49 protein-coding genes, 2 tRNA genes and 1 riboswitch (1 of these 52 running past the window's edge) are annotated in these 57212 nt (G+C 67.2%); of the genes, 32 read left to right on the top strand and 19 right to left on the bottom strand.

Going from position 1 to position 57212, the window contains the following annotated elements:
• On the bottom strand, positions 1 to 5 hold the beginning of the coding sequence (locus tag HTS88_RS05975) for an RNB domain-containing ribonuclease (RefSeq protein ID WP_174176452.1). Its footprint begins 1501 nt before the window's first position; the window shows 5 of its 1506 coding nt (coding positions 1-5); its start codon is at positions 3 to 5; the stop codon falls past the left edge of the window.
• A gap of 76 nt (positions 6 to 81) precedes the next feature.
• Complete coding sequence (gene thiE, locus HTS88_RS05970) at positions 82 to 831, bottom strand: thiamine phosphate synthase (protein ID WP_217432249.1); 750 nt, start codon at positions 829 to 831, stop codon at positions 82 to 84.
• Between the two features lie 27 nt (positions 832 to 858).
• A riboswitch (TPP riboswitch) is annotated at positions 859 to 976 on the top strand.
• Between thiE and HTS88_RS05965 the strand changes: the two genes are divergently transcribed.
• From HTS88_RS05965 to HTS88_RS05950, 4 genes are all read left to right on the top strand, one after another.
• Entirely contained in the window at positions 972 to 2339 is a 1368-nt protein-coding gene (locus tag HTS88_RS05965; RefSeq protein WP_174176450.1) for an FAD-dependent oxidoreductase, read from the top strand. It overlaps the preceding riboswitch by 5 nt.
• Complete coding sequence (thiS, locus tag HTS88_RS05960; RefSeq protein WP_174176448.1) at positions 2336 to 2572, top strand: sulfur carrier protein ThiS; 237 nt, start codon at positions 2336 to 2338, stop codon at positions 2570 to 2572. Before HTS88_RS05965 ends, thiS begins: the two co-directional genes overlap by 4 nt.
• A 5-nt stretch (positions 2573 to 2577) precedes the next feature.
• Positions 2578 to 3390 carry a thiazole synthase gene (locus tag HTS88_RS05955; RefSeq protein ID WP_174176446.1) on the top strand — a complete coding sequence of 271 codons (813 nt, stop codon included), beginning with the start codon at positions 2578 to 2580 and terminating at the stop codon, positions 3388 to 3390.
• Positions 3391 to 3432: 42 nt separating this feature from the next.
• Positions 3433 to 3771 (top strand): 4a-hydroxytetrahydrobiopterin dehydratase, encoded by a 339-nt coding sequence (locus tag HTS88_RS05950; RefSeq protein WP_174176444.1) that lies wholly within the window; start codon positions 3433 to 3435, stop codon positions 3769 to 3771.
• Positions 3772 to 3933: 162 nt separating this feature from the next.
• Here HTS88_RS05950 and HTS88_RS05945 read toward each other — a convergent pair whose 3' ends face one another.
• The 3 genes from HTS88_RS05945 to HTS88_RS05935 are packed head-to-tail and all read right to left on the bottom strand — an operon-like array spanning position 3934 to position 5212.
• Entirely contained in the window at positions 3934 to 4236 is a 303-nt protein-coding gene (locus HTS88_RS05945; protein ID WP_174176442.1) for a hypothetical protein, read from the bottom strand.
• 37 nt (positions 4237 to 4273) lie between these two features.
• Entirely contained in the window at positions 4274 to 4498 is a 225-nt protein-coding gene (locus HTS88_RS05940) for a DUF3107 domain-containing protein (RefSeq protein WP_174176440.1), read from the bottom strand.
• A 48-nt stretch (positions 4499 to 4546) separates the two neighbouring features.
• Entirely contained in the window at positions 4547 to 5212 is a 666-nt protein-coding gene (locus HTS88_RS05935) for a TetR/AcrR family transcriptional regulator (protein WP_174176438.1), read from the bottom strand.
• An 83-nt stretch (positions 5213 to 5295) separates the two neighbouring features.
• Between HTS88_RS05935 and moeB the strand changes: the two genes are divergently transcribed.
• Positions 5296 to 6495 carry a molybdopterin-synthase adenylyltransferase MoeB gene (gene moeB / locus HTS88_RS05930; RefSeq protein ID WP_174176436.1) on the top strand — a complete coding sequence of 400 codons (1200 nt, stop codon included), beginning with the start codon at positions 5296 to 5298 and terminating at the stop codon, positions 6493 to 6495.
• Between the two features lie 184 nt (positions 6496 to 6679).
• Here the strand turns inward: moeB and HTS88_RS05925 are convergent, their stop codons facing one another.
• Entirely contained in the window at positions 6680 to 7996 is a 1317-nt protein-coding gene (locus tag HTS88_RS05925) for a glutamyl-tRNA reductase (RefSeq protein WP_174176434.1), read from the bottom strand.
• A gap of 158 nt (positions 7997 to 8154) precedes the next feature.
• On the opposite strand from HTS88_RS05925, the gene hemE reads away from it, so the two are divergent.
• From hemE to hemL, 10 genes are all read left to right on the top strand, one after another.
• On the top strand, positions 8155 to 9249 hold the full coding sequence (hemE, locus tag HTS88_RS05920) for a uroporphyrinogen decarboxylase (protein ID WP_174176432.1): 1095 nt from the start codon (positions 8155 to 8157) through the stop codon (positions 9247 to 9249).
• Between the two features lie 4 nt (positions 9250 to 9253).
• A complete protein-coding gene (hemG, locus tag HTS88_RS05915) occupies positions 9254 to 10714 on the top strand; it encodes a protoporphyrinogen oxidase (RefSeq protein ID WP_174176430.1) in 1461 nt (486 codons plus the stop codon).
• 112 nt (positions 10715 to 10826) lie between these two features.
• A complete protein-coding gene (locus HTS88_RS05910) occupies positions 10827 to 11798 on the top strand; it encodes a hypothetical protein (RefSeq protein WP_174176428.1) in 972 nt (323 codons plus the stop codon).
• A 111-nt stretch (positions 11799 to 11909) separates the two neighbouring features.
• Positions 11910 to 12611 carry a hydrogen peroxide-dependent heme synthase gene (gene hemQ / locus HTS88_RS05905; RefSeq protein ID WP_174176426.1) on the top strand — a complete coding sequence of 234 codons (702 nt, stop codon included), beginning with the start codon at positions 11910 to 11912 and terminating at the stop codon, positions 12609 to 12611.
• Entirely contained in the window at positions 12608 to 13885 is a 1278-nt protein-coding gene (locus HTS88_RS05900; protein ID WP_174176424.1) for a ferrochelatase, read from the top strand. Before hemQ ends, HTS88_RS05900 begins: the two co-directional genes overlap by 4 nt.
• Positions 13882 to 14880: a hydroxymethylbilane synthase gene (gene hemC, locus HTS88_RS05895; RefSeq protein WP_174176422.1), complete on the top strand. Its 999-nt coding sequence runs from the start codon at positions 13882 to 13884 to the stop codon at positions 14878 to 14880. Before HTS88_RS05900 ends, hemC begins: the two co-directional genes overlap by 4 nt.
• Positions 14881 to 14941: 61 nt before the next feature.
• A complete protein-coding gene (locus tag HTS88_RS05890) occupies positions 14942 to 15829 on the top strand; it encodes a uroporphyrinogen-III synthase (RefSeq protein WP_174176420.1) in 888 nt (295 codons plus the stop codon).
• Positions 15830 to 15891: 62 nt separating this feature from the next.
• A complete protein-coding gene (gene hemB / locus HTS88_RS05885; RefSeq protein WP_174176418.1) occupies positions 15892 to 16872 on the top strand; it encodes a porphobilinogen synthase in 981 nt (326 codons plus the stop codon).
• Complete coding sequence (locus HTS88_RS05880; protein WP_174176416.1) at positions 16872 to 17969, top strand: LLM class flavin-dependent oxidoreductase; 1098 nt, start codon at positions 16872 to 16874, stop codon at positions 17967 to 17969. The genes hemB and HTS88_RS05880 overlap by 1 nt, the downstream gene beginning before the upstream one ends.
• A 46-nt stretch (positions 17970 to 18015) precedes the next feature.
• Positions 18016 to 19347: a glutamate-1-semialdehyde 2,1-aminomutase gene (gene hemL, locus HTS88_RS05875; RefSeq protein ID WP_174176414.1), complete on the top strand. Its 1332-nt coding sequence runs from the start codon at positions 18016 to 18018 to the stop codon at positions 19345 to 19347.
• 122 nt (positions 19348 to 19469) lie between these two features.
• Here the strand turns inward: hemL and HTS88_RS05870 are convergent, their stop codons facing one another.
• The 4 genes from HTS88_RS05870 to HTS88_RS05855 all read right to left on the bottom strand — a co-directional run bounded on the left by HTS88_RS05870 (position 19470) and on the right by HTS88_RS05855 (position 22957).
• Positions 19470 to 20207, bottom strand: coding sequence for an amino acid ABC transporter ATP-binding protein (locus tag HTS88_RS05870; protein WP_104185032.1), 738 nt, complete (start codon positions 20205 to 20207; stop codon positions 19470 to 19472).
• On the bottom strand, positions 20204 to 20968 hold the full coding sequence (locus HTS88_RS05865) for an amino acid ABC transporter permease (RefSeq protein ID WP_066277429.1): 765 nt from the start codon (positions 20966 to 20968) through the stop codon (positions 20204 to 20206). The genes HTS88_RS05870 and HTS88_RS05865 overlap by 4 nt, the downstream gene beginning before the upstream one ends.
• Before the next feature lie 16 nt (positions 20969 to 20984).
• On the bottom strand, positions 20985 to 21920 hold the full coding sequence (locus HTS88_RS05860; protein ID WP_174176412.1) for an ABC transporter substrate-binding protein: 936 nt from the start codon (positions 21918 to 21920) through the stop codon (positions 20985 to 20987).
• Between the two features lie 326 nt (positions 21921 to 22246).
• Positions 22247 to 22957 (bottom strand): 3'-5' exonuclease, encoded by a 711-nt coding sequence (locus tag HTS88_RS05855; protein WP_174176410.1) that lies wholly within the window; start codon positions 22955 to 22957, stop codon positions 22247 to 22249.
• Between the two features lie 63 nt (positions 22958 to 23020).
• On the opposite strand from HTS88_RS05855, the gene HTS88_RS05850 reads away from it, so the two are divergent.
• The 3 genes from HTS88_RS05850 (at position 23021) to HTS88_RS05840 (ending at position 30452) form a co-directional block, all read left to right on the top strand.
• A complete protein-coding gene (locus HTS88_RS05850) occupies positions 23021 to 23437 on the top strand; it encodes an MGMT family protein (protein WP_174176408.1) in 417 nt (138 codons plus the stop codon).
• Positions 23438 to 23577: 140 nt separating this feature from the next.
• Positions 23578 to 26787, top strand: a complete 3210-nt coding sequence (locus HTS88_RS05845; RefSeq protein WP_217432257.1) for an ATP-dependent helicase — start codon at positions 23578 to 23580, stop codon at positions 26785 to 26787.
• A complete protein-coding gene (locus tag HTS88_RS05840) occupies positions 26784 to 30452 on the top strand; it encodes an ATP-dependent helicase (protein ID WP_246256032.1) in 3669 nt (1222 codons plus the stop codon). The genes HTS88_RS05845 and HTS88_RS05840 overlap by 4 nt, the downstream gene beginning before the upstream one ends.
• 42 nt (positions 30453 to 30494) lie before the next feature.
• On the opposite strand, the gene HTS88_RS05835 is transcribed toward HTS88_RS05840, so the two are convergent.
• Complete coding sequence (locus HTS88_RS05835) at positions 30495 to 31745, bottom strand: phosphotransferase (protein WP_174176404.1); 1251 nt, start codon at positions 31743 to 31745, stop codon at positions 30495 to 30497.
• A 142-nt stretch (positions 31746 to 31887) separates the two neighbouring features.
• On the opposite strand from HTS88_RS05835, the gene nudC reads away from it, so the two are divergent.
• From nudC to HTS88_RS05820, 3 genes are read left to right on the top strand one after another with little or no spacing between them, the layout of a single operon-like run.
• Positions 31888 to 32910, top strand: coding sequence for an NAD(+) diphosphatase (gene nudC, locus HTS88_RS05830; RefSeq protein ID WP_174176402.1), 1023 nt, complete (start codon positions 31888 to 31890; stop codon positions 32908 to 32910).
• 57 nt (positions 32911 to 32967) lie between these two features.
• Positions 32968 to 35103, top strand: a complete 2136-nt coding sequence (locus HTS88_RS05825; protein ID WP_174176400.1) for an ATP-dependent DNA helicase UvrD2 — start codon at positions 32968 to 32970, stop codon at positions 35101 to 35103.
• Positions 35103 to 35702 (top strand): M48 metallopeptidase family protein, encoded by a 600-nt coding sequence (locus HTS88_RS05820; RefSeq protein ID WP_174176399.1) that lies wholly within the window; start codon positions 35103 to 35105, stop codon positions 35700 to 35702. Before HTS88_RS05825 ends, HTS88_RS05820 begins: the two co-directional genes overlap by 1 nt.
• Before the next feature lie 36 nt (positions 35703 to 35738).
• On the opposite strand, the gene HTS88_RS05815 is transcribed toward HTS88_RS05820, so the two are convergent.
• Positions 35739 to 37205, bottom strand: coding sequence for a zinc-dependent metalloprotease (locus HTS88_RS05815; RefSeq protein WP_174176397.1), 1467 nt, complete (start codon positions 37203 to 37205; stop codon positions 35739 to 35741).
• Between the two features lie 321 nt (positions 37206 to 37526).
• Here HTS88_RS05815 and HTS88_RS05810 point away from each other — a divergent pair, with 321 nt between their 5' ends.
• The 5 genes from HTS88_RS05810 to HTS88_RS05790 all read left to right on the top strand — a co-directional run bounded on the left by HTS88_RS05810 (position 37527) and on the right by HTS88_RS05790 (position 43185).
• Entirely contained in the window at positions 37527 to 38555 is a 1029-nt protein-coding gene (locus HTS88_RS05810; RefSeq protein WP_174176578.1) for a YlbL family protein, read from the top strand.
• Between the two features lie 167 nt (positions 38556 to 38722).
• Complete coding sequence (locus tag HTS88_RS05805) at positions 38723 to 41707, top strand: UPF0182 family membrane protein (protein ID WP_174176576.1); 2985 nt, start codon at positions 38723 to 38725, stop codon at positions 41705 to 41707.
• A 121-nt stretch (positions 41708 to 41828) separates the two neighbouring features.
• Positions 41829 to 41902, top strand: a tRNA-Met gene (locus tag HTS88_RS05800).
• 135 nt (positions 41903 to 42037) lie between these two features.
• A tRNA-Met gene (locus tag HTS88_RS05795) sits at positions 42038 to 42111 on the top strand.
• Between the two features lie 141 nt (positions 42112 to 42252).
• Entirely contained in the window at positions 42253 to 43185 is a 933-nt protein-coding gene (locus tag HTS88_RS05790) for a cytochrome b/b6 domain-containing protein (protein ID WP_174176395.1), read from the top strand.
• Between the two features lie 36 nt (positions 43186 to 43221).
• Here the strand turns inward: HTS88_RS05790 and HTS88_RS05785 are convergent, their stop codons facing one another.
• The 3 genes from HTS88_RS05785 to HTS88_RS05775 form a co-directional block, all read right to left on the bottom strand.
• On the bottom strand, positions 43222 to 44655 hold the full coding sequence (locus HTS88_RS05785) for a cryptochrome/photolyase family protein (RefSeq protein WP_174176393.1): 1434 nt from the start codon (positions 44653 to 44655) through the stop codon (positions 43222 to 43224).
• Between the two features lie 101 nt (positions 44656 to 44756).
• Complete coding sequence (locus HTS88_RS05780) at positions 44757 to 45548, bottom strand: PspA/IM30 family protein (protein WP_174176391.1); 792 nt, start codon at positions 45546 to 45548, stop codon at positions 44757 to 44759.
• 106 nt (positions 45549 to 45654) lie between these two features.
• Complete coding sequence (locus HTS88_RS05775) at positions 45655 to 47700, bottom strand: TPM domain-containing protein (protein ID WP_174176389.1); 2046 nt, start codon at positions 47698 to 47700, stop codon at positions 45655 to 45657.
• Between the two features lie 287 nt (positions 47701 to 47987).
• Between HTS88_RS05775 and HTS88_RS05770 the strand changes: the two genes are divergently transcribed.
• From HTS88_RS05770 to HTS88_RS05755, 4 genes are all read left to right on the top strand, one after another.
• Positions 47988 to 49637: a S1C family serine protease gene (locus HTS88_RS05770; RefSeq protein ID WP_174176387.1), complete on the top strand. Its 1650-nt coding sequence runs from the start codon at positions 47988 to 47990 to the stop codon at positions 49635 to 49637.
• A 255-nt stretch (positions 49638 to 49892) separates the two neighbouring features.
• Entirely contained in the window at positions 49893 to 50693 is an 801-nt protein-coding gene (locus HTS88_RS05765) for an electron transfer flavoprotein subunit beta/FixA family protein (RefSeq protein ID WP_174176574.1), read from the top strand.
• Positions 50694 to 50707: 14 nt separating this feature from the next.
• Entirely contained in the window at positions 50708 to 51655 is a 948-nt protein-coding gene (locus tag HTS88_RS05760) for an electron transfer flavoprotein subunit alpha/FixB family protein (protein WP_174176385.1), read from the top strand.
• A gap of 4 nt (positions 51656 to 51659) precedes the next feature.
• On the top strand, positions 51660 to 52439 hold the full coding sequence (locus HTS88_RS05755) for a PIG-L deacetylase family protein (RefSeq protein WP_174176383.1): 780 nt from the start codon (positions 51660 to 51662) through the stop codon (positions 52437 to 52439).
• Positions 52440 to 52520: 81 nt separating this feature from the next.
• Here HTS88_RS05755 and HTS88_RS05750 read toward each other — a convergent pair whose 3' ends face one another.
• From HTS88_RS05750 to HTS88_RS05735, 4 genes are all read right to left on the bottom strand, one after another.
• Positions 52521 to 53423: an anti-sigma factor gene (locus HTS88_RS05750; protein WP_174176381.1), complete on the bottom strand. Its 903-nt coding sequence runs from the start codon at positions 53421 to 53423 to the stop codon at positions 52521 to 52523.
• Position 53424: 1 nt separating this feature from the next.
• Entirely contained in the window at positions 53425 to 54033 is a 609-nt protein-coding gene (locus tag HTS88_RS05745) for a sigma-70 family RNA polymerase sigma factor (protein ID WP_217432248.1), read from the bottom strand.
• A 195-nt stretch (positions 54034 to 54228) separates the two neighbouring features.
• Positions 54229 to 54696 (bottom strand): tRNA (cytidine(34)-2'-O)-methyltransferase, encoded by a 468-nt coding sequence (locus HTS88_RS05740; protein ID WP_104185011.1) that lies wholly within the window; start codon positions 54694 to 54696, stop codon positions 54229 to 54231.
• 22 nt (positions 54697 to 54718) lie between these two features.
• On the bottom strand, positions 54719 to 55669 hold the full coding sequence (locus HTS88_RS05735) for a J domain-containing protein (protein WP_174176379.1): 951 nt from the start codon (positions 55667 to 55669) through the stop codon (positions 54719 to 54721).
• A gap of 205 nt (positions 55670 to 55874) precedes the next feature.
• Between HTS88_RS05735 and HTS88_RS05730 the strand changes: the two genes are divergently transcribed.
• Positions 55875 to 56567, top strand: a complete 693-nt coding sequence (locus tag HTS88_RS05730) for a hypothetical protein (RefSeq protein WP_174176376.1) — start codon at positions 55875 to 55877, stop codon at positions 56565 to 56567.
• Between the two features lie 47 nt (positions 56568 to 56614).
• Positions 56615 to 57212 (top strand): aminotransferase class V-fold PLP-dependent enzyme (locus HTS88_RS05725; protein ID WP_174176374.1); only part of this gene is annotated, 598 nt, incomplete at its 3' end.

Below are 57212 nucleotides of genomic sequence, written 5' to 3'. Positions count from 1 at the left end.
GACACGAAAATCAGCGTAGCCCGAATTCCGCGAATAGTGCAGGGAGCCGCCCGCGGGATGCGGTGCGGATCCGGCGCCGCGTCACGGGCGGGCGGCGTCCAGCGCGTCGAGCAGCGATGCGGCCGCCGCTGACGGATCGTCGGCCTCCGTAATGGCCCGGACCACAACGATCCTGCTGGCCCCGGCCTCCACCACCTGTTCCACGTTGCCGTGGTCAATCCCGCCGATCGCGAACCAGGGCACACCGCCGTCGGACTGTCCCTGCCCTTGCGCCGCTGAGGCCGCCGCCGCATACGTCACCAGGTCCAGCCCGACGGCGGCGCGGCCGGGCTTGGTGGGTGTTGCCCACAGCGGGCCCACGCAGAAATAGTCGAGCGCCGCCGGGCCGGCGGCCGCTGCCAGGGCGGCATCCACCTGTCCAGGGCTGTGGCTGGACAGGCCGATGGCGGCGTTCCCGTTCAGCAGCGTCCGGGCTGCCTGGAGGGGAAGGTCCTTCTGCCCGATGTGGAAGACCGGCGCTCCGGACAGCACAGCAATGTCGGCGCGGTCGTTCACTGCCCACAGCCTGCCGTGCCGGACCGCTGCCTCCTTCAGGACGGCGAGGAGTTCCAGCTCCTCGGCGGCTTCGATGGACTTGTCCCGGAGCTGGATGATGTCCACGCCGCCGGCGAACGCGGCATCCACGAACTGTTCAAAGTCGCCCTGGCTGCGGCGCGCATCCGTGCAGAGGTAGAGGCGCGCATCGTGCAGCCCGGCGCTGCCCTCCGCGTTGATAAAGGCGTCGGAACCGGACGGACGGGCAGCGGCGGCAGGGGGGTGGGACACATTCATGGGAGCCAGCCTAGTTCCTCTACACTGGGCTCGTACTGCGGGAGCCGCGGCAGCTGTCACAAAGCGCCGGGCTGAGAGGGCGTCAGAGCCGACCGCTTGACCTGATCCGGTTAATACCGGCGTAGGGAAGGAGACAACCGATGCCTGACGTGCACGCCGCAACCGGCCCCTGTCCTTCCGGCTCCACCATCACGGCCGACGTGGCGGTGATCGGCGGAGGAGCCATCGGCCACGGGATCGCCTGGGAGGCGAGGCGTTCGGGCCGTTCCGTGGTGGTGATCGATGACGCCCCCGGCTCCGGAGCCAGCTGGGCTGCCGCGGGGATGCTGGCGCCGGTGAGCGAACTGCACTACCAGGAGGAGGACCTCCTGGAACTCATGCTCGAGGCCTCCGCCCGCTGGCCCGGTTTCGCTGCGGACCTCGCTGCGGCCGCGGGCTCGGATCCCGGATATCTTACGACGCCGACCCTCGCCGTGGGTGCCGACGCCGCAGACCGGAAGGCCTTGCTGGACCTGCGTGCCGTCCAGCGGGCCAACGGCCTCACGGTTGAACCGCTCACCATCCGCGAAGCCCGGCGCCGCGAGCCCTTGCTAAGCCCGGGCATTGCCTGTGCGCTGGATACGCCGGCGGACCACCAGGTGGACCCCCGGCTGCTGGTGGCCTGCCTCCGCCGGGCCCTCGCCGGGGAGGCCCGCTCCACCGGAAGCGGCGTGGCCGGCGCCGCCGACGGATTCGCCGTGCCGGACAAGGCAGCCGGCCTGCTCTGGCAGGACGGGGCCGTAGCCGGAGTAGCCCTGGAAGGTGGAGGGACCGTACTGGCCGGGGAGACCGTGGTGGCCAACGGACTGCACGCCCCGGAACTCACGGGACTGCCGATCGACCTGCACCTGCCGCTGCGGCCGGTCCAGGGGGACATCCTGCGGCTCGCGGTACCGGCGCACCTCAGGCCGCTGGTGACCTCAACAGTCCGCGGACTGGTGCGCGGGGTCCCCGTCTATATCGTTCCGCGGCGGGACGGAACCGTCGTGATCGGGGCAACCCAGCGTGAGGACGCACTGGGCAGTGGGAGTGGCAGTGGCAGGGGCTCCAGCGCCGGTGCGGTGTCGGCAGGGGGTGTGTACCAGCTTCTCCGCGATGCCCAGGTGCTGGTGCCCGCCGTCGCTGAGCTGGAGCTCCTTGAGTGCACGGCCCGCGCCCGGCCCGGCACGCCGGACAACGCCCCGCTGCTCGGAAGGGTATCGCTGCCCGGAGGACCCGTGGGCCGGCAGCCCGCGCCTGGAAGGTCCGGCCTCCAAGGGTCCCGCCACGTGCAGGGGCTCATCATTGCCACCGGATTCTTCCGCCACGGCATCCTGCTCACCCCGGCTGCGGCCGCAATCTGCCGGGAACTCATGGACGGCACGGAAGACCCCCGCTGGGCCCCGTTCAACCCCGGCCGGTTTTCCCCGGCTCCCTTTCGCATGGCTGAAGCGGCTGCCACGCCATCCAACACCCAGGAGACAGCATGAACATCACCCTGAACGGAACCGGCCACACCGTGGCCGACGACGCTTCCCTCACCGCGCTCGTCAGCGAGGTCACCGGCCGTCCGCTGGCCGCGGACGGCCGGGCCACGGACGGGCGGAAGCTGGGCGTGGCCGTAGCACGCAACGCCCAGGTGGTGCCCCGGAGCCTGTGGTCCGCCACGGCGCTCGCCGAGGGCGACGACGTCGAACTTGTCACGGCAGTACAGGGAGGCTGACCACCATGACCGGAACCACCGTCACCAACAGCCAGCTGTCCGGGCTCCAGGACCCCCTGGTGATCGACGGCGTCCCCCTGGCATCCCGGCTCATCATGGGCACCGGCGGCGCCCCCAGCCTGGACGGCCTGGGCGCCGCGCTCCTCGCCTCCGGCACCTCGCTGACCACCGTTGCCATGCGGCGCTATTCGCCGGACGAGGCGGGTTCGCTGTTCCAGCTGCTGGTGGACCACGGCATCCGGGTCCTGCCCAACACGGCGGGGTGTTTCACGGCGCGTGACGCTGTGCTCACTGCTGAACTGGCACGGGAGGCCCTGGAAACCGACTGGGTGAAGCTCGAGGTCATCGCCGACGAACACACCCTCCTGCCGGATGCCGTTGAGCTCGTGGACGCCACCGAGCAGCTGGTCAACAGGGGATTCAAGGTGTTTGCGTACACCAATGACGACCCCGTGCTGGCCCTGCGGCTGGAGAACCTCGGAGCCACTGCTGTGATGCCGCTCGGCTCGCCCATCGGGACGGGCCTGGGCATCCTCAATCCGCACAACATCGAGCTCATCGTGTCCCGGGCCTCGGTGCCGGTAGTGCTGGACGCGGGCATCGGTACGGCCTCCGACGCCGCCCTCGCCATGGAACTGGGCTGCGACGCCGTGCTCCTGGCCACGGCAGTGACCCGGGCGCAGAACCCCGCCTTGATGGGGAAGGCCTTCAAGCACGCCGTCATCGCCGGTAGGCTGGCGAAAGCGGCTGGTCGCATACCCCGCCGTGAACATGCGCTGGCGTCGTCGGCAATGGAGGGCCGGGCCGAGTTCCTGTAGGCCCACCTTCTGCCGGCCGGCGCCCGGATCCCAGGAGCAGCAGTGGCCGGCAAAGATGCACTTTCCCCGGAACGGATCGACGAAGCCCTGGCGGAACTGCCTGATTGGCGGGCCGGCAACGGCGGGTTGGTCACCGTCTTCAAAATGCCGACGGCGGCTGCCGCACTCGAGCTGATTGCGGCCGTCGGACGCCTGGCCGAGGAACAGAACCACCATCCTGACCTTGACTGGCGTTACAACCGCGTCTTTATCCGCTACACGTCACACGACGCCGGGGGACAGGTGACCGGCCGGGACCTCGCGGCAGCCGCGGCAGCAAGTGAAGCTGCGGCAGCGGCGGGCGCCAAGGCAGAGCCGGCAAAGTACGTGCAGGGGCAGTAGCCGGCTGCGGGGCGCTCATTGCCCGCCCGGCAGAACAAAAGGGCCGCTGAGCGCCCACGTCTCCAAGCCCTGTGCTCTTAACCGGCAGCGGCCGCCATCCCCTCAGGGGTGGCGGCCGCTGCCGGTTGATTAGTGCGTGCAGCACAAGGTGCTGCGCAGGCCTCAGGCCCGAAGGATTGCCGTGAGCCGTTCGGTATCCTGGCGCGCACGTGAACGGCCCAGGTAGATGGCGGCCGCCGTTGCGGACGCGGCTCCGAGCACGATCGGCAGGACCCATGGAATCCAGGTGCGTCCCGGCAGGTATCCGAATCCGGCGGCCATCAGGATGATCCATGCCAGGGCTGCCACGGCCACGGAAACCCCGGCGGGCACGCCGGCCCCGTACTTGGCATGCCGCTTGTCGTTTGCCCAGACAATACAGCCTGCGGCGGCGGCGGCCAGCACAACGATGGTCAGCGAAAGCATGGTCCTCCTTGGGCTCTGGGTGGCTCGTCAGCAGGCCCTAGAACTGGCCGAAACCTACGCGCCGTGCTTCTTCGGCCCCGATTTCCACATAGCCCAGGGCGTTTCCGGGAACAATGATCAGGCGTCCCTTGTCATCCTTCAGGCGGAGTTCGCTGCCCTTGGTGATGGCGGCCTCCACGATCTTGGCTACCGAATCCGCGTCCTCATTTGATTCCAGGACAATTTCGCGGCCGATATTCTGAACGCCGATCTTAATTTCCACAGGGGCCTCCCAGCCATTCACATTCGTTGGTTATGTCTTATTTGTAGTCTAGGACTCTTTGGGGAAGCGAGAGATTCCGCGCCAAGCTAAACGGTAGATGAGGTCGCTGGCAACGTCGAGGTCCAGGTTGCCGTCCGTTTCAAGCCAGTAGCGGGCACTGACCTGCGCCATTCCAGCGAGTCCCCGGCCCAGGAGCTGCGCCTCCAGATGGGGGAGCTTGGTGTCCTCGGCGATGACGCGCGCGATGGCGTCGGCAAACGTCCTGTTGAAGGTTTCCAGCCGTGCGCTGACGTCCGGGTCATTGATCAGGTCCGACTCAAAAACCAGCCGGTGGGCCTGGTCATCGTTGGCGATGAACTGGAAGTAGGCCCGCATGACGGCCTGGACGCGCTCGTCATTGTCCGTGGTGGAGTTCAGGGCCCCCAGCATGAGGTCCGTCAGGGACGCAAGGTGGCTTTCCAGCAGGGCCAGGTACAGCTCCCGTTTTGAGGGAAAGTGCTGGTAGAGCACCGGCTTGCTGACGTGGGCCGTCTCCGCGATTTCATCCATGGCTGCACCGTGGTAACCGTTGGCCACAAAGACTTCCTGGGCTGCCATGAGGAGCTGGGCGCGCCGCTCGTCCCGGGGAAGCCTGGCTGACCGTTGGCCTGCAGGACGCGAGGGCGTTTGCGGTTCGGCGGCCGGCGGGCGGCTAGCCCGTGCTTCATGGACCACGGTTGTCCTTCTTTCGTTGCAGTTACCTCCACTTTACTGCGGGGTAATATGACCGGGCGGTATCCCGGGGCATACATTGAAGTATGGCTTCGACAATCAGCGCAAATGTTTCACCTCTGTCCCTGGATCCGCTGGTGGAACCGGCAGCCGACCTCACCGCCGCAGAGGTGGAACGCTACTCGAGGCATCTCATCATTCCCGAGATCGGCGCCCTCGGGCAGCGGCGGCTCAAGAACGCAAAGGTGCTGGTGATCGGCGCCGGCGGACTAGGATCCCCTGCCCTCCTGTACCTTGCGGCCGCCGGCGTGGGCACGCTGGGAATCATCGACGACGACGACGTTGACCTCAGCAACCTCCAGCGCCAGGTCATCCACGGGGTGGCGGACGTTGGCCGCCCCAAGATCGAGTCGGCACGCGATGCCATCGCCGCGCTGAACCCGCTGGTGGACGTCCGGCTGCACAATGTCCGCCTGGATGCCTCCAACGCCCTGGAACTGTTCGCCGGCTACGACCTGATCCTCGACGGCGCGGACAATTTCGCCACCCGCTACCTGGTTAATGATGCTGCCGCCATCCTGGGAAAACCCTACGTCTGGGGCTCCATTTTCCGCTTTGACGGACAAGTCAGCGTGTTCTGGGAAAAGCACGGGCCCACCTACCGGGACCTCTACCCTGAGGCTCCGCCTGCTGGCTCTGTGCCCTCCTGCGGCGAGGGCGGCGTGTTCGGCATGCTGTGCGCGGCCGTGGGGTCGCTGATGGTGACCGAAGCGGTCAAACTGATTACTGGCGTCGGCCGTTCCCTGCTGGGGCGGGTGGCGCTGTTTGATGCGCTGGGCGGAAGCTGGCGGGAGATCCGCGTTTCCAAGGACCCGGCGGCGGAACCGATCACGGAGCTGACGGATTATGAGGCCTTCTGCGGGATTGCGCCGGCTGGACCGGCGGACACCGAGCATTCCGTCACGGCCGCGCAGCTCGCCACCATGCTGGCCTCCCGGAAGGCGGGCCTCAAGGACTTTGACCTGGTGGACGTGCGGGAACCGGGCGAGCACGACATTGTCCGCATCGACGGTGCCGTGCTGATCCCGCAGGGCAGGATCCTCGCGGGGGAGGCCTGGGCGGAACTCCCGCAGGACCGCGACATCGTGTTCCACTGCAAGGCAGGCACACGGTCGGCCAACGTCCTGGCCGCGGCCAGGAAAGCGGGCTACCAGCGGGTCAGCCATCTCGACGGCGGCATCCTCGCCTGGGTGCGTGAGGTGGAACCCAACAAACCCGTCTACTAGGACGCTCTCCCACTTGATGTCGGTTAAACAGAAACGCTCTATCACTTACCGCAGGAAAACCTGAAACCCTCCCTCACCTCCCAGCAGGGGGTGAGGGAGGGTTGCCGGGAAAAGCGCGTCAAGTGAGAGAGGGCCTCTAAAAAGGGCGCAGGATGTGAGGGAGCGTTGCTGGGGGAAGGGCTGGTCAGGCGGTTTCGAGGCCCCGGTGGTCCACCGGGCATTCGGCCTGCGGGGCCGCGGCGGCCGGCTGCTCCACAGTGATGCCGTAGAGGGCTTCCAGGGCTGCCACGTAGTCGTCCTGCTGGCCGTTGGCGGCAAGCTCGCGGGCGCGCACCGTGGGTACATGGAGCAGCTGCTTGACCATGCGGCGGAGAGCGAATTCCACTTCCTCTGCGGCGGCCGTGCAGCCGTGCCGGGCCCTGACCTTTTCCATTTCCGCGTCCAGGACGCTCATGGTGTGCCGTCGCAGCGCAACTATGGCCGAGTCCACGGACCTGACCTCGCGCTCGTGTTCGAACGCCTTGGCGGCGCCGCTGACGATGCCGCTGGCCTGGGCCAGCGACTCGGCCTGCTCCTGGGGGGCCGCAAGGCGGACTGACTCCAGCGTGAGGAGCTCCACGCCGTCCAGTTCGCCAACCCCGGGGTCGAAGTCGTGGGTGAGTGCAAGGTCGATGGCAATCAGCGGCTGCGGCGAATCCGCTCGGACGTCAGCCAGTTCATCGGCTTCCACCCGGGTGTCGGAACCGCTGCATCCGATCATCACGTCCGCCGCCGCCACGGCCGGCCGGAGTGATTCGGCGTTGAGGGCGATGCCGCCCCTGGTCGCCACGAAACCTTCGGCGCGGCCGGAAGAGGAGAAAACCGAGATGTCGGTGCAGCCGCGTTCGCGCAGGAGGGCCATGGTGGCGCCGGCGTAGGCTCCCGTGCCGAAGACCACGACCTTCTTGCTGGACCAGTCCGGATTTTCCGACAGGTCCGTTGCCAGATCCAAAGCGACGGACACGATGGACAGGCCCCGGGAGCCGAGGGCGGTCTGCGCGCCCACATCCTTGGCGGTCTTGGAGGCCGCCTGGAACAGCCGGACGAGGCCGGAACTGGCCGTGCCTTCATGCTGTGCGGTGATAAGGGCACGCCTGACCTGCCCGGCGATTTCACGTTCTCCGACCACGGCGGAGTCCAGGCCTGCGCTGACGGCAAAGAGGTGCTGGCTGACTTCCGGACCGGTGCGGGTGCTGAAGGAGCGTGAGACGAGGGGTTCGCTCAGTCCGCTGACTTCGCTGATCTGGGCCACCAAGGCCGCGCGGGCAGCCTCCACATCATCAGGATGGGGGGCCTCGCCGTAGATTTCGTAGCGGTTGCAGGTGGCAAGGACAATGGCACCCGTCACTGCCGGCGATCCGGAGAGGGCGGATGTGGCGATCCCCGAGGAACCGCTGCTCAACTGAGCAACGGTCTCAAGATCGATGTCGGCGTGTGTAGCCACCAATGAAAAAAGAACCACAGCAGGACAATCATAGCTTTTTCGTTACTCGGTAGAACAACTCCAGGCGCGGGCCAGGGCACGAGAAGGCTGTGATTCCCGCCACGGCGCGGCCGGCGCGCCTCCGGATGACACTTTGTCGTTATCTTTTGTAGCCGATTTTGGGCACAATCAGAGGCATGACTTCCAGCCCTGCCATGTCCCCTGCCGGCGCACTCGCCGCAGACCACCCGCTGCTGGACGGCCGCACCGCAGATTCCCCGCTGATCACGGCCTACCGCGGCGGCAAACCGTCCCGGCGCCCGGTCTGGTTCATGCGGCAGGCCGGACGCTCCCTGCCTGAGTACCTCAAGGTCCGCGAAGGCGTCGCCATGCTGGACTCCTGCCTCCGCCCGGAGCTGGCTTCCGAAATCACGCTCCAGCCGGTCCGCCGCCACGACGTTGATGCGGGCATCTTCTTCTCCGACATCGTCATTCCCCTGAAGCTTGCAGGGGTAGGCGTGGACATCGTCCCGGGAGTGGGACCTGTCCTGGACACTCCGGTCCGCACGGCCGCAGATGTTGCAGCGCTGCCGCAGCTCACCTGGGAGTCACTGGAACCGATCCGTGAAGCGGTCCGCCTCACCGTTGCCGAGCTCGGGAGCACCCCCCTGATCGGCTTCGCCGGCGCACCGTTTACGCTGGCTGCCTACATGGTGGAGGGCAGGCCGTCCCGTGACCACCTGGGCCCGCGCACCATGATGCACGCCGACCCTGAAACCTGGAGCGCCCTGGCCAACTGGGCGGCTGACGCCTCCGGCATGTTCCTGCAGGCACAGCTTGAGGCCGGCGCCTCCGCAGCCCAGCTGTTCGACTCCTGGGCAGGTTCGCTGGGCCTGGCCGACTACACCAGGTACGTGGCGCCGGCCTCGGCCCGCGCCCTGGACCATGTACGGCACCTCGGCGCTCCGCTCATCCACTTCGGCACAGGCACGTCTGAGCTCCTGGTCGCCATGCGTGACGTAGGGGTGGACGTGGTGGGCGTTGACTACCGCCTTCCGCTCGATGAGGCCAACCGGCGGCTGGGCGGCACGGTGCCCCTGCAGGGAAACATCGACCCCGCCCTGCTGCCGGCACCCTGGGAAATCCTCGAGGCCCACGTCCGCGACGTCATCGCCGCAGGCTCGGCGGCCCCCGGGCACGTGGTCAACCTGGGGCACGGCGTCCCGCCGGAGACTGATCCCGCCGTCCTCACGCGGGTGGTTGAACTCATCCACTCCATCTCCCCGGAGTAGTCCCATGGGCAGCATGCCGGCACAGGCCCGGACCGCGCTGGTCCTGGGCGGCGGAATGTCCGGACTGCTGTCTGCCCGGGAGCTGGCTTCCGCCGGCTATCAGGTCACAGTCCTGGAGGCCGGAACGGAATGGGGCGGTTGCGTGGGCAGCCACACCGTAGCCGGCCTGACCCTGGACAGCGGCGCGGAATCCTTCGCCACCCGGTCCGACGCCGTTGCGCGGCTTGCTGCTGAGCTCGGCCTTGCCGGCAGCATTGTTCCGCCGCGGCCCGGCGGAGCCTGGGTCCAGCTCCCGGACGGCCCGCGCGAACTTCCCAAGACGGGCGTCCTGGGCATCCCGGCCAACCCCTGGGACCCGGAAGTCCGGAGGTCGTTGGGCCCGGTTGGAACCCTCCGGGCCGCGCTGGACAGGTTCCTGCCGGCGTCGGTGGGGACGGCGGACGACGTCATCAGCGTCTCCGCCTTGGTGAAGGCGCGCATGGGGAGCAGGGTCCTGGAGCGCCTGGTGGCGCCGGTGGTAGGAGGCGTCCATTCCGCGGATCCCGGACTGCTCGACGTCGACATGGTGGCGCCGGGGCTTCGCGCCGGAATCAGGCGGCACGGCTCCCTGGCTGCCGCAGTTTCCGCGCAGCGTCGCGCCGGCGCAGGGTCACCTTCGAATAGCGGCCCCAGGCAGGAGCCCCCGGCTCAGGCAAAGGCGGGCTCTGCCGTTGCCGGCCTTGAACGCGGGATGCACACGCTGGTCACCGCGTTGGTGGGTGACCTCCGCGACCGGGGGGTGACGCTCCTGTCCGGGACGCCTGCCTCAGCGGTGGTCCGGATGCCTGAAGGGTGGCGGGTCAGCTCCCACGGAGCAACGTTCGACGCCGGCACGCTGGTTGTGGGCGTGGACGGTCCGGCCGCCGTCGACCTCCTGGAAGCCGCAGTCCCCGCGCTGGCGGGGCGCCGGCCCCCTGGCGGGCCGGACGTCAAGCTCGTCACACTCGTGGTCAACAGGCCCGAACTGGACCGCCGGCCGCGAGGCACAGGCATCCTGGTGGCGCCCCAGACCCCCGGCATCGAAGCCAAGGCCCTCACCCACGCCACCGGCAAATGGGATTGGCTGGCTGAAGCGGCCGGTCCTGGCCGGCACGTGGTCAGGCTCTCATACGGCCGGGTGGACGGGGCCGGCGGGCAGCCCGGTGGGCCGGACACCGACGATGAGCTCTTTGCCGCGTCCCTGCGTGATGCACAGGCCCTGCTGGGCGTGGCCATCGCAGCGGAGGACGTCGTGGACTGGGACGTGGTCCGGTGGCGGGGGTCCCTGCCCTTCGCCGCCGTGGGGCACCGCGCCCGCGTGGCGGAGATCCGGAAAGCCTGTGCTGCGGTGGGAAACCTGGCCGTCGTAGGCGGCTGGGTGGCCGGCAACGGGCTGGCAGCTGTGGTCTCCGACACGATCGATCAAATCCGGAACCTGGACCGCTGACCGTCACTGCTGGTCAGGGCCCTGTGACCGTCGAGGGACCCCTGCCAAAGAGCTAAGCCGCTGTTTTGTCCGGCTTTTATTTCGCTTTGCAATGTGGCTAGGGTCGATGACTATGTCTCACAACAGGTCCGAAATTTTCATGACCCGGACCGGTATCCATGGGGGAATCCGGCGCGGCACTGCAGCTGCGGCGGTCGGAGCGGTACTGGTCCTTGCAGCAGGCGTCCCGGCGTCCCAGGCCGAGGAGGGGGAGCCTCGGCCCGGCAGCAGTTCGGCTCCCGCCAGGGAGGACGCCCCGGGCCAGGGCGGGGGTGGCGAGGGCGCATTCAAGAGCGCCGGCAAGGAACCAGGCGCGGAACCACACACGGAACAAACGGACGACGGCGGCAGGCCTGCCAGGCAGCCGGCTGCCCCGCCTCCCGCTCCTGCCACGCTGCCTGTTCCCACAGCCCTTCTTCCGGCGATCACGGCTTCGCTCGCTCCCTCAGCCACCGCCTCGCCCTCGCCTGCAGCGTCAACGCCCCTTCCGCTGCCTTCAGGCGTGCCGGTCTCCCCGTCACCAACGCTTGCCGTCCCAACTGTTCCGGTGCCCTCCTTGACCTCGCCGGGGACTCCGGCCGAGAGCGCGGCGCCTGCCGCCTCAGCCCCATCCACAACGGCCGGCACTCCTTCCCGAACGCCCGTGCCGTCGTCGGAGGCTGGCGCCCGGGCGGACAGCCCTGCCGCTGACGGCAACGGCTCGAGCCTGGCCGGGGCAGGCAAGCCCACTGCAGGCCTGCCCGGCACGGAGCAGCCAGGCGCTCAGGGGGAAGCGGCTGCGCCGCCGCAGGCAGCCAGCCCGGACGCCGGGGCCAGCGCGGCGGGCGCTCCCGGAGCAGGCGAAGCAGCGCAGCCCGTCCCCACCGGGGAACCAGGTGGGCGAACACCCCAGGCGGGCGCGCCGTTGCCTGGCGGCAGGCAGCATGTGGGCTCCTATATCAGCACGCAGCCGCAACTGGAGGCAGCGATGGTTGGACTCGGCCTGGGGCTGGTGGGCCTGGGCGCGGCTGCGGGTGCGGTCTACCTTCGGTTGCGGAAGCCCTAGAAGCCGGGCAGGCCTGCCCGGCGAGTCCCCGGATGTGACGTTGCTCACTTCTACGGCTTGTAGAAGTTGTTGGTTTCGACTTGACGGGTACGAAGGGGCAAACTTGTAACCATGAGCCACACTTCTGCCGAATCTGTCACTAAAACCGAAGAATCAGCCGAGCAGTTTTTCACCCTCTGGACGGTATTCAAGCGCTCCGAAACCCTGATCCGCAGCGCCGACGCCGCCGCTGACTTCGAGGCCCTCCTGGAACGGCTGGCCCGGGCCGGAGTGACGCACCGAGGCAGCTACGACGTCTCCGCCATGCGGGCAGATGCTGACGTCATGGTGTGGCTCCACGGTCCCAGGCCGGAAGCGCTGCAGCAGGCCATCCGCGACATCCGCCGCAGCACCCTGTTTGCGGGCACCGAGATTGTCTGGTCCGCCATGGGCGTGCACCGTGAGGCCGAGTTCGCCAAGAACCACACGCCCGCATACTCCCGCGGGGTCGCGCCGGCGGAATGGCTGTGCGTCTACCCGTTCGTCCGCTCCTATGAGTGGTACATCCTTCCTGAGGAAGAGCGGGGCGCGATGCTTCGGGAACACGGCCTCCTGGGCCGGGAGTTCCCGCAGGTCATCTCCAACACCGTTTCTTCGTTCGCCTTGGGCGACTGGGAATGGATCCTGGGCCTTGAGGCCCCCGAGCTGGTGGACCTGGTGGACCTGATGCGCCACCTGCGCGCCACCGAGGCACGCAACCACGTCCGGGAGGAAGTCCCGTTCTATACCGGACGCCGGATTTCCCCGGCAGAAGTAGCGGAGGTGCTCGCATGAGCCAGCTTGACCCCACAAACGCCGGCGGCGCCGCCGTCGTCAACCCTGTCACCGAGGCAGGGCGGATGGCACCCAAGAACTACGACGCCGTCCTCCTCGCCTCCTTCGGCGGGCCGGAAGGCCAGGAGGACGTCATTCCGTTCCTCCGAAACGTCACCCGCGGGCGCGGCATCCCGGATGAGCGGCTGGAAGAGGTCTCGCACCACTACCGCGCCAACGGGGGCATCAGCCCGATCAACCAGCAGAACCGCGAGCTCAAGGCCGCCCTGGAAGCGGAACTCGCTGCCCGCGGTATCGAACTGCCGGTCCTCTGGGGCAACCGCAACTGGGCGCCGTACATTCCGCAGACCCTGCAGGACGCGTACGACGCCGGCCACCGCCGCCTCCTGATGATCACCACGAGCGCCTACTCCTGTTACTCCAGCTGCCGCCAGTACCGTGAGGACATCGGCATGGCGCTGACCGAAACCGGCCTGGACGGCCGGCTGGAAGTGGACAAGGTGCGCCAGTACTTCGACCACCCCGGGTTCGTGGAGCCGTTCGTTGAGGGCACCGCCGCCGGCCTCGCGGAAGTCCGGGAAAAGCTCGCGGCCGCAGGCACTCCCGATGCGCCGGTGCAGATCCTCTTCGCCACCCACTCCATCCCCACCCGGGATGCGGAGGCCGCGGGCCGCTCCGAAGGCGAACCGCGCGAATTCGCGGAAGGGTCCGCCTACGTGGCCCAGCACCTCGCCACGGCTGCCGCTGTCATCCAGCGCGTGGAAGAGGAATCAGGCCTGACGGCACCGTGGTCCCTGGTGTACCAGTCCCGCTCCGGGGCACCGCACGTGCCCTGGCTGGAACCGGACATCAACGACGCCATTGAGGAACTGGCCGGCCAGGATGTCAAGGGAATCGTCATCGTCCCGCTCGGCTTCGTCAGTGACCACATGGAAGTTGTCTGGGACCTGGACACCGAAGCCCTGGAAACCTGCGCCAACCTGGGGCTCACCGCCACGCGCGTCCCCACACCCGGCACGCACCGCAAGTTCGTCAACGGCATGGTGGACCTGATTTCGGAGCGGACGGCGGCCAACAACATCGCTGACCGCCCGGCACTGACGGACCTCGGTCCCTGGTACGACGTCTGCCGGCCAGGGTGCTGCCAGAACTTCCGGGGCGAAAAGCCCACCATTGCCGGCGCGGACACAACCGTGGGCACCGGGCACGACGCCTATCCCGGCGAAGCAGGCGCCAGCCAGCCAGCGGCGGCCGGGGGAGCGCCGCAGCAGTGACGGTCCGGATCGGCACCCGCGCCAGCAAGCTGGCGCTTACCCAAACGCAGCAGACAGCGGACCAGCTGGCCGCCGTCGGAGGCTTTCCTGTGGAGCTCGTCCACATCCGGACCGACGGCGATGTCCTGACCGGCTCGCTCTCCCAGATGGGCGGCACCGGCGTTTTTGTCGCCGCCCTGCGGGATGCGCTGCTGCGCAACGAATGCGATGTGGCCATCCATTCGCTTAAGGACCTGCCCACCGGGGCGGCCGTCGGGCTCAGCCTCGCGGCAACGCCGCGGCGGGTGGATGTCCGCGACGTCCTGTGCGCCCGGGACGGGCTGAAACTGTCTGACCTCCCCGCGGGTGCACGGGTGGGCACCGGCTCGCCCCGGCGCGGCGCCCAGCTCCGCGCCGCACGGCCGGACCTGGAGATCATCGACATCCGCGGCAACGTGGACACCCGCCTGGGCCGCGTCCCCGGGCTGCCGGGCAACGCCGTCACCGACGTGGTGCCCGGCAAGTCCTGCGACCTGGACGCCGTGGTGCTGGCCGCCGCAGGCCTGGAACGCATCAGCAGGCTGGATACCGTCAGCGAGTTCCTCGAAACGGACGTTATGCTTCCCGCCGCCGGGCAGGGGTCGCTGGCCATCGAGTGCCGCACGGCCGACGCCCCGCCCCGCCCCGGCTCTGCCGAGGGCTCCAAGGACGTCCTGGCCCAGGCGCTCAGTGCACTTGACGATCCGGACACCCGGCTCGCGGTCACGGCTGAACGGGCCCTGCTGGCCCGCCTGGAGGCCGGCTGCGCGGCACCGGTTGGCGCCTACGCCTTCCGCAAGGGCAGCATGCTCTACCTGGAAGCCGTGGTGTGCGCCGTGGACGGCACGGCCTCGGTCCGGGATAAGCGCGCAACCGACGGCCTCACTGAGGTGGGTGCCACGCTGCTGGGCATTGAACTGGCCGAAGTCCTGCTGGCCGCCGGTGCCGCGGACATCGCAGACCTGCAGGCCTCCTGATTCCGGCCATGCGATTGCCTGTCCAGTGCGTCCGGCAGGCCCGGCCGGGACGCGGATAAACATGCGGGACAAGGATCGGCCGCGGGAGCGGCCACTGGCCGGGGCGCGGGTATTGATCACGCGCAGCCCGGAGCGGTCGCTGGCCCTCGTGGACGCGCTGCAGGATGCAGGTGCCAGCGCACTCCTGCTGCCCTTGATCGACTTCGAGCGTGCACCGGACCAGCACTCCCTCGATGTGGCCTGCGATGCCCTGGGCGCCGGGGCTTTCGACTGGCTGGTGGTCAGCAGCGCCACCACAGTCCATGTGCTCACGGCCAAAGCCGCCGAACGTGGACTGGTGCCTGCCCAGTGGATCCCGGCTGCCACCCGCATAGCCGCGGTGGGGGCGGCGACGCGCAAACTCCTGGAGGACCGGGGGCTGGCCGTGGCACTGACACCAGCGGATGACCAGTCCGCGGCAGGCCTGCTCGCTGTGTGGCCGGAAGCGGGCGGCAAGGTCCTGCTGCCACAGGCCGACATCGCGTCACCGCGCCTGGCGGAAGGCTTGTCGGCAGCCGGAAGTTCCGTGACGTCAGTGACCGCATACCGCACGGTCGACTACCCCGCCGCGGCGGAGCGCAGGCTGGCCATCCCGGCGGAAGGCGGGGGAGCGGCCCTGCAGCCGCCGTCGTACGCCCTGCTGACACCTGAAAGCGCCGCAGCTGAACTTGCGGATGGCCGCCTCGACGCCGTCATTGCCGCTTCCCCCAGCGCCGCCCGGCGCATCCATGGGCTGTCCCCGCTGCTCGGGTGCCGGTTCGTGGCCATTGGGCGTTCGACGGCGGACCAGGCCGCCGCGCTGGGCATACCGGTGGCTGCCATCGCGGCTGAGCCGTCGCCGGCAGGGCTTGTAGCCGCCGTCGCGGCAGCGCTCATCGCAGCGGAGGATGCAGGCGGAGAACCACCCTGACACGCGGGACGCCCGCCAGCGGCCACCCACTCACCGCCCGAACCAACGCCAAGGACAGGACCATGACTTTTCCCAGCCACCGCCCCCGCCGCCTGCGCACCACGCCTGCCATGCGCCGGCTGACCGCCGAAACCCGCCTGGCACCGGCGGAACTAATCCTTCCCGCCTTCATCCGTGAAGGCCTCACGGAACCCAACCCCATCACCTCCATGCCGGGCGTTGTCCAGCACACCACGGAAACCCTGAAGCGTGCTGCTGCTGAAGCGGTGGAGCTCGGGCTGGGCGGCATCATGCTGTTCGGCATCCCGGAAACCCGGGACGCCGAGGGAACGGCGTCCCTCGACCCGGATGGCGTCCTGAACAAGGCCATCAGGGACGTGCGCGCCGAGGTGGGAGACGACCTGGTGGTCATGAGCGACGTGTGCCTGGACGAATTCACGGACCACGGCCATTGCGGCGTGCTCGACGCCGACGGTTACGTGGACAATGACCGCACCGTGGAGATTTACGCACGCATGGCCGTGGCCCAGGCTGACGCCGGCGCCCACATGCTGGGCCCCTCCGGCATGATGGACGGCCAAATCGCCGCCATCCGTTCCGCCCTGGACGGTGCGGGCCACACCAGCACATCCGTTATCGCGTACTCCGCCAAGTACGCCTCCGCTTTCTACGGTCCGTTCCGTGAAGCTGTCGACTCCCAGTTGAAAGGCGACCGGCGGACCTACCAGATGGACGCCGGAAACCGCACTGAGGCCCTTCGCGAGGTGGAACTGGACCTCGCAGAGGGGGCCGACATCGTGATGGTCAAACCGGCCATGAGCTATCTGGACATCGTGGCCGATGTCGCCGCCATGAGCCCGGTACCGGTGGCGGCGTACCAGATCTCCGGCGAGTACGCCATGATCGAGGCCGCCGCCGCCAACGGCTGGATCGACCGGCGCGCCGCCATCAACGAGTCCGTGCTGGGCATCCGGCGCGCCGGCGCCCACATGGTCCTGACCTACTGGGCCGCCGAACTGGCCGGCTGGCTGAAGGAGTCCTGATGACCGACACCCCGGCTCCCCGATCCGCAGCGGGTCCCGAGGGCCCCACCGCCCCGGTGGGACCTGGCCGGATCCTCCTGGGCCTGAACACGTTCGGCGATGTCGGTGAGAACCCGGACGGAAGCCCGCAGCCGCATGCCCGGGTGCTGCGCCAGCTGCTCGAAGAGGCCCAGCTGGCGGACGCCGTCGGACTCCATGCCTTTGGCGTGGGCGAGCACCACCGCAAGGACTACGCGGTGTCCGCTCCGGAAGTCTTCCTCGCCGCCGCTGCCGCCCGCACCACCCGGATCCGCCTGGGCTCGGCGGTTACCGTCCTGAGTTCCGATGATCCCATCAGGGTGTTCCAGCGGTTCTCCACCGTGGACGCCATCTCCAACGGCCGTGCCGAAGTCATGCTGGGCCGTGGCTCCTTCATCGAATCGTTTCCGCTGTTCGGACTGGACCTGGCCGACTACGAGGTCCTGTTCGAGGAGAAACTCGAGCTGTTCGACAAGGTCCGGGCGCAGAAACCGGTGCACTGGGAAGGCCGCACCAGGCCCGCCGTGTCCGGGCTGAGCGTGTACCCGCCGCTGGAGCGCCACCTGCTGCCCACCTGGATCGGAGTGGGCGGCACACCGGAATCCGTGCTGCGCTGCGCCCAGTACGGCTACCCCATCATTTTCGCCATCATCGGCGGGCAACCGCGCGCCTTCCGTCCGCTTGTGGACCTCTACCGGGAAGCCATGGCCAAGTACGGCCACCCCATGCAGCAGGTGGCCACCCATTCACCCGGACACGTGGCCGACACCGACGAGCAGGCCAGGGAAGAACTCTTCCCGCACTGGCTGAAGCTGCGGAACAAACTTGGCGCCGAGCGGGGCTGGGGACCGGCGGGGAGGGGCGAGTTCGACGCCCTGTGCGCACCCGAGGGCGCCCTCTACGTCGGCTCTCCCGAGACGGTGGCCCGGAAGATCGTCCTGCTGAAACAAAACCTGGGGGTCGACCGGTTCGACCTCAAATACAGCAACGGGCCGCTGCCGCACTCCGCCATGATGCGCTCCATTGAGCTGATGGGCACGGCGGTGGCACCCCGCGTGGCAGAACTGCTCGGCACCTGACGCACCCGGCAAAAGACAGCGCCGGCCACCTGAGAGAATAGGATCCATGACTTCCAGCAACCCTCGCAACGAGGAACTTTTCGACCGCGCCCGCCAGCTCATGCCGGGCGGGGTCAATTCGCCGGTCCGTGCCTTCGGGTCCGTGGGCGGAACGCCGCGCTTCATGGTCTCGGCCAAGGGTCCGTACCTGACCGACGCCGACGGCAAGGAATATGTGGACCTGGTCTGCTCCTGGGGTCCGGCGCTGCTGGGCCACGCCCACCCCGCCGTGCTGGACGCGGTCCACGCAGCCGTGGACCGCGGACTCTCCTTCGGCGCCTCCACCCCGGATGAGGCGAACCTGGCCGAAATCGTCAAGGAACGCGTTCCCGCCGTCGAACGCCTCCGGATGGTGTCCACCGGCACCGAGGCCACCATGACCGCCGTCCGCCTGGCGCGCGGCTTCACGGGACGCAACCTCATCATCAAGTTCGCCGGCTGCTACCACGGCCACCTGGACGGACTCCTCGCGGCTGCAGGTTCCGGCGTCGCCACCCTCGCCCTGCCCGGCTCCGCGGGTGTCACGGAGGCCACCGCCGCCGAAACCCTGGTGCTGCCCTACAACGACCTCACCGCCGTCAAGGAAGCCTTCGCCGCCCACGGGCAGAACATCGCGGCCGTGATCACCGAAGCCGCCCCCGCCAACATGGGCGTGGTGACCCCGGGGGAGGGCTTCAACCTCGGCCTGTCACGCATCACCCGTGAGCACGGGGCACTGCTCATCGTGGATGAGGTGCTCACCGGTTTCCGTACCGGCTACTCAGGCTATTGGGGGCTTACCGGCGGAGCGCCGGACGCCGCCGAGCCGTGGACCCCGGACCTGCTCACCTTCGGCAAGGTCATCGGCGGAGGAATGCCGACGGCGGCCCTCGGCGGTCGTGCCGACGTCATGGACTACCTGGCCCCCACGGGGCCCGTCTACCAGGCCGGAACGCTCTCCGGAAACCCGGTGGCGATGGCGGCCGGTGTGGCCACCCTGACCCACGCCACCCGGGACGTCTACTCCTTTATCGATGTCCGCTCGCTGGAACTTTCCTCGGCACTGTCCAGCGCCCTGGACTCCGCCGGGGTGGACCACTCCATCCAGTTCGCCGGCAACCTGTTCTCGGTGGCGTTCGGCACCTCGGCCAACGGCGTCCACAACTACGCCGATGCCCAGGCGCAGGAGAGCTTCCGCTATGCGCCGTTCTTCCACTCGATGCTGGAGGCCGGGGTATACCTGCCGCCGTCGGTCTTCGAAGCCTGGTTCCTCTCCGCCGCACACGATGACACCGCGATGAACCGGATCTTCGACGCACTGCCGGCTGCAGCGAAAGCTGCCGCCGCGGCGCAAGCCTAGCTCCGCCGTCGTTCGCCCTTCCTCAACACAAAGAAATCCCCGCCTTCCGGACAAGTCCCCCTTGCGTGCAAGGGGGCAATGTCCAGGAGGCGGGGATTTTCTGTCGGTGCCTGCCTGTGAACCTAGAGGACGTCCGAGAGGAAGCCCTTCAGCCGGTCCGTCCGGGGCGCGGTGAAGATCTGCTCCGGCGGGCCGGATTCCACGACGACGCCGGCATCCATGAAGGTCACGGTGTCCGACACGTTGCGGGAGAATCCCATCTCGTGGGTCACCACCACCATGGTCATGCCACCCTTGGCCAGGTCGGCCATCAGCGCCAGGACGCCTTTGACGAGTTCCGGGTCAAGGGCAGAGGTCGCCTCATCGAAGAACATGACCTCAGGCTTCATGGCCAGGGCCCGGGCGATGGCCACACGCTGCTGCTGTCCACCGGAAAGGTTGGCCGGCCGGGAGTCGGCCTTGTGCTTCAGGCCCACCAGGTCCAGCTGTTCCAGGGCTTCGGCGCGGGCCTGCTCCTTGGACAGCTTCCGCAGCTTCCGCAGCGCCAGGGACACATTGTCCACCACCGTTTTGTGCGGGAACAGGTTGAACTGCTGGAACACCATGCCGATCCGCTGGCGGAGTTCGTCAGGGTTGTCCTTCAGCACCGAACGGCCGTCCAGGAGGATGTCGCCCTGGTCGGGTTCGATCAGCCGGTTCATCACGCGCAGCAGCGTTGACTTGCCGGATCCCGACGGGCCGATCACGGAGGCCGTGGTGCCCTTCTCCACATGCAGGTCAATGCCGCGGAGAACATGGTTGTGGCCGAAAGAAAGGTGCAGGTTCTTGCCGGTCAGGGTTCCGGAAGCGAATTCCGTCATGCCTGTGCCCCCTTGCCGATAGGCGCTGCCAGCTCGTCCGGTTCCTTCTTTTCCGGCTTGCCGGTCCGCAGCCGGTTGTCGATGAAGTTCACGAAGTGCGTCAGCGGAACGGTCAGGATCAGGTACAGTACCCCGGCCGCCACCAGCGGTGACAGGTTTCCGGTGTTGGCCATGGCGTCATTTCCGATCCGGAAGATTTCCCGGTCCGAAGCAGCGAGGCCAAGCATGAACACCAGCGAAGAATCCTTCAGCAGCGAGATGAACTGGTTCACCAGTGCGGGCAGGACCCGCCGGATTCCCTGCGGCACCACCACCAGGCGCATGGAACTGCCGTAGCTGAAGCCCAGCGCCCGGGATGCCTCCAGCTGGCCCTTCTCAACGCTCTGGATACCCGAACGGAATATTTCACCGATGTAGGCAGCCGCGATCAGGGTCAAAGCCAGGATGCCCAGGGGGTACGGGTTCCGGGACCCGGTGATTTCCCTGGCGATGGGGCTGAGCCCGATGCCGATGACCAGGATCACCAGGATGGCGGGCAGGCCACGGAAGATGTCGGTATAGATACGTGCCACCCACCGGGCTCCCGCGTTGCGGGAAATGCCCATCATGGCCAGCGCGAGACCCAGCAGGGAACCGAAGATGCCGGAAGCCACAGCCAGTATCAGCGTGTTGGGCAGGCCCACCATGAGCAGGGCGGGAATGACTTTGGCCATTTCCTCCCAGTTGAAGAAAGTGTCGGCCAGTTGGTCCAGGAGATCCATAAACGTCCCGGCTCAATCAGCTCTGCGGAACCGTGGCGGCCTTGCTGCCCGGCTTCCAGTCGGCCGGCATTTCGCGGTCCGGGTACCACTCCTTGGTCAGCTTGGACCAGGTTCCGTCGGCGATTACGGCGTCCAGGCCGGAGTTCAGCGCGTCGATCAGCGGCTGGTTGTCCTTGGCCACGGCGTAGGCCGTGAAGTTCTGCGTGTTGACGACGGATTCGGCGATGACCGTGCCGTCGCCTTCCTTGACCTGGCCCGTGGCCTGCTGGGACGGCGCCACCCAGGCGTCCACCTGGCCGTTGCGTACGTTGGCGTACACGGTGGCGTAGTCCGGGAAGCGGATCGGCTCGAGCTTGAGGGTGTTGGTGACGTAGTCGTCCTGGACGGTGCCCTGGACCACGCCGATGCGGAGGTCGCCGGTGAGGTCGGCGAAGCCCTTGACATCGCTGTCGGTCTTGGCAACCACGGCCATGAAGCCAAAGTCGTAGCCGTTGGTGAAACCGACGTTCTGGCGGCGGGCGTCCGTGGTGGAGATGGAGGAGGACCCGACGTCGAACTGCTTGGTCTGGACCTGGGACAGGAGTGCCGAGAAATCGGTGGCGACGAATTCGACCTCGAGGCCGAGCTTGCCGGCGATCGCGCGCAGCAGTTCGTTGTCGTAGCCCGTGAACTTGCCCGAGGGGTCAATGAAGATGTTTGGCGGGGCGTCGGACAGCGTGCCCACCTCAAGCTTGCCTTCGGTGTTCAGGCCCAGCTTGGTTGTGTCGATCTGGTCGATCGGGGTGACGTCGGCGGTGGTGTACTTGTCCAGCGTCTGCTGGTCGCTGCCGGCGAGGGCGTCCGTGGGTGTCCCCGACGGCTCGGCGGACCCTGAGCCGCAGGCGGCGAGGGAGACAGCCAGGGCGAGTGCCACGGGAGCCGTGGTGAGCCACTTCATCGCTTTGATTTTCATCAGGTTGTCGCTTTCATCTGAGTCATTAGTCAACCGGGCCGCGAGGCTGCGCTGGTGGCGCCTGGCACCTGCCCGGCGCTGTTCAAGCACGGCAAGGCAGGGGTGACCGCAAAACTTTATTCTCTCACCTGGGGTTTTTCGGTGAACTTTCAAACAAACGCACCGGCGGCATGCTCAGGAGCAAATATTATTCGATGTTTGGGCAATACTGCGCTTCGACCGAGCGGTCCGGGCAAGGTGGCGCCGAATACCGGAGGTGGTTGCCTGCCCGCCTATGTGAAGCCCTGTTACTGTGACTTGCCTCGCATCCGCGCGGCAGCACTATGTCAGAAACCGCCGAGGCTCGCGTCCTGCGGGGGAAGTACCGGCCAGTCGCCCTCGATGACGGCAGCCGGCTTGGTCTTCCGGAGGTAGCCCTGGAAGTCTGCCGCCTGGCTGGTGGCCCAGTCCACCTGCAGCTGGTGGAGCTGGCTCGCGGGCATCATCAGCTTTGGGAATTTGCCGGCCATGGCGTCCAGGACCCGCAGCGTTGCCAGGGCATCGGCCGCAGAGGTGTGGGCATTGTCCAGGACCACGCCATACTCCTCGCACAGCGCCGTCAGGGTGCGCTTGCCCTTCCGGTAGCGGTCCACCTGCTTGTTCATGATGTAGGGATCCAGGACCGGGAAGCGGCTTAGCTGGGGCACGCCGTAGCGCGCCGATTCCGCGGCCAGGACAGTGAAATCGTAGCTTGCGTTGAAAGCGATGACGGGGATGTTCGTGTCAAAAAGGTCCTGCAGGACTGCGGCAAGTTCCTGCGTCACCTCATGCGCGGGCCTGCCTTCCCGACGGGCCTTTTCGGTGGTGACACCGTGTACGTCGCTGGCTTCCGTGGGAATCTCCACCCCGGGATCGGCCAGCCACTCATGTTCCCTGATGACGTCGCCGTTATGGTCCACCACCGTTACGGAGGCCGTGACAATACGTGCAGCCCGCGAGTTGCGGCCCGTGGTTTCCAGGTCGAAAGCTGCGCGGGGGAGGGTGTTCCAGGTGCTCATATGTCAACGCTAAAGGGCACCACTGACAATTCCGTGGAGCGCCACTGCCGCTAGATTGGATCAATGCGGATTGAGTACGTGGAGGCGGTGCTGGCCGTCGTGGAACTGGTGCCCGCCGCATCCGCCGTGGCGTACGGCGACGTTGCCGAGCTGCTGGGGTCCGGCGGCCCCAGGCAGGTGGGCGCCGTCATGAGCCACTACGGGAGCGGCGTGCCCTGGTGGCGGATCCTCAAGGCGAGCGGCCATGCACCTGCCGGGCACGAGGCAGAGGCCCTCCGCCACTACCTTGCCGAGGGGACGCCCCTCCTTGGTGCCTATCTGGAATACCAGCGGACCCGGGAAGGACGCTGGCGTGTGGATCTTCAGGCCGCCCGGTGGGCGCCCGCCGAAGATGAACTGGACGTGATTGATGCCGTTGCCGAGGAGCTGGAGCGGCGGCTGCATGGATTGTCGGTGGCTGATGATGGAATGTCTGTGTGACAGTAACAACGCCCTTCACCGGCCCACGTGACGAGTACAGGGACGATTCCGCGGAAGGTCCTGCACCTGATGCTGACACAACGGCGGGCCCTGGAGCCGGCAGCACGGACCGCAGCCAGGGAAGACCGGCCGCGACAGGCCTGAAGCTGCTGCCACCCCGCCACGTCCATGCGGCAGAGCCGCTGCTGTCGGCGGACCAGCAGGCCGCGGTTGATGTACCCCAGGGGGCCGGGCCGGTACTGATGCCCGGTGCCCCGGGAACCGGTAAGACCACCACCCTCGTCGAGGCCGCCGTCCGCCGGGTGTTCCGGGACGGCGTGGATCCAGAGCGCATGCTGATCCTGGCACCAAGCCGCCTCGCAGCCGACACCCTCCGCGACCGCTTCACCGCACGGCTGGACAGGAGCCTGAGCACAACGCCGGCGCGTACCTGGGCGTCCTACGCCTTCGATGTCATCAGGCGCGCCAAAGCTGAAGGGCTTCTTTCCTTGTCCAGGCCGCCGAGGCTCCTCTCCGGGCCTGAGCAGGACCTCATCATCAAGGAACTCCTTGAAGGACACCGCCTCCCGGGCCTGGAACTGCCCTGGCCTGCCGATATGGAGGGGGCGCTGGAAACGCGCGGCTTCCGGCAGGAAGTCCGGCAGTTGTTTGACCGGATCATTGAATCAGGGCGCACTCCGGAGGACGTGGTGCGGCTCGGACGTGACTGCGGCAGGCCTGACTGGCTTGCCGCTGCCGCGCTGTATTCCGAGTACCGGGATGTCCTGGACCTTCGGATGCCGGAGGCTTTCGACCCCGCCGGGATCATCACGGCCGCCCGGCAGGTGTTCCAGGATTTTCCTGCGTTCCTGGCCGCGGAACGGGAGCGCCTGCAGGTCATCCTCGTGGACGACATCCAGGAGGCCAACCCCGCAGTCTTTGAGTTGCTGGCCGACATAGCCGGAGGCAAGGACTCCTTCGTGGCCTTCTGCCCGGACACCGTCGTCCAGGGCTTCCGCGGGGCAAGGCCGGACCTCGTCGCGGAACTGCCGCACCTGCTGTCGCCGGGGGCGCCTGTGGTGGAGCGTCCGCTGCGGTATGCCCACCGGCAGGGGACCAGGGTTTCCGAAGCCTGGCTAAGTGTCGCCGGACGGATCTCCCAGCGGGCGGGCGGCCAGCTTGCCAGGCGCCTCGACCAGCCCGGCGGCGACAGCCCGGAAGGGGCAGTGGAGGCACACCTTGTTCCGTCCGCCGTGCACGAACTGCGGTACGTGGCCCAGCGGATCCTGGACCAGCACATCAACCACGGCCGTGACCTGGCCGACGTCGCGGTCATTGTGCGCAACGGCGCCCAGGTCAGCGAGTTCCAGCGGTATTTGTCCGGACAGGGGATCGCCGTGCGTGTCCCCGTGGCAGAGTCCGCTGTCCGGGACGAGGTGGCCGTCCGTCCGCTGCTTGATGCCTTCGCCATCGCGCTGGACCCGGCACTGCTCACCCCCGAAGCCGCAGTATCGCTCCTGACCTCGCGGATCGGCGGTGCGACGTCCATCGAGCTCCGCCGGTTGCGGCAATCGCTGAGAAGGGAAGAAATCCTGGGCGGCGGAGGCCGTACCAGCGACGCACTGCTGGTCGAAGCGCTGCTGGAGCCTAATGCGCTGTCAACCCTTGGCATCGAGGGCCGCGCCGCACGCCGGGCGGCACGCATGATCCAGGCAGGCAGCAGGGCGGCTGCTGAACCCGGCGCCAACGCCGAGTCAGTCCTCTGGGCCCTCTGGAACTCCACCGGGCTCGCCGGCGCCTGGACGGAGACGGCCCTTTCGGGCGGACCGCACGGAGCACGCGCGGACCGCGACCTGGATGCCATGATGGCGCTTTTCCACACCGCGGAGCGTTACGTTGACCAGGTGCCCGGTGCGGGTCCTGAGCAGTTCCTTGAATATCTCCTGAACCAGGAGCTGCCCATGGACACCCTTGCCGCACGCGCACAGGTGGACGACGCCGTCGAGCTGATGACGCCTGCCAGCGCAGCCGGACGTGAATGGCCGGTGGTGATTGTTGCCGGCCTCCAGGAGGGCGTCTGGCCCAACACACGGCTCCGCGGCGAGCTGCTTGGAAGCACCCTGTACAGCGATGCCGTGGAGCACGGCCCAGGCTACGCCCTGCAACGGGATCCCCTAAGCCGGCTTCGCGATATCCGGTATGACGAGCTCCGGAGTTTCTCCACAGCAGTCTCCCGTGCCCGCGAACTGCTGCTCTGCACCGCCGTATCCTCCGAAGACGACCAGCCGTCCTCGTTCCTCGACTATGTGGCGCCCCTGGCTCCCGGCCAGGAAACCCGCGGCTTCACTCCCGTTGAGCGTCCCATGACGCTCCGCGCGCTTGTTGCCGAACTGCGGCAGCACGCCCAGCTGGACGGACATGACGCTCCGCAGGCGGAGGAAGCGGCCAGGGTGCTTGCACGCCTGGCCAGGGCGGAGCCGCCCGTTCCGGGCGCGCATCCGCAGAGCTGGTGGGGTCTTCCCCCGCTGAGCTCCGAAGCGGCGGTGGTTCCACCCGGCGGCACGGTGTTCGTGTCACCGTCAAAAGTTGAGACAGTCCAAAAATCACCGCTCGACTGGTTCGTCCAGGCCGCAGGAGGTGAGGCTGCCACCGACTTCGCACGGAGCCTGGGCACCCTGGTCCACGCGATTGCCCAGGAACTCCCGGACGCCTCCGGCTCCGAGTACGTCGCGGAACTCGTCCGGCGCTGGCCCGCGCTGGGAATGAAGGACAATTGGGAGGGCAGGCTTGATTTCCAGCGTGCCGAGTCCATGGTGCGAAAGCTGGCCCAGTATGTCCTCCTGATGCGGAGCGAGGGGAGGAGCCTCGCAGGCGTGGAGCAGGATTTCGAGGTGGCGCTTGGAACGGTCCCTGTTGATGATGCCCCGGACCGCGACGCCGTCCTGCGCGGCCAGGTGGACCGGCTGGAGATCGACGCTGAGGGCCGTCTGGTGATCGTGGACCTGAAGACGGGGAAACGTCAGCCCGGCAAGGGGGAGCTGGCGCGGCATCCGCAGCTGGGTGCCTACCAGGCAGCGGTGCTTGCCGGCGGGTTCGACGACGGTCCGGGCGGCCAGGCGGGACCGGTACCCGGCGGGGCGGTACTGGCCCAGCTCGGAACCGGAGCAAAAAATCCGGCCATCCAGCAGCAGGACCCGATCGATCAGGAGGACAACTGGGCCCTGGACATGGTGAAGGATGCAGCTTCGGTGATGGGCGGCAGCGCCTTCGAAGCGCGGCACGATCCATCCAAAGGCAGCCACGGCGGCCACGGCTGCCGGCTCCCCGAAGTTTGTCCGTTGTGCGTGCGTGGAAGGCAAGTGACTGAATGATGCAGGACGTGCAAGAGCAGGGGTCGTCCCTTGCCGCCGGGCCTTCAGGCGCCCTGGCCTTGGCTGCCCGGGAAGCAGCACCGGCCGCCACACCGCCCCGGCCGCGGTTCAGCCCGGAAGAGCTTTCCGCGCTGCTGGGTGAAAAAAACGTGCCGACGCCGGAACAGTCGGCGATCATTTCGTCGCCGCTGACCCCGCGGCTGGTTATTGCGGGGGCAGGATCGGGGAAGACAGCCACCATGGCGGACCGCGTGGTGTGGCTCGTGGCCAACGGGTGGGTCAGGCCGGAAGAAGTCCTGGGTGTGACCTTTACCCGGAAGGCTGCCGGTGAGCTGGCATCGCGCATCCGTGCGAAGCTGGCTGCCCTCCAGCGGCTGGTTGCCCAGGACAAGATGGCCCAGGACACGGTTGGCCGGGAAAGGGGTCACACGGTTTTCCCCGAGGGGCTGCTCAGCAGCGACGCCCTGGAACCGAAGGTGTCCACCTACCACTCGTTCGCCAGCGGCATCGTCTCCGACTACGGGCTCCGGCTGGGGGTGGAGCGTGATGTGGTCCTGCTGGGCGGTGCGCAGGCCTGGCAGCTGGCCAGCGAGGTCGTGGAGGCCTACGACGGCGAATACGGACATTTCCGGGCAGCAAAGTCCACGCTGGTGAAGGCAGTCATCCAGCTGGCCGGTGAATGCGCCGAGCACCTCCAAGAACCCGAGGACGTCGAGGCCTGGCTGATGGCGCGGTTGTCCGACTTCGAGTCACTTCCTTACCTTGCCGACAAAAAGAAGAATCCCCCGCAGGCAGCGGCCGATCTCGCCGGAATGCTGCGGACCAGGGCTTCCGTGGCCGACATGGTGGGACGCTATGCAGGGGCCAAACGGGCCCGCGGTGCGCTGGACTTCGGCGACCTGGTGGCCCTCGCTGCCCGAGTGGCACGCGAAGTCCCCCTGGCTGCGCAGATGGAGCGGCAGCGCTACAAGGTGGTGCTGCTGGACGAGTTCCAGGATACGTCCCACGCCCAGCTCGTCCTGTTTTCAAGGCTCTTCGGCGGCGGACATGCGGTGACGGCCGTGGGTGATCCCAACCAGTCGATCTACGGATTCCGCGGAGCCTCGGCCGGGCAGCTCTTCCATTTTGTCCGGGAGTTTCCGGTGAGGCTGGAGACGGCCCCCCAGGGGTCGGAAGAAGGCGCCGCGGGGGAGCGTCCAGCGGAGGACACCGGGACCTGGGCTCCTGCGCCGACGTCCTACCTGACGACGGCCTGGCGGAACGGCCGCTCGATCCTGGCCGCGGCCAACGTCATGTCCGAGTCCCTGGGACGGGCGGCCGCGCAGCGCGGCCCCGCCGGCGGGGGAGGGGCCGTGGCCCCCGAAGTTCCGCCGCTGCAGCCCAGTCCGCACGCGGCGGCAGGATCCGTGGTGCTGGGCCGGTTTGCCAGCGACGTGGACGAAGCTGCCGCGCTCGCTGACGACATCCTCAAATACCGTGTGACGGACTTTGAGCTCAAGCCCGACGGTTCCCCGGTTCCGCCCGCCATCGCCGTGCTGTGCCGGCGCCGTGCGCAAATGGAACCCATCCGGCGCCAACTGGAGGCCCGAGGCATCGCCTACGAGATTGTCGGTCTCGGCGGCCTCCTCGATACCCCGGAAATCGTGGATCTAGTGGCCACCCTGCGCGTCCTCGCCGACCCCGGCCGCTCCGACGCGCTGATGCGCCTGCTCGCGGGGGCCCGCTGGCGGATAGGCCCGGCAGATTTGATGGCGCTGAGGGACTGGTCCAGCCAGCTCGCCCGGAGACGCGGCCAGGCCGGAGCGGCTGATGACACCGTCCCGGATGCCGAACCGGCCGTCCTGGAAGGCGACCTGACGGACACCGCCAGCCTCGTTGAAGCCCTGGACTGGCTGCCGCGCGAGGGGTGGACCTCATCGAACGGCAGGTCCCTCACCCCGGCCGCACGCGGACGGATGCTTCGGCTTTCGGCGGAGCTGCGCCAGCTCCGGGGCTACCTGGGGGACGACCTCACCACGCTGCTGGGAGAAGTGGAGAGGGCCATGCTCCTTGACATCGAGGTCGCCGCCAGGCCGGGCATCAGCATCCACCAGGCCCGCCGGAACCTTGACGCCTTCCAGGATGCAGCGGCCGGCTTCCTGCGCACCTCACAGCGCGTGGACATCCTCGCCTTCCTGTCCTGGCTGGAAGCGGCATCAGCTGAAGAAAACGGCTTGGAAGCACCGCCAAGCGATGTCAACCGTGAGGCGGTCCAGCTGCTCACCGTGCATGCCTCCAAAGGGCTGGAATGGGATGTTGTCTTTGTTCCGGGCCTGAATGCCAAGGACTTTCCCAGCGACCGTGACTCGCGCTGGAGCAGCGGATCCGCGGCCCTGCCCTGGCCGCTGCGCGGCGACCGGGCAGACCTGCCCCAGTGGGACCTGGACCAGCCGGACCAAAAAGGATGGCTGGACGCGGAAAAGGACTTCAAGGCAGCCGTCCAGGCGCACGGGGAGTCGGAGGAACGCCGCCTGGCCTACGTGGCGTACACCCGGGCCAAGCACGTCCTCTGGGCGTCCAGCGCAGCCTGGGTGGGGTCGAGGTCCGGGCGGGCCGACATGTCACAGTTCCTGGCCGAGCTGGAGCCATTGGCTGCGCCGGCCCGCGAAGGTCTCCCGGTGCAGGCAGGCATCCACCCGCGGTCTGTGGAGGAGGCTTCGTTGCCGGAGGCCAGCCCGCTGACCCTCGATGTGGAGGTGGCCGGCTGGCCCTACGATCCCTTGGAGGGGCCGGTGGATCCCCGGACGGGTGGGCGCCTCCGCCTTGGCACGGGCCGCAGGGATGCCATGGAACGGGCGTCCGCCCGGGTGGCAGCTGCCCTGGAGTCCATGCACCATGGAAGGGCCCTGCCCCATGAGCGGGCCCTGCCCCTGCCGGATGCCGGAGCGCCCGCGAATGCTCTATCCGGCCAGGACAACTTCATGATGGTCCCGGCTCCGCAGCTCAGCGGTCCGGCTGCCGGCTGGGCGAGGGAAGCAGCACTGCTGCTGGAACGCCGGGCAAGGAAGTCGTCCGCCCAGGAGGTGCACCTTCCCACCCATATTTCCGCATCCACACTTGTGGACCTCAACGAAGACCCGGAGGCGGTGCTCTGGCGGCTCCGCAGGCCGGTGCCGCGTGAACCGGGCATGTCGGCACGGAAGGGAACAGCCTTCCACGCGTGGGTGGAAGAGTACTTCGGGAGTGCAGGCATGCTGGACCTTGGCGAGGCGCCGGGTTCCGATGACCACATCGATGCGGCCTACGACCTCGACGCCATGGTGGCCACCTTCAGGTCCTCCCCGTGGGCCCACCGCTCCCCGGCTTTTGTTGAGGTCCCGGTGGAGACCCGCGTAGGTGACGTTGTGGTCCGTGGACGGATCGACGCCGTCTTCCAGGACGCGGACGGCCGCTGGGACCTGGTGGACTGGAAGACCGGACGGCGGCCGTCCGGGCCCCAGCTGCGGACCCGGGCGGTGCAGCTTGCCGTCTACCGGCTGGCGTGGTCGCGGCTGAAAGGCGTGCCACTGGAGGATGTCCGGGCGGCCTTCTTCTACGTTGCAGACAACAAGATCGTGCGGCCGCATGACCTCGCATCCGCTGACCAGCTGGAGGAGATGGTGGCGGCTGCCTTCACCTCTGCCTGAAAGTGCGTCGTGGACGTCCTTTAGCTGTCTCGCGCCCCGAGGCTAGCGCTTGTTGGCCTCAACAATGGTGAGGGCAGCCGTCGACGTGTCATCCGGACCACCTGGTGCGTCAGGGGCGCCGCCCCCGGTGCCGGCCGGGGGAGTTGCAGGTGCAGGTGTGGGGTCGACGGGGATAGGGGTCACGTGCACGGCCGGCTGGACTGCCGGTACCGGAAAGACGGTGACCGGAGGCACCGCTGCCGGCACATCGCCGTCGGCCGCCCGTAACCCGGGGCCAGCCCCTGCCCCCGCTGCAGGTTCCACGGAAGCAGGCGCAGCCTCGGCGGGGACCGTGGCAGCCGCCGGGGACGGAAGGGGCTCAATGCTGATGGGCTGCCCGCCGTGCTCTGCAATGTCGCTGGCCAGGGTGGCCAACATCTCTTCCGCCTCCGCCACCATGGTGGCATCGCCGGCCGCGATGCCCTTGACCAGATACTGGGCCAGGGCGAATTCGGCCGACAGCGCTGCCCGCCGAAGCAGGTGCTTGTCGGGCTTGTCGCGGCGGCCGGCGGTGTAAGCGGCCAGGACGGCGCCCACGAAGTCCTGCTCGTTGGATGCCACCAGCCAGGCAAAGTCGTCGGCGGGGTCGCCGATGCGGAGGTCTGTCCAGCCGGTCACGGCGGTGACCCGGGAGCCCTCCACGAGAAGGTTGTCCTCATGCAGGTCCCCGTGCACCACGGAGGGATTGAAGCGCCACAAGGACACGTCCTCAAGTGCGTGCTCCCAGCGCAGCAGCAGGGCCGGAGGAATTTTTCCGGTGGTGGCGGCCTGGTCCAGCTCGTTCAGCCTGCGCTGCCGGAATTCGTTGGGGGTATAGCTGGGCAGGTCGGCATTGCTGACGATCGCGCGGGGCAGATCGTGGATGGCCGCCAGTGCCACGCCGATTTCCCGGGCCAGGGCATCCGGCCCGGCCGTCAGTTCCTCAACGCTGCGGGTGCTGCCGCCCAGATGCGAGTACACGAAAGTGCTCAGGCTTCCCAGGCGCACGCTGCCGGCAACCGTGGGCATCAGGAAGGGCAGTTCGGCGCGGATGGCCGGCGCGAAGGCGCGCAGCACCAGGAATTCTGTTTCCAGGCGGGCGCTGGCCTCGGCGTGGCGCGGCGACCTGACCCGCCAGCGCTTCCCTTCCGAGTCGAGGAGCAGCGCTGAGTCGAAGTCCGCGGGGTCGTCCGGAGCAGAGCTAACTGCCGTCGGTGTCAGCCCGGGGACTGCCGCGGTTGCAACGGCTGCCAGTTCAATCGCTTTTCTTCTCACCTTTCAACGGTAGATTGCCTGCGGGCCGGGAGGCCGGTCCGGCGGCGGCGAGTCTTGAGATACCTGCAAATAGGGGGGGGGTGGTGCCGCGGTGGGACGGCTGGAAATGTCATTTGTCAGCCCCAGTCAGTACGGTGGACCTATGAGCCATGCGGAGTCTGTTACACCGGTCTACCAGGGGCAGCCGGCAACGCTGCCTGCGAACCACCTCATGGACACCCTCCTCCCCGTCAGGCCGGCGCTGGTGGACCGCGGGTCGGCCGTCCGGACGGCGCCGGGGATCGTGGACGAACAACTGGCCAGTCCCGGAACGCTCGCTGTTGTGCTGTCCGGGCGGCAGGGCCTGGTGCAGGGCGGCGGCCTGTGCGTAGCCGCCGCACAGCCGTTGTTCCAGGAGCTCACGGCAGCCGGGTCGGCGCCTGAACTGGTCATCTACCTGGGCTCCGCGCTTCCGGATTCGGATCTGCCGGCTGGAACGGGGCTCCTGCTTTATGTGCTCCCGGAGCAGGTTGCTCCGGGTACAGCCGGGATCCCGTCCGATGCCCGCTGGGCCGGCTTCCGCGAGGTCGCAGCGGGGCTGAGCGCCACACACACTGCCCTCTTTGTGGAGGCCAGTGCCATCACCAACTGGCACGCCGGGCACACCCACTGCCCGCGCTGCGGTACCCCCACGGAGGTCGAGGCCGGCGGCTGGGTCCGCCGGTGTCCTGCGGATTCCTCGGAACACTACCCACGGACAGACCCGGCCATCATCGTTACCGTTGTGGGTCCGGACGGACGGCTGCTGCTGGGCGGCGGCGGTCCGCTGGACGCCAGGAACTATTCCACGCTGGCCGGCTTCGTGGAGCCCGGGGAATCACTCGAACAGGCCGTGGTCCGCGAGATTTATGAGGAGGTGGGAGTCCGGGTGACCACATGCCAGTACCTCGGATCGCAGTCGTGGCCGTTCCCGGCCTCCCTTATGCTTGGATTTACCGCCGTCACCGAAGACGCCGAGGCAAGGCCCGACGGCGTTGAGGTCACCAGGGCGCGCTGGTTCAGCCGGGAGGAACTCCAGGAGGCTGTACTCGCCGGCGATATCACCATTTCGAGCCGGCTTTCCATTGCCCGCTCGCTGATAGAGCACTGGTATGGCGGACGCATCCGGGACCTGGCCGAGGCCTGACCCACCACGAATCCACCAGACTCCAGCACGCGGTAGTCGAGACAAAGAGCAGCAGAAGTGACTACAGAACAATTTGACGGGGCAGCATCCCTTGAGGACCGCATCCTGGGAGGCCTGGACGCGGAGCAGCGGGAGGTGGCCAGCACCCTGAGCGGGCCGCTGTGCGTCCTGGCCGGGGCGGGGACCGGAAAGACCCGCGCCATCACCCACCGCATCGCCTACGGCGTCCATTCCGGCGTCTACTCGCCGCAGCGGCTGCTGGCCGTGACTTTCACGGCCCGCGCTGCGGCCGAGATGCGCAGCCGGCTGCGTGACCTTGGAGCGGGAAACGTTCAGGCGCGCACCTTCCATGCCGCGGCGCTGCGCCAGCTGCAGTTTTTCTGGCCGCAGGCTGTTGGCGGTACCCTGCCCAACCTGCTGGACCACAAAGCCCAGATGCTGGCCGAGGCCGCCCGGCGGCTCCGGCTCAGCACCGACAGGGCTTCCATCCGCGACCTCGCCTCGGAGATCGAATGGGCCAAGGTGTCCATGCTCACGCCGGCAAACTACCTGGAAAACGCGCAGGACAGGGGAGCCCCGGGCGGCTTCGACCTCACCGCCGTAGCCCGCGTCTTCCAGTCCTACGAGGACGTCAAGACCGACCGCAACGTCATTGACTTCGAGGACGTCCTGCTGATCACGGTGGGAATCCTCCAGGAGGACGAGAAGGTCGCTGCCACCGTCCGTGAGCAGTACCGCCACTTCGTGGTGGACGAGTACCAGGACGTTTCCCCCTTGCAGCAGCGGCTCCTGGAACTCTGGCTGGGCGGCCGCGACGAGCTCTGCGTTGTTGGAGACGCAAGCCAGACCATCTATTCGTTCACCGGAGCTTCCCCTAAGCACCTGCTGGAGTTCAAAGCCCGCTATCCGCAGGCCAACGTGGTCAAGCTCATCCGGGACTACCGCTCCACGCCTCAGGTGGTGAAGCTCGCGAACGACCTTTTGGCGGGCAGGCGCAGCGGAGGTCCCGTGGCCGACGCCGCCTGGGCCTCGCCCCTGCAGCTTGTGGCCCAGCGGCCGGCAGGCCCGGCGCCGCAGTTTACGGAATGTGCGGATGACGAGGCGGAGGCCGCCACGGTTGCCCAAAAGATCAAGGCACTGCTCGACGCCGGGACACCCGCCAGCGAGGTTGCTGTCCTGTTCCGCACCAACGGCCAGTCCGAGGCATACGAACAGGCCCTCGCCGCCGCCGGCATCGGCTACCAGCTGCGCGGCGGTGAACGGTTCTTTGCCCGCAAGGAGGTGCGCGACGCCATCCTGCAGCTGCGCGCGGCCACCCGGGCCGTCGCCGAGACGGACTCCCCCCAGCCGCTCGGGCAGCTGGTCCGCGACATCGTCTCCTCGCTTGGCTACACGGATGCGGCCCCGCACAGCGGCGGGGCCCTCCGGGAGCGCTGGGAGTCTCTGGCCGCGCTGGTTGCCCTTGCGGATGAACTGGTCCAGGTACGGGGCACACAGTTCAGCCTGGCCGACTTCGTCAACGAACTCCAGGAACGTTCCCTGGCGCAGCACGCCCCCACCGTCCAGGGTGTAACTCTTGCCTCCCTCCACGCAGCCAAGGGCCTGGAATGGGACGCCGTCTTCCTGGTGGGGCTCAGTGAAGGGCTGATGCCCATTTCGTTTGCCGACTCCCCGGAATCGGTGGACGAGGAACGCCGGCTCCTGTACGTGGGAATCACCCGGGCACGTGAACACCTGTCCCTGTCATGGTCCACCGCCCGGACCCCGGGCGGCCGCGCCAACCGCAAACCCTCAAGGTTCCTTGATGGATTGCGTCCCGACTCCGTGGCCAGTTCAAGCACCCGGGGGAAGGTGACGGTGACCCGCAGGAAAGCCGCCGCTCCCGCCATGTGCAGGGTCTGCGGAAGCATGCTCGGCACCGGGGCGGAACGCAAAGTGGGCCGGTGCAACTCCTGTCCGCCGGGCTACGAGGAACAAACCTTCGACGCCCTCCGTAACTGGCGCCGGGAGGTTGCCCTCTCCGCCGAGGTGCCCGCATTCGTGGTGTTCACCGACGCAACCCTGACGGCCATTGCCGAAGCACGCCCAGCGTCGCTCGAAGAGCTCGCCCGGCTGGCAGGGGTGGGACCTGCAAAGCTTGAACGGTATGGGGAAGACGTCCTGCGTGTCCTGACGGAAAGCACGTCGCTGTAATGGCCGGCCACTTCGCGGGGCATAAGGTGGCGGCTGCTGCTTCCATCACCACGGAGGACGGCGCGCCTGTAGTGGTCCGGCGTTCGTCCCGGCGCACCCGCACCGTAGCCGCGTTCTGGGAGAACGGAACCGCGGTGGTCGCGATACCCGCCCGGTTCACTGCTGCCCAGGAAGCCGAATGGGTGCACAAGATGGTGGCAAAGCTGCAGCGCCAGGGGGAGCGGCGGGCGGCAGCGGGCAGGAGGCGGCCGGCCACGGACGCTGCCCTCGCGGAACATGCGGCTCAATTGTCTGCCAAGTACCTGGGGGGACGCGCCGTACCGACGTCGGTGCGCTGGGTCAGCAACCAGAACTCGCGTTGGGGTTCTGCCACTCCGGCAGAGGGAACCATCAGGCTCTCGGACAAACTGCGTCCCATGCCCCAGTGGGTGATCGACTACGTCCTGCTCCATGAGCTCGCCCACTTGCTGGTGGCTGCGCACAACGCTGCCTTCTGGCAGCTGCTCGAGGCGTACCCGGAGACGCAGCGGGCCAAGGCGTTCCTTGAGGGTGTTTCCTTTGCCACCGGACGCGGCATGGCAGACCCCGACGCTGACTGAATCCGTACTGCCGGCAGCCACCGCCGGGGCGGGGTCCTAGCCTTTCGGCTGGCCCTCCTGGCCCTCACTGCCCTCGTCGTCGGGACGCCCGCCGTCGTCCTTCTTTGCAGTGCCGTCCTGTCCGCCGGCGCCACTGCCTTCTTCCGCTTCCGGCGGGGAGTCGAAGCCGCCGCTGAGGAGCTTCTGCAAAGCGTCGTCCACTTCGCTGTCACTTGCTTCTGCCAGCTTGCGGCGCCCGCTGAAGCCCTTGGGATCGTCCAGGTCCTCGGCAGTGGGCAGCAGGTCCGGGTGGTGCCAGATGGCGTCGCGGCCCTCGATGCCGCGTTCTTCCTTGAGGGTGGCCCACAACGTGGCGGCGTCGCGCAGCCTGCGGGGCCGCAGCTCCAGCCCCACCAGGGAGGCAAAGGCGTGCTCCGCCGGACCGCCGGTTGCCCGCCGGCGCCGCACGGTCTCCCGCAGCGCGCCCGCGGACGGCAGCAGGTTCTCGGTGGCCGCGGCAGTGAGCTCGTCCACCCAGCCCTCCACCAGCGCCAGGGCGGTCTCCAGCTTTTCGAGGGCCTGGTCCTGCGCCGGCGTCCGCTGCGGCATGAAGACACCCTGCGACAGGGCCTCCTGGATGCCTTCCGGGTTGCTGGGGTCAAGGTCCCGTGCAAGTTCCTCGATGCGCGAGGTGTCGATGTGGATACCGCGGGCGTACGCCTCGATGGCACCCAGCAGGTGTCCGCGGAGCCAAGGAACCTGGACGAACAGCCGTGCGTGGGCGGCTTCCCGCACTGCGAGGAAGAGCCGGATGTCGTTCTCGGGCAGGGACAGGCCCTCCCCGAACGCCGCGACGTTGGCCGGCAGCAGAGCCATCTCCAGGTCCGCGAGGGGGACCCCGATGTCGGTGGAACTGACCACATCAGCGGAGAGGGCACCGATGGCCTGGCCCAACTGCATGCCGAAGATGGCGCCGCCCATGTTCTGGAGCATCGAGGACGCCCCGCCCATCATGGACTTCATTTCCTCGGGCATCTGCTCCGTCATGGCCGAGGACAGCGCATTTGCGATGCTGTTGGCCACCGGCTCGGTCAGCCGCTTCCAGGTGCCCAGCGTGGCCTCTACCCATTCCGCCCGGGACCAGGCCCGGCCGATCAGGCCCGTGGCGGGAAGGTCCGTGACGGGGTCCAGCCACAGCTCCGCCAGGCGGAGGGCCTCGTCAACCTCGCGTGACTGCTGGGACGTTACCGAAGGGTCGCTGCCGCTCGCGGCAACACGGCGGGCGTTGTCGTGGGCAAGCTGCCAGTTGACGGGCCCCTCCGAAGGGGCGCTCATCATTGCCTGCACCTGGGAGAACATCTGCGCCAGCAGGTTGGGGTCGTTCGGAAGCCCCGCAGCCTTGGCCAGTTCAGCGGGGTCGAAATTCTCCATCCCCTTGCCGCCCATCAGGTTCTGCAGCATCTCGGTCAATGGATCCTTGGGGGTGTCGTCGCCGTTGGACGGATTGAGTGGATTGGAGGTCATGATCCCGCCGATCGTCGGTGTGGCTGTCAACCTTCACGGTACCCCGGCCATGGTCGGCTGTCTGCCGGACGGCGTCGTCGTTCGCTCTAGGCAAAGAGCTGGCATCCACCTGCACCGCGTAGTCTTGGTTGGGTGACTACAACCCGTGGCGGCCACCCCTCAGACGACCACGCTCCTGAGCTCTTCACCCGCGGCCTGCCTGCGCAAACAGGCGAAACACGCGTGCCGGGCACGTCCGCCCATGAGGAAAGGGCCGACGACGGCACGGCGGGCGGTGCGCCCGCTCCGGAACGCGCTCCCCGGGACAGGAAAGTGTCGGCGATGCTGCTCGCGGGAATGTCGGCGCTGGGCCTGGGAATTGCCGTGGGCACCCTCCCCGTTCCTTACGTCGTGGAGTCGCCCGGCCCGACGTACAACACCCTGGGCGAAAGCCAGGGGAGCCCGGTCATCAGCATCAGCGGCCGGGAAACCTACCCGGCCAAGGGAAACCTGGACCTGACCACGGTCTACGTGGACGGCGGCCCCAACGGCCCGGTCAGCATCCTGGATGCGTTTTCGGCGTGGGTTGACCCTTCCAAAGCCGTGCACCCCGTGGAACTGCTTTATCCCACGGGCACCACCAGGGAAGAGGCAGAGGAACAGAGTTCCGTGGCGATGACCACGTCACAGGAGAACGCCGTAGCTTCTGCCCTCAAAGAGCTTGATATCCCGTTCGGGCAGCAGCTGCAGGCCGCCGGCCTCTCCGAGAATTCGGCCTCGGACGGAAAGATCCAGCCCGGCGACATCCTGAAGACCATTAACGGCAAGGACATCACCTCGGTGGCGGTCGTCCAGGAGGAACTGGCCGCGGGAAACGGCGTGCCGGTCTCTGTGGCAGTGGAGCGTGACGGGAAGTCCGTCACCGAAACCATCACCCCCCAGGACAACGGCGAGGGCCGCTTCATCCTCGGAGTAATGCTCAAATACCTGTTCACCTTCCCCTTCGACGTCGAGATCTCGCTGGAGAAAGTCGGCGGTCCCAGCGCGGGGCTGATGTTCTCCCTGGGGATCATCGACACCGTCACACCGGGAGACCTGACGGGCGGCAAGCACATCGCAGGGACCGGAACCATCTCCCCGGACGGCCTCGTGGGCCCCATCGGCGGCATCGAACAGAAACTGCAGGGGGCCCGGGCCGCGGGAGCAACGTTGTTCCTTGCCCCCGCCGCGAACTGCCAGGAAGTAGCAGGGCACATCCCCGACGGGCTGCAGGTAGTCCGGGTGGAGACCCTGGCAGAGGCGCGCGACGCCGTCAAACGTGCAGGTAACGGTCAGGACACGTCCGGCCTTCCGGCCTGCCCGGGCAACTAGACTGGGCGCAACTAGACTCGACAGGAACTAAGCTCTACCGCCACTCGTGGCAAATATGACGGACGAAACCGGCCGTTTGACCGGTGCCGGACGTCGCACGCACGCACGCTCTGATTTATCTGACGACCAGCTATGAGGTACCCAGTTTGTCCCGTCCCGCCAGCACCATGTCCACAGGCAGGCCCCCTTCACGACGCGGGGCGTTGACGCCCACCTTGATCGTTGTTGCCCTGGTGGTAGTGGGCTTCATCTTCTTTGCCAACGTCTGGACCGACGTCCTCTGGTACCGGCAGTTGGGGTTCATCGAGGTCTTCGTCACCGAGAACCTGGTCCGGATCGGTATCTTTGCCGCCGGTTTCGCCATCATGTTCCTGGCGGTGTTCTTCGCGATCCGCATCGCGTACAACGCCCGCCCGGTGTACGCGCCCGACTCCGAAATCAGGGACAACCTGAACCGCTACCAGGCGCAGCTGGAACCCGTCCGGCGCGTTGTCATGATCGGGCTCCCCGTCCTCTTCGGGCTCTTCGCCGGCAGCGCCGCCGCGAGCCAGTGGCAGAAGGTCCTCCTGTTCTTCAACCAGGAGCCCTTCGGCAAAGAAGACCCCGAATTTGGTATGGACATCAGCTTCTACCTGATGTCGCTCCCGTTTTTTGGTTTCGTGACCGGCTTCCTGATCAGCGTTGTGGTGATTGCCGGGATCGCGGGCATCCTGACGCATTACCTCTACGGCAGCATCCGCCTGATGGAACGCGGCGTCTTCACCAGCCGGGCCGCACAGATCCATATCGCCGTCGCCGGCGCTTCCTTCCTGGTGCTTCTGGGACTCAACTTCTGGCTGGACCGCTTCACTGCGGTCCAGAGCAACAGCGGACGCTGGGCCGGCGCCCTGTACACGGATGTCAACGCCGTCATTCCCACGAAGGCCATCCTCGCCGTGGCGGCGGTGCTCGTTGCCGTCCTGTTCGTTGTCGCTGCCATCATCGGCAAGTGGCGGCTGCCGGTTATCGGAACCGCCATGCTGGTCATCACGTCCATCCTGGCCGGCGGTGTCTACCCGTGGGTGATCCAGCAGTTCCAGGTTCGTCCCTCGGAGGAGACGCTGGAAAAGGAATACATCCAGCGCAATATCAACAACACGCGTGAGGCCTACGGCCTGGACAAGATCCAGGTGGACCGCTACAATGCCACCAACACGGCCAGCACCGGAGCCCTCGCGCCCGATGCCCAGACCACGGCAAACATCCGGTTGCTGGACCCGAACCTGATTTCGGATGCGTTCTCCCAGCTTGAGCAGTACCGCCCCTACTACCAGTTCCCGGAAGCCCTCAATGTGGACCGGTATGAGGTGGACGGCAAGATCCAGGACACCGTGATCGCGGTCCGCGAACTCAACCCCGCCAACGTGGCAACCAACCAGCAGGGCTGGCTCAACCAGCATGTTGTGTACACCCATGGCTACGGTGTTGTGGCTGCAAAGGGCAACAAGTTCACCGTGGACGGCAAGCCGGAATTCCTGCAGTCGGGTATTCCGTCAACAGGTGTCCTGGGTGACGATTCAACCTATGAGCCCCGAATCTACTTCGGTGAATCCTCTCCCGACTACTCGATCGTTGGCGCGCCGGACGGCGCCCCAGCCCGCGAGCAGGACCGGCCGTCGGGCAGGGAAGGCGAGGGGGACAACCAGTACACCTTTGAAGGCAACGGCGGCCCCAACGTGGGCACGTTCTTCAACCGCGTGCTCTACTCCATCAAGTTCCAGTCCTCGGACCTGCTGCTTTCGGACGGCGTCAACCCCGAGTCGCAGATCCTGTATGACCGCAGTCCCCGTGAGCGCGTGGAAAAGGTTGCCCCATACCTGACCGTCGATGGGAACGCTTATCCGGCAGTGGTGGACGGCCGCGTCAAATGGATCGTGGATGGCTACACCACCAGCCAGTTCTACCCGTACTCCCAGCAGGAGCGGCTTTCCGATGCCACGGCGGACACCCAGACCACGTCCGGCCGCGCGGTTGCCTTGCCCAACAGCACCGTCAATTACATCCGGAACTCGGTGAAGGCCACCGTTGATGCATACGACGGTTCGGTCACCCTGTACGCCTGGGACGACCAAGACCCGCTGCTGAAGTCCTGGCAGAAGGTGTTCCCCGCCTCTCTCAAGCCTTTCTCGGAGATGTCCGGCGATGTCATGAGCCACGTCCGGTACCCGGAGGACCTGTTCAAGGTCCAGCGCCAGCTCTTGGGGGAGTACCACGTGACCGATCCGTCCACGTTCTACCAGACCAAGGATGTCTGGAGCGTGCCGGCGGATCCCACCGTTGAATCCAACAGCGGCGTTAAGCAGCCGCCGTTCTACATGTCCCTCCAGATGCCGGACCAGGACAAGCCCGCCTTCCAGCTGACGTCGTCGTTCATCCCGCAGATTGTCAACGGGAACGCACGCAACGTGCTCTATGGCTTCCTTGCCGCTGACTCGGATGCCGGGAACGAGGCGGGTGTGAAGGCGGAGAGCTACGGCAAGCTGAGGCTGCTGCAGATCCCGCCGGAGATCCAGGTGCCGGGTCCCGGCCAGGCGCAAAACAAGTTCAACTCCGATCCCACGGTTTCGCAGGCCCTCAACCTGCTGCGCCAGGGAGCGTCTGAAGTGCTCAACGGCAACCTGCTGACGCTTCCGGTAGGCGGCGGCATCCTGTACGTCCAGCCTGTCTACCTCAAGTCGACCGGCGAAACGTCGTACCCCACACTGCAGCGCGTCCTGGTGGCATTCGGCGACAAGGTGGGCTTCGCCCCCACCCTGGACGAGGCACTGAAGCAGCTCTTCGGAGGAGACTCCGGGGCTGCCGCGGGCGATTCGGACAACAACGGACAGACCCCGGTAGATCCGGCTGCGCCGGGAACCCCTGCGGGAGCTGACGCCAAGGCTGAGCTGAAGGCCGCGCTGGATGAAGCGAATGCGGCGATCCGGGAGGGCCAGTCGGCTCTAGCTGCAGGGGACTTCGCAGCCTACGGCGAGGCGCAGAAGAAGATTGCGGCTGCCCTCCAGAAGGCAGTGGCTGCGGAAGCGAAGATCCCGGTTGCCGCACCCGAGGCCACGCCCGCGCCGGCAGCCACCGATGCGCCTGAAGCGAGCCCGTCACCCTCAGCCACCAGCTGATCACGACGGCGGACAACGGCACCTGCTCCTTCGGGGCAGGTGCCGTTTGCGTTGGCGAGACGGAGATCACGCGTCCACGATTTGGCCTTGTGTTCACGTACCGGTAAAGTAGTTCTTGCGACGCGGGGTGGAGCAGTTCGGTAGCTCGCTGGGCTCATAACCCAGAGGTCACAGGTTCAAATCCTGTCCCCGCAACTGATGGAAGCATCCGGACACTGGAAACAGTGTCCGGATGTTTTTGTTTAAGCGCCGGGGACTTCCTGCCGACCCAGGCGAGAATTCCCGAGTGGAAAACGCGGCCGGAAAACTAGTGTAGTGTTGTTTCAGCGACGCGGGGTGGAGCAGTTCGGTAGCTCGCTGGGCTCATAACCCAGAGGTCACAGGTTCAAATCCTGTCCCCGCAACTATGTGAAGACCCTGACCGGCTACCAGCCGGCCGGGGTCTTCTTTTTTCCGTGGATACGTGCAGTTCCTAGTATTCTCTTTCGCAGAGCCTCACACGCCGTGAGCACTTGGCCAGTCATTCTCGAGAGGAATGTTGTTCGATGTCCACACCCACGAAGAAGCCCCGTACCGCGGCGGGTCAGCGGTCGCGACTCTACTGGGGGGTGCCTGCCGTCCTCGGAGGGCTGGTCCTGGTGGTGCTGGTTGCCAGGTGGCTGATGGGGCTGCCCGCCGTCGCTTCCTTCGTGGCTGACTATCCGGGCCATTCGGAGCTTCCGGACAATGCCCCCGTGGGCTTTCCCGCCTGGCTTGCCTGGCAGCACTTCCTGAATGCGTTCTTCCTGCTGCTGATCATCCGTACCGGGTGGCAGGTGCGGACCACCACCCGCCCCAGCGGGCACTGGACACGGAACAACAAGGGCCTGATCAAGACGAAGAACCCGCCCACCAAAATCAGCCTTGAGCTGTGGTTCCACCTGACGCTGGATGTCCTGTGGATCCTCAACGGCCTGGTGTTTGCGGTGCTGCTTTTCGCCACCGGCCAGTGGATGCGGATCGTGCCCACCAGCTGGGACGTCTTCCCCAACGCGCTCTCCGCGGCACTGCAGTACGCGTCCCTGGACTGGCCTACCGAGAACGGCTGGGTCAACTACAACGCGCTGCAGTTGCTGTCCTACTTCGCCACAGTCTTCATTGCCGCTCCGCTGGCGTTCATCACGGGCCTGCGGATGTCCGGTGCCTGGCCCAAGAAGGCTGCCGGCCTCAACAAGGCGTTCCCCATCGATTGGGCGCGCGCCGTCCACTTCCCGGTGATGATCTACTTCGTGGCCTTCATCGCCGTGCACGTCTTCCTGGTGCTCGCCACCGGAGCCCTGCGCAACCTCAACCACATGTACGCCGTGCGCGACGACGACGGGTGGTTGGGTTTCTGGGTGTTCCTCGCCTCGGTGGTGGTCATGGTGGCCGCCTGGTTCCTGGCGCGCCCGCTGTTCCTGCGGCCCATCGCGTCCCTGATGGGCAAGGTCAGCCGCTGACGGGCGCCTGGCAGCAGCCCACGCCCGTGGAGCGGGTCAGCTGTCCCTGAGCTTCTGGTAGGCCTCAAGGGCCCGCTCCCTGGACTCGGGCAGGTCCACCAGGGGCCCTGGATATCCCTCCAGTTCCACGCCGGCCTTCCAGGGCTCGTGGATCGTCATTCCGTCCAGGTCCGCCAGCTCGGGGAGGTAGTGGCGCAGGTAGGTGCCCGCGGCGTCGAATTTCTTGCTCTGGGTGACGGGGTTGAAGATCCGGTAGTACGGTGAGGCGTCCGCTCCTGAGCCGGCAACCCACTGCCAGTTGGCGGGATTGCTGGCCGCGTCCGCGTCCACGAGGGTGTCCCAGAACCAGGCTTCCCCGACGCGCCAGTCCGTCAGGAGGTTCTTGACCAGGAAAGACGCCGCGGCCATCCTCACCCGGTTATGCATCCAGCCGGTCTGCCACAGCTGGCGCATGCCTGCATCGACGAACGGATACCCGGTCCGGCCCTGCTGCCAGGCTTCCAGCTCATCCTTGCCGGGCTTCTCCCATTCGAACCGGTCGAAGTCCGGACGGTAGTTGCGGGTGGCAAGATCCGGGTTGGTGTATAGAAGGTGCCAGCAGAATTCCCGCCAGCCGAGCTCCGAGCGGAAGATGCCGACGTCGGCAGGCACCTTGTCCGGGTAGCGGCGGCGGATCTGCCGCCACACACGGAAGGGGCTGACTTCGCCGAACCGCAGATGGGGTGAAAGCCGGCTGGTACCTTCCACCCCGGGGATATTCCGGCCGGTTCCGTATTCCTCCGCCGGCCCGTCCAGGAAATCTTTGAGCCGGCGCCCGGCGCCGTCCTCGCCCGGCTCCCAGACCGCGGCGAGTCCGCCGCTCCAGTCGGGGGTGGAGGGCAGGAGTGCCCAGCCATCAAGGGTGTCGCCCGCCTGCGTGGTCCCGGTTGACTTCGGGGGCGCCGGCAGCGTTCCCGGAACCTGGAGGGGATCGCGGATATCAGCGCCGGCAAGGCAGGCCCGCCAGAACGGCGTGAACACCTTGTAGGGTCCGCCGGCGCCGGTCCGGACAGTCCAGGGCTCAAACAGGAGGTTCGCCTGGTAGCTCGAGGCGTGGATACCGTTCTCAGTGGCCCACGCCTTGACAGCGGCGTCCACCGTGCGCTCCGGCCGGCCGTAGCGGCGGTTCCAGAAGAGGTGGCGGGCGTTGGTTTCGGCTGCGAGCTCCCTGACGACCTCTTCGGCCGGCCCGCGGCGGAGGAGCAGGCGGGAGCCTTTGGCTTCCAGTGCACCCGCGAGTGAGGCAAGGGAATGGTGCAGCCACCACTTCGTGGCTCCTCCAAGCGGCCGGACGCCTTCTGACTCCTCATCGAGGACGTAGACGACCGTCAGGGGCAGCCCGAGCGCGGCTGCTTCGGAAAGCGCGGGGTTGTCATCAAGCCGAAGGTCGTCGCGGAGCCAGACGATGGAAGTCTCAGTGGAGGAAGCCATGCAACCACGCTACACACTGGCGGGAACGGATAGGGCCGGGGCCATCAGTGGCCCCGGCCCTACCGGTTGTCTCTAGAGCAGGCGGAACGTCCCGCCGCCGGTCACAGTTTGTCGAAGTCTGCTTCGTCCACCGTTGAGCCCGTTGCTGCCGAGCCTGCGGCGCCGAGGGCCGGCTTCGACGAGTTGCCGGACTTCAGCGCGGCCAGGCGTGCCTCGATCTCAACCTGCTCACCGAGGTCCTCCAACTGGTTGAACTGCGCGTCCAGGCTTGAGGCTGCGAGTTCCTGCTGGCCACGGACCTTGGCTTCCTCGCGGCGGATTTTCTCCTCGAAGCGGCCCACTTCGCTGGTGGGATCCATGAAGTCGATGCTCTTGATGGCATCGTGGACCTGGGACTGGGCTGCAGCGGTCTTGGACCTGGCCACCAGCTCATTCCGCTTGCTGGTCAGCTCGTTCAGCTTGCCCTTCATCTGGTCCAGGCCGGTCTTGAGCTTGTCCACCACTTCACGTTGGGAGGCGATGCTGGGTTCTGCCCCCTTGGCCTCATTCTCGGCGGACATCTGGCGCTGCAGGGCCACCTTGGCAAGGTTGTCGAACTTCTCGGCGTCAACAGTGTCGCCGCTGGCCCGGTATTCGTCCGCCTTCCGCGACGCCGCGAGGGCTTTGTTACCCCAGTCCTGTGCGTTCTTAACGTCCTCGCGGTAGTCATCCTCGAGCATCCGCAGGTTCCCGATGGTCTGCGCCACGGCGGACTCGGCCTCCGCGATGTTGTTCGTGTAGTCCCGGACCATCTGGTCCAGCATCTTCTGGGGATCCTCAGCGTTGTCCAGCAAAGTGTTGATGTTTGCCTTAGCCAGCTGCGCGATACGGCCAAAGATGGACTGCTTAACCATGTTGCTACCTTTCGTCCTGCTCTGTGGTGACCACTGAAATCAGTGAACAGTTATGGTGTGGCTTGTGCGGGGCCCGGACTACAGGGGCGTTCACTCCGGCCGCGGCCTAGAAATCTCCGCCGCCGCCGGAGTCGCCGCCCCAGCCGCCGCCCATGTCCCCGCCGCCAAAATCTCCGCCGCCCCAGCCGCCGCCGTCGCTGTGGCCACCGCCCCAGCCCGCGCCGCCGCCTCCATTGAGGATGGAGTTGATCAGGATGCCGCCCAGGATGGCGCCGCCGAGGCCTCCGCCGCCGCCTCCGCCGAACATGCCTCCGCGGCCGTAGCCCTGGTTGGCGTAGCCACCGAAGTGGTCCACATCAGCCTGTGCCAGCTGGGCTGCCTGCGCCGCCAGGGCATGCCCCTGCTGGGCGTAGGTGAGGGCAGTCACAGGATCGGTGCGTGCAATGGACAGTGCGTAATCCAGGTTCCGCTGGGACTCGGCCAGGCGTGTGCGTGCCTCTGTCCCCACACCGCCGCGGCGGGCGGTGATGTAGTCCGAGGTCGCGCTGATCTGTGCCTGGGCAGACATTATGGTCTGCTGGAGCGAGGCCTGTGCCCGGCGGGCCTGTTCCTGCTGGTCCCTGATGCCGCTGAGGGCCTGGTCCAGTGACTGGTGGGCAGTCTCGACGCGCTGCAGGGTGGCAATAGGGTCGATTTTGCCGCCCTGGATCTCCGCCTTGACCTGCGCCAAGGCATTTTCAACTCCGGCGACCGGACCGGCGAGCTCGGGGTGGGCGCCCGACTGGATCATGGCCCGCGCCTGGGCGAGGTCCTGGGAGGTGTCCACTACTGCGCTCTCGAGGCTGCTCCGGGCTTCATCCAGGTTGGAGGAAACCTTGGCGATGGCGTCGAGGAGGACGTTCGTCTGGTGCAGGCTCTCTTCGGCTGCGCGGACTGCCACTGCGGCAAGGCTGCCTTCGCCCTCAGCCAGCTTCTGCTGCGCGGTGGCGGTAGCGTTCTGCACGAATGCCAGGCGTTCCTTGGCCTGCAGGATGTTGTCGGAAACCTGGGTCAGGGCACTTTCCGCATACCTGGCACGGAGGGAGGTAAGGGACTCTTCGGCACTGGAGATTTTCGAGTCCGCTTCGCGCGCACCGGCGTTGACTGCTGCCAGTGCCTGCGGTGCGTTCTTCTCAAGTTCACGCAGGGAATCGAAGTCGGCCTTCTGCTCCTGGAGCGATGCCAGCGCGGCTTCGGACCGGCGGATGATCTCGCCGAGCCACGTCCGCTGCTGCTCTTCGGTGTCGGGGATGTGATCGTCCAGCTGCTGCTGCAGCTTGAAGGATTCGCTCAAGTGGGCCTTGGCTTCATGCAGCGCCTTGGTGAAATTGCCGACGGCGGAGTCACCGTACTGTGCCTGGGCGAACATGAGTTCCTGCTCGCTGGACTTGATGGCGTCGTCCGCCTCGATCAGGAGGGAGCCGCCCTTGCGGCGAAGTTCCTCGATGCTCAGCGACGCGAGCGGATCGAGTTCAGCGCCCTGCGGACCGTAGCTGGCGTTGGCTGCCTGCCCGGCTGCTGCTTTTTTGCGCTTGTTGCGGAAGTAGAGGTAAGCGCCGGCTCCGCCGGCAGCTACAACACCTGTTCCCACAAGAACTGCGGCCCCGGCACCGTCGCCGGGGACATTGCCGCTGCCACCGCCGGCGGCATCGCCGATTGCTGCTGCTGTGTTGATTGCCGCCTGCGCATAGTTGTCGTTCGCGAGCTCCGGACCGATGGCCTTGCTCTTGATGTTCTCGATCTGGGCAGCCGTGATCTTGCTGCCGCCCTTGTTCAGGACGTACTGCCTGGTCTCGGTAGCTACCGCGAAGATCAACGCGTTGGAGCCCAGATTGGCTTTTTCGGCCACAGCGTCCGACCAGGCTTCCCGGTCTGCCGGGTTCTCAAACCTCTTGACGGTGACGACGTGCAGCACAGTGGCGTGATCCGCGCCGAGCTTTTTAATGGCATCCTGGACCTCGCCCTTCTGCGAGCCAAGGACTCCGGCAGCATCCACAATTTTGGTTGCGGGGTCCAGGGCGACCGGATCCTCGGCCCAGGCCGCGCCAGCGGGCAACGCCAGGAAGGCGGTAAGGCCGATCACGGCGAATAAACGTTTGAACTTTGACCGCATGTGCAACCCTTCAGCACGCCTGACACCGATTCGGGACGAATCAGTCGTCTCAGAATCCAGCAGCGCCCCCACGCTTGGTGTGAAGCCGCAGGTCGCTGTGGCAATTCATCTTGATTCTATGGTGCACCCCACAGCCCGTCCATCGGCCCGAATATGCCAGCAGCGAAACGCCGGTCCGCACGTCAGCCGCGCCAGGAACCGGCGCTCAGGAAGCTCTCAGCAAACATCCGAGCTTGTTCCAGCCAGGGAGTCCATAGTTAATGCAGACGAGGATGAAAGGAAGTCCCATGACTGAGAACCAGACGCCGGGTCCGGCTTCGCGGAACAGCGGCCAGGACCGGCAGGATCCCTGGGGGCAGAACAACGGGCAGGCAGAGCGGCCGGCCGCGGGGGATCAGCCGGCAGGTGCTCCCGGAGCGAATGTATCCGGCCCCCGCCAGTACCCCACCGACCGCATTGAGCAGCAGGGCACCAACCCCACCCAGGAACTCCCCGGAGCCCAGCGTCCCGTCTATCCCCAGCGGCAGCCCTCCTACGGCGGGCAGTACGCGGCGGGGCAGGACCCGTCCGCCGCGCAGGCGCCCGGGCACCAGGCGCCCCACCCCGGCTACGGCTATACCGGCCAGGAAAACCAGTACGCGGGCCAGGGCCACGGCACCAACAACCTGACTGGTGCCAACAGCGCCCACAGCGGGACTGCCTTTACCCCCAACCCCAAGGACGCGCCACGGCGGAAAGCGACATTCGGCGTGGGCACCCTCGTCGCCAGCATCCTCGCGGCCGGACTGGTGGGAGGGGGAGTGGCCACGGTCGGTTCCGCGGAACTTTTCGGCAACACCGGATCGGGTGCTGCAGTGAGCAGCAACAGCCAGCCCGGGACGGTCATCGTCAACAACAAGGACAACGTCAACGCCATAACGGCAGCTGCCCTGAAGGCCTCGTCCAGCGTGGTGACCATCAGTGCCTCAAGCGGCGGCTCCGGCGGCACGGGCTCCGGGATCGTCCTGGACGACCAGGGGCATATCCTCACCAACACCCACGTCGTCACCCTGGACGGCCAGACGGCCGACGCTGCCCTGGAAGTGCGGACCAGTGATGGGAAGGTTCTCACCGCCAAACTCGTTGGCACAGACCCGTTGTCTGACCTCGCAGTGATCAAGGTGGACAACGCCTCCGGCCTGACCCCGGCCACCCTGGGCGATTCCGGGAAACTGAACGTGGGGGACACCGCCATTGCCATCGGCTCGCCGCTGGGCCTGACCGGCACCGTGACCGACGGCATCGTTTCAACGCTCAACCGGACCATCAGTGTTGCCTCCGCGGCCGCCCCCGAAGAGGGGGACAACGCCGAGGGCGATGACGAGGGCGGATTCCAGTTCGCGCCTCCGGGCGGCGGACAGAGCCAGCAGACGGCCGACCAGGGCGAGATCTCCATTAACGTCATCCAGACCGACGCCGCCATTAACCCCGGAAACTCCGGCGGTGCACTGGTGAACAGCAGCGGCGAAGTGATTGGCGTTAACGTGGCCATCGCGTCCGCGGGATCGAGCGCATCCTCGACCAGCGGCAACATCGGCGTTGGCTTCAGCATCCCCATCAACCATGCCAAGCGGGTGGCGCAGGAAATCATTGACACCGGCAAGGCCTCGCACGGCCAGCTGGGTGTCAGCGTCAAGAAGAAGACGGCCTCAAGCGCCGCTTCCGGGTTCTCGGTGGGCGCGGACGTTGCCACTGTGGAGGCGGACTCTGCGGCCGGCAAGGCAGGGATCAAGGTGGGCGACGTGATCACCAAGTTCAACGACCTCGCCATCGGGGAACCGGAGCAGCTGACCGCGGCTGTCCGGGAACAGCCCGCCGGGTCCAGCGTCAAGATCACGGTCCTGCGAAACGGCAAGGAGCAGACGTTCGACGTCACGCTGGGCGCCGCCGCCAGCTAGCACGGTGCCGGCAACACTTCCAGGCTGAACCTACGACGGCGGCGTCCCCCTTTGGCGGGCGCCGCCGTCGTGATGCATCCGCCGCGCACAGCGGCGGGGGAGCGCTGACACAGGCGTTAACGGAAGAGGGCGCCGGGGCACGCCTATATGGTTAGCTAGGAGCTACCCGCATGCCGGGGCATTCCGCGGCCATGACCTCACCCGGCTGGCTGTCCACAAGCATGGAAGGCTGCTGTAAACACAGTGGAAGATACATTGAAGATCATCGTCCTGGTCAAGCATGTACCGGACGCCCAGTTTGACCGCCACCTCACCGGTGAGGGCTACACGACTGACCGCGACGAGAGCATCCTGTCCGAGCTTGACGAATACGCCCTGGAGGCGGCGCTGCAGCTGGCCGAAGCCCGTGGAGGAGCGAAGGCGGGAAACCAGGTCATCGCGCTGAGCATGGGCCCCTCGGGTGCCGTCAACGCCATCAAGAAGGCGCTGCAGATCGGTGCAACCGAAGGTGTGCACCTGACCGATGACGCCCTGGCAGGTTCGGATGCCGCGGCCACGTCGCTGGCGCTCGCTGCCGCCATCCGGCACCTGGGCAGCGACGCCCCCGTGGACCTGGTCCTGACCGGCATGGCGTCAACCGACGGGGAAACCTCGCTGGTCCCCGCGCAGCTTGCGGAGCGCCTGGACCTGCCACAGGTCACCTTCGCCTCGTCGCTGGAGGTCGACGGCGGCCGGCTCACCGCACGCCGGGACGCCGACACGTCCTCCGAGACAGTGGAGGCCCCGCTGCCGGCAGTGGTTTCGGTGACGGACCAGATCAACGAGCCGCGCTACCCCAACTTCAAGGGCATCATCGCTGCCAAGCGCAAGAGCATCACCACCCTCTCCCTTGCTGACATCGGGGTGGACCCGGCGCAGGTTGGGCATGCAGGGTCCTGGACCAGCGTGCTCAGCGCCGAGGAACGTCCGCCCCGCACTGCCGGCACCATCATCACCGACGAAGGCGACGCCGGCATCAAGCTCGTTGACTTCCTGGCCGCCCAGAAGCTGCTCTAAGAGGGACCACAGACATGGCAAAAGTACTTGTATACATTGACAACCCCGGCACGTCGCTCAAAAAGAGCAGCCTCGAGCTGCTCACCCTGGGCCGCGCGCTCGGGGAAACCGCGGTTGCCCTCAACGGAAAGCTGCACGACGACGTTGCGGCCGCCTTTGCGGAGTACGGCGTCGGCACGGTGCTGCTTCCCTCGGCCGAGGACCTTGATGATTTCCTGGTGGCACCCAAAGCGGCCTACCTGGCCGCTGCCGCCGGGCAGGCCGGGGCCGATATCGTCCTGCTCGACAACTCGCCGGAGGGCAAGGAAATTGCTGCACGGGCAGGAATCCGCCTCAATGCGGGCGTCATCACGGACGTCGTGGCAGTGGACGCGGACGGCACCGCGCACAAGTCGGTCCTGGCCGGCTCCTACAACACCGCCTGCAAGGCCGGAACTGCAGTGAGCGTCCTGACCGTGAAGGCGAACAACGTAGTCCCCGAACCCGCTGCTGCTCCGGCCGCGCTGGAGACGGTCACCGTTGAGGTTCCCGCCGTCAGCGCCGCGGCCCGGATCACCGCCCGGGAACAGAAGGTTGCCAGCGGCCGCCCGGACCTCACGGACGCACGGATCGTCGTAGCCGGCGGACGCGGCCTGGACGGGGACTTCGGGCCGGTGGAGGAACTGGCCGATGCCCTTGGAGCGGCGGTGGGCGCCTCCCGTGCGGCCACCGACGCCGGCTGGATCAGCCACGACGCGCAGGTGGGGCAGACCGGAAAGACCGTGTCCCCGCAGCTGTACATCTCGGCGGGCATCTCCGGCGCCATCCAGCAGAAGGCCGGCATGCAGACCGCAAAGGTCATCGTTGCCGTGAACAAGGATGCCGAATCCCCGGTGTTCGAGATCGCGGACTTCGGCATCGTCGGGGACCTGTTCGACGTCCTCCCGCAGGCCACTGCAGAGATCAAGAAACGAAAAGGCTGATTCTTTGACTGCTTTTCCCCAGCAGGCACAGAGCCCGTTCAACCCGGACGAACACCGGGTTGGGCGGGTGCTCTGTTTTGCGGCGCACCCCGACGACATCGATTTCGGTGCTGCCGGCACCATCGCTGCCTGGACGGCCGCGGGCGTTAAGGTCAGCTACTGCATCATGACCGACGGTGACGCAGGTGGCTTTGACCCCGCGCACCGGGCCGACATCATCGCCCTTCGCGACGCTGAACAGCGCCGGGCCGCCGAACTGGTGGGGGTTACCGACATCCACTACCTCCACCAGCGGGACGGGTACCTTGAACCGTCGCACGAGGTGATGAAGGGCGTGGTGCGGCTGATCCGGGAAATCCGTCCCGACGTCGTGCTGTCCATGCACCCGGAACGGAACTGGAAGCGCATCCAGAAGAGCCACCCGGACCACCTCGCGGTGGGGGAGGCCGTAACGCGTGCCGTGTACCCTGCCGTGGAAAACCCGTTCGCCTACCCGGAACTTGCCGAGGCCGGACTGGAGGCCTACAAGCTTCCCTGGCTGTGGCTCTACGCCGGGCCCGAGGAGCGGGAAAACCACTTCGTGGATGTCACGGAGCACGTGGAGTCCAAGCTCGGGGCGATCCATGTCCATGTCAGCCAGCACCCCGACGTGGACGCCATGGAGGCAACCGTCCGGCGGGGCATGCGGGACAACGCCGGCCGGGCGGGCCTTGCGGACGGAAGGAGCGCTGAGGCCTTCCACGTGGTGGCTGTCAACGGACCCGGGACCATAGCCGGCTTTTGAGGACACAACAGCGAAAGCGCCCCGTTCCTTCCCTTGACGGAATGGAACGGGGCGCTTTGTGCGTCTTCCCGGGCTTGTGCCTTATGCCCCCAGCGGGGCAGCGGCAACGGTGGGCAGGGTGGGGGACTGGGATCCGCCTGCCGGCTCAACAGTGATCCCGAGCGCTGCGGCAGAGGAGATCCCCTCCACCACGGCGGGCTTGGAGAGGGCTTCCTCATCCATCAGGCCTTGGGACACCGGCGCGGAGCCATCCTTGGGGATCAGCCACATCTGGTAGACCTTCCCCGCCGGCGGGGCGGGAACGCCGTTCATCTTGACGACGGCGGCGTCCTCCGATGAGGAAATCAGGAGGGTCGCTGTGCCGCCACCGGCCACGTCCACCGATGCTTCCCGCAGGTCACCGGCGCGGACCACCTGGTTGAGGGGATCGTTCTGGTCTGCCAGGTAGGACCCGACGCCGACGCCGCCCAAAGCTATGGCGGCGGCAGCCGCGACTCCGGCGAGCCAGCGGCGGGTGCTGCCAGGCCTGCGCCGTTCCTCGCGGCGCTGCCGGGCCCGGGCGAGTTCGTCTCCGCCGCCGGGCTGCACACTGGCCGGCTGCGACGCTACGGGCTGTCCCGGTGCGAACTGTCCTGCTGCACTTTGTCCGGGTGCAGGTGGAGCCGGGGTATTTGCGTCCGGCCCGCCCTGGGCAGGGAGTTGGGCAACGATACGGTCGAAAAGGTCAGCGGGAGGCTGCTCCTCGACACGGAAGGTCCTTACGAGGGTTTCCCTTGCCTGGCGCACCCGGTCGAAGAACTCGGTCCGTTCCGCTGCAGGCGCGGCCGACATGTACTGTTCGATCGCCCGGCGTTCCTCTTCAGTTACTGCATCCAGTGCATAGAGTTCGGCCAGGTCCACGGCGCGGCCGGAAGCGAGGTCCATGGCAACGGTGTCGCCAAAGGAACCGGAACGGCCGTTGCGGCCGCTGTTGGTTTCAGTCATCTCAACTCACCCCCAGACAGGTCTTCAGTCGGATCAATCCATCGCGGATTCGGGATTTTATGGTGGGCACTGCGGCGTTCAGGCGTTCGGCAACCTCACGGTAGGTAAGCCCGCCGTAGTACGCCAGGCGCACAGACTCCTGTTGCGTTTCGGTCAGTGTTTCCAGGCACCGCACCACGGCCTCTGCCTCCAGCCTGCTTCCCACCTGGTCGGCCACGGAGTCGTGGTCGATGTTCTGGGTGCTGGCGCCGTACTTGGCCTCGCGGTCCGTGGAGGACTGCGAGGAACGGACCCTGTCCACGGCCCGCCGGTGCGAAATGGTCATCAGCCAGGAGAGCGGACTCCCTGCCTTGGGGTCGAACTTCGATGCGTTCTGCCACACCTGGAGGAAGACCTCCTGTGTGGTGTCCTCGCTAAGTTCGGGATCGATCAGGACCCTGCGGGCCATCCCGAAAACGCGGCGTGACGTCAGCTGGTAGAACTCGGCAAAGGCCGCCTGGTCACCCCGGCCTATGCGGTCCAACAGGACTGAAAGCCGTTGGCTGAGGTCGGCCGGAGGGTCTGTCACCGCGGCCTGGGCCTCGGAATGTGGCGCGTTGGGGGTTTCCATCACTACCAAGCATAAGTCTCCGGACCGCGAATCCTCAGCAGTAGCGCCGTGGCTGCTGCGGGAGGTCCTGGAACCTGACTCCAGCAATGTCACCTGCAGCTCCTCGAACGCCTGGGAATGTTGTCAGGAGTGATTCGGAACAGCCGCGCGGATGGATTGGCCGGATGCGCAAAGAAGTTGCAGGCCTGTGCAGCGTCAGATTTTGGCGCCGGCAAATCCCTGCTGGCGCCAGGCTTCATAGACGGCGATGGACGCGGCGTTGGCCAGGTTCAGGGAACGCAGGGCCGGCAGCATGGGCAGCCGCACCGTGGCCGTCACATGCGGATCGGCCTTCAGTTCCGGCGGCAGCCCCACAGATTCGCGGCCGAACATCAGGACGTCGCCCGGCTGGTAGGAGATATCGGTGTAGCTGGCGGTTCCGTCAGACGTGAAGGCATAGACCCGCTCCGGTTGCAGGTGCTTCCAGGCATCCTCGATGCTGGGGTGCACGGTGACGACGGCCAGGTCGTGGTAATCCAGGCCGGCACGGCGGAGCTTCGCATCCGAGAAGTCGAAACCCAGCGGTTCCACGAGGTGCAGTTCGGCGCCGGTGATGGCTGCGAGCCGGATGGCGTTGCCGGTATTGCCGGGGATTTCGGGGGCATGGAAAAGGATGCGGAACACCGTTCCATCCTAGCCACCGTTGTCAGTGCATGCCGCGCAGCAGCCTGGCCAGCACCGGAACGTTCACCGTGTTGGGCGCGGGCCCGGCAGCAAGGAATTCCTTCAGGCCGCGCACCATCCCTGCCGCGTTGACAACCTGCACTGCCTCGAGGGCCCCTGCTGTACGGCGGTGGTTGTCTATCACCGGCTCGTGGAGGTTGCCGCCGGGGTTGAGCACCACGGTCCATCCCGTGACGTTCAGTTCCGGGAAGATGTCCTGCATGGCCCTGACAACGTGCGCGAGCTGCGGCGGAGCAATGGCGCGGCCCCCGTGGTTCAGTGTGCGCCCGTCCCAGGCATAGGCGCCCTTGGGCAGGAGCATGGAGCCGATCAGCGCCAGCCGGTAACCGGACAGGACGGCGTGGTCGATGTGGCTGTTGTCGGCAGGGGACTGGAGGCCGTTGATCAGGCGTGCGGCCGGGATGGCCGGCAGGACCTGGCGGGTCAGGAGCTGGACCGTGCGCATCTCCCGCTGGATGCGTGCCTCGGCCCCGAAAATGCCGCGTTTGCGAGGCATGCCGTGCACCTGCCGGCTGGCGACTGCCAGGGGAACCAGCGGAACCTCGCCGGCAGGGGCATCCTCATACGGCGGGACGTACACAGGGGGATCGCCGGCGGTGTTGCGGATGTTGCCTTGCCGGTGCACTGTGGCCGACGCGCGGCTGCCCGCCGGCGGCGCGTCGAAATGGGCCTCCGTGTCAGAGTCCTCGTTGCGCAGCGTCCCGGCGGCATAGGAGCGGTCGTATGCCTTCCGGCGGATGGGGTCGATAAGGGTTTCGTAGGCGCGCGTCACCTGCCGGAACGCGGCGGCATCACCGCCGTGATCTGGATGGGCCGTCCGGGCGGCCCGGCGGTAGGCCACCTTGATCTCCTTCTCCGTGGCCGTTACCGCCACGCGAAGTACCTGGTAATAGGAGCTGCTGCTCTCGGTCAAGCCCTCATCCTTCTCTTGATATGGCCAGTCTTCGCAGGTAGCCCGGTCCGCACAGTTTAACGGCCTGTCCTGAACAACGACGCTCCGGCACCCCAGGGTTCCCCGGTGGCCGAGACCGGGTGCGGGCGCCGCAGGCAAGTGCCTTTAGACTCGTGCATGCGCGGCCGTCCCGGCTGCGGCTCAACGTATTGGGGCAGGAATGGAAATGCCGACGACGGCGGGAATGGCCGGCAGGGCCAGGCGGCGGGTGGTGCCGGTGTTGGCAGCCGCAATGGGAGCTTTGCTGGTTGGCGGCTGCAGCGTGGACGTGCGGGACCCTGCAGCTCCCCAACCTGTCGCCAGCACGCCGGCGGCGCTGGCCACCCCAACCATCACACCCGGGCACGATGCCGCCGCTGTGGCCGCGCAGGACCTTCCCTTTGCCGCCGGCGGCAGCCTGGCCCCGGGCATGCCCGTAGGCATCGGGGACGGACTGAAGGACGCGCCGGGATGGAAGCCCGCCGGCAGCGTGGCCGCCGAAGCCCGGTACGCGAAGGAAAACGGCTGCCTGGTGGCAGCCAGGGTGAGCACCAACCAGGCTGCCCTGGTCCGGGGTGACGACAGGGAATCCACCGTTGCGCTTTTTGAGTACCTGGACCCGTCCATCTTGCCCGGCTACCTGAAGACGGAGACGCTGCAGTGGGGCGCGGGCCCTGAAGGGCCGGCCAGGACCGTCGAGGTCCTGGCCCTGGAGCAGGCAGCCCAGCCGGCTGGAAGGGCAACTGCGGTGCTGGCCAGGCTGTTCGGCACGGCCGGGTCCTCCGTCTACATCTCCCTCTCGTGCCCGGATGCTGCCGCGCTCGCAGGGGCGAGGGCCGACGTCGCCCGTTTCCTGCCGGTGGTCCCGCCGTCCGCCTAGCACCGGACGGCGGGACGCCCGGCAGGGCGGGCCGGTAGAATTGTGCGGTGCCCGTCTACCTCGATCATGCAGCAACCACCCCCCTTGCGCCGGAAGCGCTGGCAGCGCTGACCCGTGAACTGGCCCGCACCGGAAACCCGTCCTCGCTGCACGGTTCCGGCCGGCGGGCCCGCCGTGCCGTGGAGGACGCCCGTGAAGCTGTTGCTGCCGCCGCGGGAGGGCACCCGTCGGAAGTCATTTTCACGTCGGGCGGTACGGAGGCTGACAACCTGGCCGTGAAGGGGCTGTACTGGTCCCGCGTGGCTGACGCGCCAGCGCGGCGCCGCATTCTTTGCTCCGCCGTCGAACACCACGCGGTCCTGGACACAGTGGAGTGGCTGGAACGGCACGAAGGCGCCGAGGTGGCCTGGCTGCCGGTGGACAGCGACGGGGTGGTGGACCTTGCCGTCCTTGACGCCGAACTTTCCCGTGACCCGGCCACCATCGCCCTTGTCACCGTGATGTGGGCCAACAACGAGGTGGGCACCATCCAGCCCATCACCAGGATCGTGGAGCTGGCGCACGCCGCCGGCGTCCCCGTCCACTCGGACGCGGTCCAGGCGTTCGGCTCCCTCCCCGTTGATTTCAAGGCCTCAGGCCTTGACG

Source organism: Pseudarthrobacter oxydans (genome assembly GCF_013314975.1).
GTDB classification, from domain to species: domain Bacteria; phylum Actinomycetota; class Actinomycetes; order Actinomycetales; family Micrococcaceae; genus Arthrobacter; species Arthrobacter oxydans.
Note: the sequence above shows the minus strand (reverse complement) of the source record. Positions and strands in the feature narration are given on the sequence as shown.

Excerpts from the sequence above, each read along its gene's own strand:
- thiE (WP_217432249.1), bottom strand. The coding sequence starts at position 831 with ATGAATGTGTCCCACCCCCCTGCCGCCGCTGCCCGTCCGTCCGGTTCC.
- HTS88_RS05965 (WP_174176450.1), top strand. The coding sequence starts at position 972 with ATGCCTGACGTGCACGCCGCAACCGGCCCCTGTCCTTCCGGCTCCACC.
- thiS (WP_174176448.1), top strand. The coding sequence starts at position 2,336 with ATGAACATCACCCTGAACGGAACCGGCCACACCGTGGCCGACGACGCT.
- HTS88_RS05955 (WP_174176446.1), top strand. The coding sequence starts at position 2,578 with ATGACCGGAACCACCGTCACCAACAGCCAGCTGTCCGGGCTCCAGGAC.
- HTS88_RS05945 (WP_174176442.1), bottom strand. The coding sequence starts at position 4,236 with ATGCTTTCGCTGACCATCGTTGTGCTGGCCGCCGCCGCCGCAGGCTGT.
- moeB (WP_174176436.1), top strand. The coding sequence starts at position 5,296 with ATGGCTTCGACAATCAGCGCAAATGTTTCACCTCTGTCCCTGGATCCG.
- hemE (WP_174176432.1), top strand. The coding sequence starts at position 8,155 with ATGACTTCCAGCCCTGCCATGTCCCCTGCCGGCGCACTCGCCGCAGAC.
- hemG (WP_174176430.1), top strand. The coding sequence starts at position 9,254 with ATGGGCAGCATGCCGGCACAGGCCCGGACCGCGCTGGTCCTGGGCGGC.
- HTS88_RS05910 (WP_174176428.1), top strand. The coding sequence starts at position 10,827 with ATGTCTCACAACAGGTCCGAAATTTTCATGACCCGGACCGGTATCCAT.
- hemQ (WP_174176426.1), top strand. The coding sequence starts at position 11,910 with ATGAGCCACACTTCTGCCGAATCTGTCACTAAAACCGAAGAATCAGCC.
- HTS88_RS05900 (WP_174176424.1), top strand. The coding sequence starts at position 12,608 with ATGAGCCAGCTTGACCCCACAAACGCCGGCGGCGCCGCCGTCGTCAAC.
- HTS88_RS05890 (WP_174176420.1), top strand. The coding sequence starts at position 14,942 with ATGCGGGACAAGGATCGGCCGCGGGAGCGGCCACTGGCCGGGGCGCGG.
- hemB (WP_174176418.1), top strand. The coding sequence starts at position 15,892 with ATGACTTTTCCCAGCCACCGCCCCCGCCGCCTGCGCACCACGCCTGCC.
- HTS88_RS05880 (WP_174176416.1), top strand. The coding sequence starts at position 16,872 with ATGACCGACACCCCGGCTCCCCGATCCGCAGCGGGTCCCGAGGGCCCC.
- hemL (WP_174176414.1), top strand. The coding sequence starts at position 18,016 with ATGACTTCCAGCAACCCTCGCAACGAGGAACTTTTCGACCGCGCCCGC.
- HTS88_RS05870 (WP_104185032.1), bottom strand. The coding sequence starts at position 20,207 with ATGACGGAATTCGCTTCCGGAACCCTGACCGGCAAGAACCTGCACCTT.
- HTS88_RS05865 (WP_066277429.1), bottom strand. The coding sequence starts at position 20,968 with ATGGATCTCCTGGACCAACTGGCCGACACTTTCTTCAACTGGGAGGAA.
- HTS88_RS05860 (WP_174176412.1), bottom strand. The coding sequence starts at position 21,920 with ATGAAAATCAAAGCGATGAAGTGGCTCACCACGGCTCCCGTGGCACTC.
- HTS88_RS05855 (WP_174176410.1), bottom strand. The coding sequence starts at position 22,957 with ATGAGCACCTGGAACACCCTCCCCCGCGCAGCTTTCGACCTGGAAACC.
- HTS88_RS05850 (WP_174176408.1), top strand. The coding sequence starts at position 23,021 with ATGCGGATTGAGTACGTGGAGGCGGTGCTGGCCGTCGTGGAACTGGTG.
- HTS88_RS05840 (WP_246256032.1), top strand. The coding sequence starts at position 26,784 with ATGATGCAGGACGTGCAAGAGCAGGGGTCGTCCCTTGCCGCCGGGCCT.
- nudC (WP_174176402.1), top strand. The coding sequence starts at position 31,888 with ATGAGCCATGCGGAGTCTGTTACACCGGTCTACCAGGGGCAGCCGGCA.
- HTS88_RS05820 (WP_174176399.1), top strand. The coding sequence starts at position 35,103 with ATGGCCGGCCACTTCGCGGGGCATAAGGTGGCGGCTGCTGCTTCCATC.
- HTS88_RS05815 (WP_174176397.1), bottom strand. The coding sequence starts at position 37,205 with ATGACCTCCAATCCACTCAATCCGTCCAACGGCGACGACACCCCCAAG.
- HTS88_RS05810 (WP_174176578.1), top strand. The coding sequence starts at position 37,527 with ATGCTGCTCGCGGGAATGTCGGCGCTGGGCCTGGGAATTGCCGTGGGC.
- HTS88_RS05805 (WP_174176576.1), top strand. The coding sequence starts at position 38,723 with ATGTCCACAGGCAGGCCCCCTTCACGACGCGGGGCGTTGACGCCCACC.
- HTS88_RS05790 (WP_174176395.1), top strand. The coding sequence starts at position 42,253 with ATGTCCACACCCACGAAGAAGCCCCGTACCGCGGCGGGTCAGCGGTCG.
- HTS88_RS05785 (WP_174176393.1), bottom strand. The coding sequence starts at position 44,655 with ATGGCTTCCTCCACTGAGACTTCCATCGTCTGGCTCCGCGACGACCTT.
- HTS88_RS05780 (WP_174176391.1), bottom strand. The coding sequence starts at position 45,548 with ATGGTTAAGCAGTCCATCTTTGGCCGTATCGCGCAGCTGGCTAAGGCA.
- HTS88_RS05775 (WP_174176389.1), bottom strand. The coding sequence starts at position 47,700 with ATGCGGTCAAAGTTCAAACGTTTATTCGCCGTGATCGGCCTTACCGCC.
- HTS88_RS05770 (WP_174176387.1), top strand. The coding sequence starts at position 47,988 with ATGACTGAGAACCAGACGCCGGGTCCGGCTTCGCGGAACAGCGGCCAG.
- HTS88_RS05760 (WP_174176385.1), top strand. The coding sequence starts at position 50,708 with ATGGCAAAAGTACTTGTATACATTGACAACCCCGGCACGTCGCTCAAA.
- HTS88_RS05750 (WP_174176381.1), bottom strand. The coding sequence starts at position 53,423 with ATGACTGAAACCAACAGCGGCCGCAACGGCCGTTCCGGTTCCTTTGGC.
- HTS88_RS05745 (WP_217432248.1), bottom strand. The coding sequence starts at position 54,033 with ATGGAAACCCCCAACGCGCCACATTCCGAGGCCCAGGCCGCGGTGACA.
- HTS88_RS05730 (WP_174176376.1), top strand. The coding sequence starts at position 55,875 with ATGCCGACGACGGCGGGAATGGCCGGCAGGGCCAGGCGGCGGGTGGTG.